This window comes from Chitinimonas violaceus (assembly GCF_052601015.1).
Window position 1 is genome coordinate 1 of record NZ_JBQXDJ010000019.1, and the last position, 57,671, is coordinate 57,671.

At 53.3% G+C, this 57,671-nt stretch carries 47 protein-coding genes (1 of these 47 running past the window's edge); 29 read left to right on the forward strand and 18 right to left on the reverse strand.

Annotated features, from left to right (window positions below):
- Positions 1-293 precede the first annotated feature (293 nt).
- From ACUHMQ_RS08760 to grpE, 6 genes are all read right to left on the reverse strand, one after another.
- Positions 294-818 (reverse strand): porin family protein, encoded by a 525-nt coding sequence (locus ACUHMQ_RS08760; protein ID WP_445295077.1) that lies wholly within the window; start codon positions 816-818, stop codon positions 294-296.
- 457 nt (positions 819-1,275) lie between these two features.
- The gene (locus ACUHMQ_RS08765; protein ID WP_445295078.1) at positions 1,276-1,812 is read right to left on the reverse strand and encodes a porin family protein; all 537 of its coding nucleotides are present in this window, start codon (positions 1,810-1,812) and stop codon (positions 1,276-1,278) included.
- Between the two features lie 466 nt (positions 1,813-2,278).
- The gene (locus tag ACUHMQ_RS08770) at positions 2,279-2,869 is read right to left on the reverse strand and encodes an outer membrane beta-barrel protein (RefSeq protein WP_445295079.1); all 591 of its coding nucleotides are present in this window, start codon (positions 2,867-2,869) and stop codon (positions 2,279-2,281) included.
- 464 nt (positions 2,870-3,333) lie between these two features.
- Complete coding sequence (gene dnaJ, locus ACUHMQ_RS08775; RefSeq protein ID WP_445295080.1) at positions 3,334-4,455, reverse strand: molecular chaperone DnaJ; 1,122 nt, start codon at positions 4,453-4,455, stop codon at positions 3,334-3,336.
- 80 nt (positions 4,456-4,535) lie between these two features.
- Positions 4,536-6,464, reverse strand: coding sequence for a molecular chaperone DnaK (gene dnaK / locus ACUHMQ_RS08780; RefSeq protein WP_445295081.1), 1,929 nt, complete (start codon positions 6,462-6,464; stop codon positions 4,536-4,538).
- A 192-nt stretch (positions 6,465-6,656) separates the two neighbouring features.
- Positions 6,657-7,223, reverse strand: coding sequence for a nucleotide exchange factor GrpE (gene grpE, locus ACUHMQ_RS08785; protein WP_445295082.1), 567 nt, complete (start codon positions 7,221-7,223; stop codon positions 6,657-6,659).
- Between the two features lie 361 nt (positions 7,224-7,584).
- Between grpE and aceA the strand changes: the two genes are divergently transcribed.
- The 5 genes from aceA to ACUHMQ_RS08810 all read left to right on the forward strand — a co-directional run bounded on the left by aceA (position 7,585) and on the right by ACUHMQ_RS08810 (position 17,076).
- Positions 7,585-8,883, forward strand: a complete 1,299-nt coding sequence (gene aceA, locus ACUHMQ_RS08790; RefSeq protein ID WP_445295083.1) for an isocitrate lyase — start codon at positions 7,585-7,587, stop codon at positions 8,881-8,883.
- 247 nt (positions 8,884-9,130) lie between these two features.
- Complete coding sequence (locus ACUHMQ_RS08795; protein ID WP_445295084.1) at positions 9,131-11,302, forward strand: malate synthase G; 2,172 nt, start codon at positions 9,131-9,133, stop codon at positions 11,300-11,302.
- A 301-nt stretch (positions 11,303-11,603) separates the two neighbouring features.
- Positions 11,604-12,665 carry a type II asparaginase gene (locus tag ACUHMQ_RS08800; protein ID WP_445295085.1) on the forward strand — a complete coding sequence of 354 codons (1,062 nt, stop codon included), beginning with the start codon at positions 11,604-11,606 and terminating at the stop codon, positions 12,663-12,665.
- A 687-nt stretch (positions 12,666-13,352) separates the two neighbouring features.
- Complete coding sequence (locus tag ACUHMQ_RS08805) at positions 13,353-14,414, forward strand: type II asparaginase (RefSeq protein WP_445295086.1); 1,062 nt, start codon at positions 13,353-13,355, stop codon at positions 14,412-14,414.
- Between the two features lie 544 nt (positions 14,415-14,958).
- Positions 14,959-17,076, forward strand: coding sequence for a response regulator (locus tag ACUHMQ_RS08810; protein ID WP_445295087.1), 2,118 nt, complete (start codon positions 14,959-14,961; stop codon positions 17,074-17,076).
- Between the two features lie 224 nt (positions 17,077-17,300).
- On the opposite strand, the gene ACUHMQ_RS08815 is transcribed toward ACUHMQ_RS08810, so the two are convergent.
- The 3 genes from ACUHMQ_RS08815 to ACUHMQ_RS08825 form a co-directional block, all read right to left on the reverse strand.
- On the reverse strand, positions 17,301-18,242 hold the full coding sequence (locus ACUHMQ_RS08815) for a DUF808 domain-containing protein (RefSeq protein ID WP_445295088.1): 942 nt from the start codon (positions 18,240-18,242) through the stop codon (positions 17,301-17,303).
- Positions 18,243-18,420: 178 nt separating this feature from the next.
- Positions 18,421-19,197, reverse strand: a complete 777-nt coding sequence (locus ACUHMQ_RS08820) for a restriction endonuclease (RefSeq protein WP_445295089.1) — start codon at positions 19,195-19,197, stop codon at positions 18,421-18,423.
- 357 nt (positions 19,198-19,554) lie between these two features.
- Entirely contained in the window at positions 19,555-20,229 is a 675-nt protein-coding gene (locus ACUHMQ_RS08825) for a restriction endonuclease (RefSeq protein ID WP_445295090.1), read from the reverse strand.
- A 316-nt stretch (positions 20,230-20,545) separates the two neighbouring features.
- Between ACUHMQ_RS08825 and ACUHMQ_RS08830 the strand changes: the two genes are divergently transcribed.
- On the forward strand, positions 20,546-21,727 hold the full coding sequence (locus tag ACUHMQ_RS08830) for a DUF805 domain-containing protein (protein WP_445295091.1): 1,182 nt from the start codon (positions 20,546-20,548) through the stop codon (positions 21,725-21,727).
- A 79-nt stretch (positions 21,728-21,806) separates the two neighbouring features.
- Here the strand turns inward: ACUHMQ_RS08830 and ACUHMQ_RS08835 are convergent, their stop codons facing one another.
- Positions 21,807-22,637, reverse strand: a complete 831-nt coding sequence (locus ACUHMQ_RS08835; protein WP_445295092.1) for a phosphate/phosphite/phosphonate ABC transporter substrate-binding protein — start codon at positions 22,635-22,637, stop codon at positions 21,807-21,809.
- 561 nt (positions 22,638-23,198) lie between these two features.
- Positions 23,199-25,367 (reverse strand): TonB-dependent receptor plug domain-containing protein, encoded by a 2,169-nt coding sequence (locus tag ACUHMQ_RS08840; RefSeq protein ID WP_445295093.1) that lies wholly within the window; start codon positions 25,365-25,367, stop codon positions 23,199-23,201.
- A gap of 472 nt (positions 25,368-25,839) precedes the next feature.
- Between ACUHMQ_RS08840 and ACUHMQ_RS08845 the strand changes: the two genes are divergently transcribed.
- The gene (locus ACUHMQ_RS08845; RefSeq protein ID WP_445295094.1) at positions 25,840-27,447 is read left to right on the forward strand and encodes an NAD(P)/FAD-dependent oxidoreductase; all 1,608 of its coding nucleotides are present in this window, start codon (positions 25,840-25,842) and stop codon (positions 27,445-27,447) included.
- 88 nt (positions 27,448-27,535) lie between these two features.
- Here the strand turns inward: ACUHMQ_RS08845 and ACUHMQ_RS08850 are convergent, their stop codons facing one another.
- The 4 genes from ACUHMQ_RS08850 to ACUHMQ_RS08865 form a co-directional block, all read right to left on the reverse strand.
- Positions 27,536-28,300: a DUF4124 domain-containing protein gene (locus ACUHMQ_RS08850; protein WP_445295095.1), complete on the reverse strand. Its 765-nt coding sequence runs from the start codon at positions 28,298-28,300 to the stop codon at positions 27,536-27,538.
- An 86-nt stretch (positions 28,301-28,386) separates the two neighbouring features.
- Positions 28,387-29,492 (reverse strand): IS3 family transposase gene (locus ACUHMQ_RS08855; RefSeq protein ID WP_445295096.1). Its coding sequence is split into 2 segments (ribosomal slippage): positions 28,387-29,234 and positions 29,234-29,492, totalling 1,107 coding nucleotides; the frame shifts between segments, so codons are not numbered across the junction.
- Between the two features lie 30 nt (positions 29,493-29,522).
- Positions 29,523-29,672 (reverse strand): hypothetical protein, encoded by a 150-nt coding sequence (locus ACUHMQ_RS08860; protein ID WP_445295097.1) that lies wholly within the window; start codon positions 29,670-29,672, stop codon positions 29,523-29,525.
- Positions 29,673-29,800: 128 nt separating this feature from the next.
- Entirely contained in the window at positions 29,801-30,937 is a 1,137-nt protein-coding gene (locus ACUHMQ_RS08865) for an acyl-CoA dehydrogenase family protein (RefSeq protein WP_445295098.1), read from the reverse strand.
- A 333-nt stretch (positions 30,938-31,270) separates the two neighbouring features.
- Here ACUHMQ_RS08865 and ACUHMQ_RS08870 point away from each other — a divergent pair, with 333 nt between their 5' ends.
- From ACUHMQ_RS08870 to ACUHMQ_RS08945, 16 genes are all read left to right on the forward strand, one after another.
- Complete coding sequence (locus tag ACUHMQ_RS08870) at positions 31,271-32,320, forward strand: FUSC family protein (RefSeq protein ID WP_445295099.1); 1,050 nt, start codon at positions 31,271-31,273, stop codon at positions 32,318-32,320.
- An 84-nt stretch (positions 32,321-32,404) separates the two neighbouring features.
- Positions 32,405-33,610, forward strand: coding sequence for an acetyl-CoA C-acetyltransferase (locus ACUHMQ_RS08875; protein WP_445295100.1), 1,206 nt, complete (start codon positions 32,405-32,407; stop codon positions 33,608-33,610).
- A gap of 12 nt (positions 33,611-33,622) precedes the next feature.
- Positions 33,623-35,743 (forward strand): 3-hydroxyacyl-CoA dehydrogenase NAD-binding domain-containing protein, encoded by a 2,121-nt coding sequence (locus tag ACUHMQ_RS08880; protein ID WP_445295101.1) that lies wholly within the window; start codon positions 33,623-33,625, stop codon positions 35,741-35,743.
- A gap of 217 nt (positions 35,744-35,960) precedes the next feature.
- Positions 35,961-36,557 carry a trimeric intracellular cation channel family protein gene (locus ACUHMQ_RS08885; protein ID WP_445295102.1) on the forward strand — a complete coding sequence of 199 codons (597 nt, stop codon included), beginning with the start codon at positions 35,961-35,963 and terminating at the stop codon, positions 36,555-36,557.
- A gap of 460 nt (positions 36,558-37,017) precedes the next feature.
- Positions 37,018-39,774 carry a TonB-dependent receptor gene (locus ACUHMQ_RS08890; protein WP_445295103.1) on the forward strand — a complete coding sequence of 919 codons (2,757 nt, stop codon included), beginning with the start codon at positions 37,018-37,020 and terminating at the stop codon, positions 39,772-39,774.
- Positions 39,775-39,855: 81 nt separating this feature from the next.
- The gene (locus tag ACUHMQ_RS08895) at positions 39,856-40,473 is read left to right on the forward strand and encodes an NUDIX hydrolase (RefSeq protein ID WP_445295104.1); all 618 of its coding nucleotides are present in this window, start codon (positions 39,856-39,858) and stop codon (positions 40,471-40,473) included.
- 96 nt (positions 40,474-40,569) lie between these two features.
- On the forward strand, positions 40,570-41,148 hold the full coding sequence (locus ACUHMQ_RS08900) for a GNAT family N-acetyltransferase (protein ID WP_445295105.1): 579 nt from the start codon (positions 40,570-40,572) through the stop codon (positions 41,146-41,148).
- Positions 41,145-41,585 (forward strand): ribonuclease HI, encoded by a 441-nt coding sequence (rnhA, locus tag ACUHMQ_RS08905; protein WP_445295106.1) that lies wholly within the window; start codon positions 41,145-41,147, stop codon positions 41,583-41,585. Before ACUHMQ_RS08900 ends, rnhA begins: the two co-directional genes overlap by 4 nt.
- The gene (locus ACUHMQ_RS08910; protein ID WP_445295107.1) at positions 41,585-42,082 is read left to right on the forward strand and encodes a GNAT family N-acetyltransferase; all 498 of its coding nucleotides are present in this window, start codon (positions 41,585-41,587) and stop codon (positions 42,080-42,082) included. Before rnhA ends, ACUHMQ_RS08910 begins: the two co-directional genes overlap by 1 nt.
- A gap of 57 nt (positions 42,083-42,139) precedes the next feature.
- Positions 42,140-43,390 (forward strand): TCR/Tet family MFS transporter, encoded by a 1,251-nt coding sequence (locus ACUHMQ_RS08915; protein WP_445295108.1) that lies wholly within the window; start codon positions 42,140-42,142, stop codon positions 43,388-43,390.
- An 87-nt stretch (positions 43,391-43,477) separates the two neighbouring features.
- Positions 43,478-43,840: a hypothetical protein gene (locus tag ACUHMQ_RS08920; protein WP_445295109.1), complete on the forward strand. Its 363-nt coding sequence runs from the start codon at positions 43,478-43,480 to the stop codon at positions 43,838-43,840.
- A 197-nt stretch (positions 43,841-44,037) separates the two neighbouring features.
- Positions 44,038-44,775 carry a DNA polymerase III subunit epsilon gene (gene dnaQ, locus ACUHMQ_RS08925; protein ID WP_445295110.1) on the forward strand — a complete coding sequence of 246 codons (738 nt, stop codon included), beginning with the start codon at positions 44,038-44,040 and terminating at the stop codon, positions 44,773-44,775.
- Positions 44,772-45,485, forward strand: a complete 714-nt coding sequence (gene ispD / locus ACUHMQ_RS08930; protein WP_445295111.1) for a 2-C-methyl-D-erythritol 4-phosphate cytidylyltransferase — start codon at positions 44,772-44,774, stop codon at positions 45,483-45,485. The genes dnaQ and ispD overlap by 4 nt, the downstream gene beginning before the upstream one ends.
- A 38-nt stretch (positions 45,486-45,523) precedes the next feature.
- Positions 45,524-46,009, forward strand: a complete 486-nt coding sequence (gene ispF / locus ACUHMQ_RS08935; protein WP_445295112.1) for a 2-C-methyl-D-erythritol 2,4-cyclodiphosphate synthase — start codon at positions 45,524-45,526, stop codon at positions 46,007-46,009.
- Positions 46,006-46,917 (forward strand): DMT family transporter, encoded by a 912-nt coding sequence (locus tag ACUHMQ_RS08940; RefSeq protein WP_445295113.1) that lies wholly within the window; start codon positions 46,006-46,008, stop codon positions 46,915-46,917. Before ispF ends, ACUHMQ_RS08940 begins: the two co-directional genes overlap by 4 nt.
- A gap of 187 nt (positions 46,918-47,104) precedes the next feature.
- Complete coding sequence (locus ACUHMQ_RS08945; protein ID WP_445295114.1) at positions 47,105-47,950, forward strand: sulfurtransferase; 846 nt, start codon at positions 47,105-47,107, stop codon at positions 47,948-47,950.
- Between the two features lie 83 nt (positions 47,951-48,033).
- Here ACUHMQ_RS08945 and ACUHMQ_RS08950 read toward each other — a convergent pair whose 3' ends face one another.
- Together ACUHMQ_RS08950 and ACUHMQ_RS08955 are read right to left on the reverse strand one after the other, a co-directional pair.
- Positions 48,034-48,735: a substrate-binding periplasmic protein gene (locus ACUHMQ_RS08950; RefSeq protein WP_445295115.1), complete on the reverse strand. Its 702-nt coding sequence runs from the start codon at positions 48,733-48,735 to the stop codon at positions 48,034-48,036.
- Between the two features lie 446 nt (positions 48,736-49,181).
- Positions 49,182-50,078: a DMT family transporter gene (locus tag ACUHMQ_RS08955; protein ID WP_445295116.1), complete on the reverse strand. Its 897-nt coding sequence runs from the start codon at positions 50,076-50,078 to the stop codon at positions 49,182-49,184.
- A gap of 205 nt (positions 50,079-50,283) precedes the next feature.
- Here ACUHMQ_RS08955 and ACUHMQ_RS08960 point away from each other — a divergent pair, with 205 nt between their 5' ends.
- Positions 50,284-51,123, forward strand: a complete 840-nt coding sequence (locus ACUHMQ_RS08960; protein ID WP_445295117.1) for a flagellin — start codon at positions 50,284-50,286, stop codon at positions 51,121-51,123.
- Positions 51,124-51,189: 66 nt separating this feature from the next.
- Here the strand turns inward: ACUHMQ_RS08960 and infA are convergent, their stop codons facing one another.
- Positions 51,190-51,465, reverse strand: a complete 276-nt coding sequence (gene infA / locus ACUHMQ_RS08965; protein WP_445295118.1) for a translation initiation factor IF-1 — start codon at positions 51,463-51,465, stop codon at positions 51,190-51,192.
- 455 nt (positions 51,466-51,920) lie between these two features.
- On the opposite strand from infA, the gene hutU reads away from it, so the two are divergent.
- The 5 genes from hutU to hutG all read left to right on the forward strand — a co-directional run.
- The gene (hutU, locus tag ACUHMQ_RS08970) at positions 51,921-53,600 is read left to right on the forward strand and encodes a urocanate hydratase (protein WP_445295119.1); all 1,680 of its coding nucleotides are present in this window, start codon (positions 51,921-51,923) and stop codon (positions 53,598-53,600) included.
- 15 nt (positions 53,601-53,615) lie between these two features.
- Positions 53,616-54,236 (forward strand): HutD/Ves family protein, encoded by a 621-nt coding sequence (locus ACUHMQ_RS08975; RefSeq protein WP_445295120.1) that lies wholly within the window; start codon positions 53,616-53,618, stop codon positions 54,234-54,236.
- Positions 54,233-55,459: an imidazolonepropionase gene (hutI, locus tag ACUHMQ_RS08980; protein WP_445295121.1), complete on the forward strand. Its 1,227-nt coding sequence runs from the start codon at positions 54,233-54,235 to the stop codon at positions 55,457-55,459. Before ACUHMQ_RS08975 ends, hutI begins: the two co-directional genes overlap by 4 nt.
- Positions 55,456-56,835 (forward strand): formimidoylglutamate deiminase, encoded by a 1,380-nt coding sequence (locus ACUHMQ_RS08985; RefSeq protein WP_445295122.1) that lies wholly within the window; start codon positions 55,456-55,458, stop codon positions 56,833-56,835. The genes hutI and ACUHMQ_RS08985 overlap by 4 nt, the downstream gene beginning before the upstream one ends.
- A 248-nt stretch (positions 56,836-57,083) precedes the next feature.
- Positions 57,084-57,671 carry the 5' portion of an N-formylglutamate deformylase gene (gene hutG / locus ACUHMQ_RS08990; protein ID WP_445295123.1) on the forward strand. Its footprint extends 207 nt past the window's final position, so 588 of the gene's 795 nt are visible here — the first part of the coding sequence; its start codon is at positions 57,084-57,086; its stop codon lies beyond the right edge, outside the window.

Here is a 57,671-nt window from a genome sequence, read left to right on the forward strand (position 1 = left end):
TGGGGCTATGCCGCCAAGGATTGGAAGACGGCCATGAACCAATTCGCTATTCTTTACGCGGATCGGTTTATTCGATCATCCGTGTGAATCTCAAACCCGCCTTGAACACGGAAATCCTGACACCCCCTTCGGTGTTTTCTTTAGAACTATTCAACGTTTGCTGCACATCAGCAATATGGCGTTACAAACACTCTCGGAATGTTCTTCTACCTTAAGTAAACGACGCTTCCTCAGCCATTTTCGCTTTGCCTTGCTCTAGTTCACGAGACTTTGGGCAAGCTCTTAGAATCTTTTTAAAAGAAATAGTCTGCGCTGGCAGATATAGTAGATATCTTGGTCTTCTCGAACTTAGCGTACTGATCAAATTCAGCACGCAATCCAAATTTCTTGGTCACTGCATAGCGTGCACCCACGCCAAATACCCCTTTGGTTTCCGTCTTTGAAAACTTTGGTGTAAAAATGGTTGGATCAATCTCATATTTAATGCTGGCCACACCTACCCGACCGTACATAGCAAACTCAGGACTAATAGGGAAGATACCCAACAAAGAAGCTTGAAATGCGCGAAAGTCAATATCCCGGTTTACTACGCCACTTGTATCCTTTATCGAACCCAAATAGCGCATACCCATTTCTATCGATGCATCCGGCCTGAACTGATACCCCGCAAACCACTGGGCATTATTCGCGTGCTTAGTGGGGATAGTATCGATTTTTACATAGGTACGTCCCATATCCAGTCCTGCATAAATACCCTCTGCAAAAACTGGTGCAGCAAAAATCCCGGCCATAGCCAGCATACAGACTTTTATCTTCATTTTCAGTCCCTTATTGGTTCTTCTATTTGAAATTGAGCAGCAAAATTGGGTAATCTAACCTGTAAGGATAGTTATCTTCCTTCGTTACCAAACAACCCGTTGAACCATAGAACACATTTAGCGCACTCACTAAATATTAAGAATATCAATCGCTATTTCAGTAGTAACCAATTTTCTCTTTTGACTCGTATAAGTCAACCATAGACACAGCAAATGGAGAGTGAATGGAAATAAAAAGACCTCATACGCCTACGCATATGAGGTCTTCTTGCTAAGCTAGCAAAACCTTAGTCCTGTTTATGATCCTATTGCACGGCCGCGATCAGCGCTTATATGTGCTGCTCGAAATTCTCATGTACAAATGTACAAATGTACAAATGTACAAATGTACAAATGTACATTCCTATTTCTGCACAGCTCTGCGCGAGGCTGCTAGCGACAGATCGTAAACGGATTCTTAGAAGTGGTAATCGCCCGCAACAGAGAAAGTAGAAACTTTGATGCCATCCACTTTGCCATATTGGTTGTACTCAGTGCGTAAACCAAACTGCTTGGTTACTGCATAACGGGCACCCAAACCCAACACTGACTTAGTCTTTGTTTCAGTATCTGTTTTTGAGAAATAGTAAGGGCCGCCATAGACACGAGTTGTAGTCTCGGCCTGCAACCTAGCCACGCCAACACGACCAAAAATGCTGATCTCGTTGTTCACAGGGTAAATACCCAGTGCCGAAGCTTGGATAGCGCGCATATCCACATCACTTGACATCACAGCATAGTTATCTTGCAGCGAACCCAAATAACGGATACCGACCTCTGCAGCAACATTAGGATTAAATTGATAGCCAGCAAACCATTGAGCGTTACTTGCTTTCCTGGAAACGTTTGCAGCCTTAACACTAGTACGACCCATGTCAAGACCCGCATATATACCTTCCGCAAAAGCTGGGGCAACAAGCACGGCAGCCGCAATCATTACAGCTATTTTCTTCATTATTCAGTCCTATACTTATCTTTACATGGCACATCGGCACTAGAAACCGATGTCAGCTATGAACTTCAAAGAACAGTGTGGCGATAACACCTTAATAGGCAGCCTCCACTAGTTCTCTACATATCCCCTCAAACAGAGGATCAATTAGCAGATCGCCCTGAAAGAGAATCGGCCAGTTTACAATTTAAGTCATGACATATCAATGCATGAAGCATGACTATGCTTCCAATAGTCCTTGAATTCTCCGCAAGATATAGCTGCTAATTCAAGCCATTATCGTTATCTAACGAAAATGGTTAGCTCCCAGTTTTGATCTGTAAGTAATAGCAATGAGAAAACCTCATATGCCGAAACATATGAGGTTTTCTAGCCCTGTAAAAAGCTAGAATCCTGCATGCCAACTTGCATGCACAACCTATCTTGCACTCTTATTACATAACAGAAAGCAAGATTTTAGGTTTGGATTTTAGAAGCTATAGTCACCACCAACGGTAAAGCTAGAGACTTTCACACCTTCAATTTTACCGAACTGACTGTATTCAGCCCGTACACCAAATTCTTTACTCACCGCATAGCGGGCACCTAAACCGAACATTGGCTTAGTCTTATTGAACGAATCTTGCCCAGCAATGCTCATTCCATTGCCGACGCCAGCGCCCGATACACTGATATTACCAGCAGTCTTTACATTTACCCTCGCCACTCCAACACGGCCATAAAGGCTAAACTCATCACTCACAGGCACAATTCCTACTACCGAAGCATGCAAGGCACGAGACTTAGCTGAGGCGTTTGCCGTGACTGTAGTACCTTGGTAAGTCTCAGAATCACTGTACTTTATCTTGCCCAAATCACGATAACCTGCTTCAACAGCAACATTCGGGTGGAATTGATAACCAGCAAACACACCAACGTTTGTTGCGTTACCTTTTATGTCAGCGTCTTCACTACTCTTCATTTTGGTACGACCAACTTCAGCACCGGCATAAAAGCCTTCAGCAAGAACAGGGGCAGCAAGTACACCGGCGATTACGAGTAAAGAGAATTGCTTTTTCATTACATATTCCATATGCATGGGTTTTAAAATCACTACACGGAAATCAATAAAGAATGTGTTACCTGCGTGTAGTGCAGGGAATCGGGTTTTCACAAGCGGCTAAATTTGGTCTGATAACTAAAAGTGCACAAACTGGAGAAAACACTCAATTTCGATGTTTGTCATTTTCACACAAACTAAGTTCAATATAATTATCGATCCATTGACTTATATGTTTAATAAATCCAAACAATCCATCAAACATAGCAATTGTTGATTATCAAAAATTTAAACAATAGCTTGCAAGCAAATGATTGGTTCTGGCTCACTGCTCACACGGCGTGAACACAGTAGTGAATTTGCTCACAAGCCCACAGTTACCAATCAATACTGTGGTCCACTGGGCTGGAAGTAGAAAAGCCGCCCAAATGGGCGGCTTTCTAAAGCATGGTCATTAACGCTCAACCCTGCAAACCAACCGCATCCTAGTTGGAGAAGAAATCCTTCACCTTATCCATCCAGGAATTGGCACGCGGATTGTGCTTTGCATCGTCTTCCATACTGATGTTTTCAAACTCACGCAGCAGTTCTTTTTGCCGGTCCGTCAGCTTGACCGGCGTCTCAACCACCACGTGACACATCAGGTCACCTGTAATCGCGCTACGTACGCCCTTGATGCCTTTGCCACGAAGCCGGAATACTGCGCCGGTTTGTGTTTCAGCAGGGATTTTCAATTTCACTGCGCCATCCAGTGTCGGGATCTCAATCTCACCACCAAGTGCTGCAATCGCGAAGCTGATAGGCATTTCGCAATGAAGATCGTTCCCTTCCCGCTCAAACACACCATGTTGCTTGAGATGGATCACCACATACAAATCGCCGGCAGGGCCACCATTAACGCCAGGTTCACCCTCGCCAGATAGACGAATACGATCGCCTTCATCCACACCGGCTGGAATCTTCACATTCAGCGTCTTGTTGGTCTTCACCCTGCCCTGACCATGACAAGCCCGGCAGGGTTCAGGAATCACCTTACCGCTACCATGACAGGTTGGACAGGTTTGCTGCAGGCTGAAGAAGCCTTGCTGCACGCGCACCTGACCATGACCACCACAGGTACCGCAGGTCTTGGCTTGGGTACCTGGCTTGGCGCCCGTTCCATGACAGGTATCGCATTCCTCATGAGTAGGAATCTTGATCTTGGTCTCGGTACCGCGCGCTGCTTCCTCAAGGCTGACCTCAAGGTTGTAGCGTAAATCGGAACCTCTGTAGACGTTGGAGCGACTACCGCCCCGTCCACCACCAAAGATGTCGCCAAAAATATCGCCAAACGCATCGGCAAATCCGCCACCACCAAAACCACCGCCCATACCGGCCTGCGGGTCCACCCCTGCATGACCGTACTGGTCATAGGCAGCCCGTTTCTGTGCATCAGAGAGAATCTCGTAGGCTTCTTTCGCCTCCTTGAATTTCTCCTCAGCATCCTTGCTGTCTGGGTTACGGTCCGGGTGATACTTCATCGCCAACTTGCGGTAGGACTTCTTGATTTCGTCCTCGTTGGCATCCCTGTTCACACCCAGGATCTCGTAAAAATCTTTCTTTGCCATGCTCATTCCTTACGGCAAAGGCGCAGTACCTGCCAGAATCCCTTCCAGCCTGCACTGCGCCTCATGGTCAAACGATATGATTACTTCTTCTCGTCTTTGACTTCAGTGTACTCGGCATCCATCACATTGCCGTCGTCCTGCTTGGCTTCACCACCGGGGGCAGCACTTGCAGCGCCAGCAGGACCTTGCTGGTCGGCATACATCTTTTCAGCCAGCTTATGCGATGCAGTCATCAACGCTTCGGACTTCGCGTCGATCGCAGCCTTGTCGTCACTGGTAACCACACCTTCAGCTTCGGTCAGAGCCGATTCAATAGCGGTCTTCTCTTCAGCAGTGATCTTGTCACCGTATTCGGTCAGCGACTTCTTCACCGAATGGATCAAACCTTCCAGCTGATTACGCGCACCCACCAGCTCCGTCAGCTTTTTATCTTCCTCAGCATTGGCTTCGGCATCCTTCACCATGCGTTGAATTTCTTCCTCGCTCAAGCCCGAATTGGCCTTGATGGTAATGTTGTTCGCTTTGCCTGTTGCCTTGTCCTTGGCCGACACATGCAGAATGCCGTTGGCGTCGATATTGAACTCAACCTCGATCTGTGGCGTACCCCGGGTAGCTGCGGGAATACCTTCCAGATTGAACTGACCAAGCGACTTATTGGCGGAAGCGCGCTCACGTTCGCCCTGCAGCACGTGAATAGTCACTGCATTCTGATTATCTTCCGCAGTCGAGAACACCTGGGATGCCTTGGTTGGAATCGTTGTGTTCTTCTGAATCAGCTTCGTCATCACACCACCAAGGGTTTCAATACCCAGGCTCAGCGGTGATACATCAAGCAGCAGCACGTCCTTGCGGTCACCAGCCAAGACCGAACCCTGAATGGCAGCACCCACAGCCACGGCTTCGTCCGGGTTCACATCACGGCGGGCTTCCTTGCCGAAGAACTCCTTCACCTTTTCCATCACCTTAGGCATACGGGTCTGACCACCCACCAGGATGACGTCATCGATGTCACTGATCTTAAGACCAGCATCCTTCAAGGCAATACGGCATGGCTCGATCGAACGCTCGACCAGATCTTCCACCAGGCTCTCGAACTTGGCTCGGGTAATCTTCATGGCCAAGTGTTTGGGCCCTGTCGCATCCATCGTCACATAGGGCAGGTTGATTTCAGTCTGTGTCGTACTGGAAAGCTCGATCTTGGCCTTTTCAGCGGCTTCCTTAAGGCGCTGCAAGGCCATCACATCGTTCTTAAGATCAATGCCTTGTTCTTTCTTGAACTCGGTCACGATGTAATCGATCAGGCGCTGGTCAAAGTCTTCACCGCCCAGGAAAGTGTCACCGTTGGTGGCCAACACTTCAAACTGCTTGTCACCATCGACATCTGCAATTTCGATGATGGAGATATCGAAAGTACCGCCGCCTAAGTCATATACCGCAATCTTGGCGTCGCCCTTCTCCATCTTGTCCATGCCGAAAGCCAAAGCAGCAGCAGTCGGTTCATTGATGATGCGCTTCACTTCCAGACCAGCGATACGGCCGGCATCCTTGGTGGCTTGACGTTGGCTGTCATTGAAGTAAGCCGGTACGGTAATCACCGCTTCGGTCACTTCCTCGCCAAGATAATCCTCAGCGGTCTTCTTCATCTTGCGCAGTACTTCTGCGCTGATTTGCGGCGGCGCCATTTTCTTGCCGCGCACTTCCACCCATGCATCGCCGTTGTCGGCCTTGGCAATGGTGTAAGGCATCAGGCTGATGTCTTTTTGCACTTCCTTCTCGTCAAACTTACGGCCGATCAGGCGCTTCACCGCGTACAGGGTGTTCTTCGGGTTGGTCACGGCCTGACGCTTGGCTGGCGCACCAACCAGAATCTCGTCGTCGTTGGTGTAACCGATGATGGAAGGCGTAGTACGCGCACCTTCCGAGTTCTCGATTACCTTGACGCTTCCACCTTCCAGAACGGCCACACAGCTATTGGTTGTGCCGAGGTCGATACCGATGATCTTTGCCATTTTGATGGTCCTTAAAGTTCGGAGCGCCGGCTTGGCCGGCTCAAAAATATAAGAAATTAGATTAGTCTGGTTATCCGCTTCTCTGCCGAGCAACACTGCCCACTATCGGGCAGAACAACACAGAGCAAGCGGCGTAAATAACCTTGATACTTAAATGGGGATGCGCTTAAAGGCTTTCAAGGCCCGTCGCATTCAGCCCTCTGACTTGGGTTTGGCCACAATCACCATGGCAGGGCGCAATACCCGGTCGGCCAACAGGTAGCCCTTTTGCATCACGCTGACCACGGCATTGGCTTCCTGCTCGGCTTCCACGGCACTCATGGCCTGGTGCTTGTGCGGGTCGAGCCTTTCACCGGCTTGTGGATCGATATCCTTGATCTGGAACTTGTCGAAAGCACCCACCAGATTGCGCAGCGTCATTTCTACGCCCATCTTGATGTTTTCGACGGAAGAGTTGTCCTTCAACGCCATTTCCAAGCAGTCTTTGACGACCAATAATTCACCGGCAAACTTGCCTACGGAATATTTGTGCGCTGCCGCAACGTCGTCTGCAGCCCGGCGGCGGATGTTCTCACCTTCAGCCTTGGCGTATAAGAGCGCCGTCTGCAGCTCTGCCACCTTTGCTTCCAAGGCAGCAACCTGGGCTTCCAGACTTTCTGCGGCCACGGCTTCTGTCAGCTCTCCGACCTCGTTCTGTACATCGGCAGCTTGCTCAAACGATTGATCTTGCGGGTTTTCTGCCTGGTTCTCGTGTTGCATGAAACTATCTCCTGATGCGATAGCCCACAAGATGGTGATGGTTATTCGCTTTTCAAGCCCCCAGATGTTTCATCGAAATCAAGCCTCGAATCAGCATGTTGTTGCAATTTCGTATAAATCATACGCTCGTTTGAATTTTTTGGTGCAATGCACATGAAACTACATATAATCAACTACACAACTTCTAAATTTCCTCACTGGCGCCAATCCTTAGCCAGATTAGGAATCGTCGCCCCAAGCACTATCCAGCGAGGGCGCAAGTCAGCGAATCCGCTGCCGCTCCCAAGCTAAACCCCATATCGTAATTCGCGTACCCCTGGCCACGCCCAAGGTACGCCTCACGTGTAACGAGGTAAGAGATATGTCGACCCGCGAACAACGCATCGCCGCTATTCAACATGACTGGGATACCAACCCGCGCTGGAAGGGCATAAAACGTGGCTATACCGCAGCCGACGTCGAGCGCTTACGCGGCTCCGTTCAGAACGAATACAGCCTTGCCCGTCGTGGCGCCGAGAAGCTGTGGGGCCTCGTCAACAACGAGCCCTATGTCAATTGTCTGGGTGCACTAACTGGTGGCCAGGCCATGCAGCAGGTCAAAGCCGGTATCAAGGCGATTTATCTATCCGGCTGGCAGGTCGCTGCAGACAACAACGAATACGCAGCCATGTATCCGGACCAGTCGCTATACCCCGTGGACTCGGTACCCAAGGTGGTGGAACGCATCAACAATGCCTTCACACGGGCCGATGAAATTCAGCATTCCAAGGGCGTCGAGCGCGGCGAGAAGGATTTCATCGATTACTTCGCACCGATTGTGGCCGATGCCGAGGCAGGCTTCGGTGGCGTGCTGAACGCTTACGAGCTGATGAAAGCCATGATCCGCGCTGGTGCAGGCGGCGTGCACTTCGAAGACCAGCTGGCTTCCGTTAAAAAATGCGGCCATATGGGTGGCAAGGTGTTGGTGCCAACCCAGGAAGCCGTACAAAAGCTGATTGCCGCCCGTATGGCAGCCGATGTGTATGGTGTACCTACCCTCGTGATCGCCCGTACCGACGCTGAAGCCGCAGACCTCTTGACCAGCGACTACGACGAGAACGACAAACCCTTCCTGACTGGCGAACGTACTGCCGAGGGCTTCTACAAAACCAAGAAGGGTATCGAGCAAGCCATCAGCCGCGCCGTAGCCTATGCCGACTATGCCGATCTGGTGTGGTGCGAAACTGGCACGCCGGACCTGGAATTTGCCCGCAAATTCGCAGAGGCGGTGCATTCAAAACACCCCGGCAAACTGCTCGCTTACAACTGCTCGCCTTCATTCAACTGGAAGAAAAACCTCGACGACGCCACCATCGCCAAATTCCAACGCGAACTGGGTGCAATGGGTTACAAGTATCAGTTCATCACTTTGGCTGGTATTCATTCCATGTGGTACAACATGTACGATCTGTCCAAAGACTACGTTGCACGCGGTATGTCGGCTTATGTCGAGAAGGTGCAGGAACCGGAATTCGCAGCCCGTGACCGCGGCTATAGCTTCGTATCGCATCAGCAAGAGGTGGGTACTGGTTACTTTGACGAAGTCACTACGGTTATCCAGGGCGGCAAATCCTCGGTGACCGCGCTGACGGGCTCCACAGAAGAGGAACAATTCCATTGATCCAGTAGCAGTGAGGAAAATGAGGCAGCCTTCGCGACCGGAAAAGCCGGCCAAGAATGGTCTGCAGTGATTTGAATTCGGTGTCCTCCGTGATTCAGCACTACTCACCCAACTCGCTATTACCTGTCAATGAAATGAAACAACGCCGCCCCAGCTCGAATGAGTTCGGGCGGCGTTTTATTTCTTCGTATACATATGAGTCTAGCCAGCACTACATCGGACTAGTCACGCTACGGAACTTTCCACCATGACCGCACGTATCCAACATGGCCGCCTCGCTATCGACAGCGCGCTATACCAATTCGTCAACCAGGAAGCGATTCCAGGCACAGATGTCGACGCCACTGCTTTTTGGGACAGCTTCGAACAGATCGTCGCAGACCTGACCCCAACCAATATCGCACTCTTGCAAAAACGCGATGCGTTGCAGGCCAAGATTGATGCGTGGCACCAAGCCAACCGTAGTTTCGATCCGGCCGCCTACAAAGCTTTCCTGACCGAGATCGGCTATCTGCTACCCGAGGGGCCCGACTTCTCCATTACCACCGAGAATGTGGATGCAGAAATCGCCACGCTTGCGGGGCCTCAGCTGGTTGTGCCGGTAAAAAATGCACGCTATGCCTTGAATGCCGCCAATGCGCGTTGGGGCTCGTTGTATGACGCACTCTACGGTACCGATGCAATCCCCGAGACTACCGGCGCAGAAAAAGGCAGCGGAGGGTACAACCCGGTACGAGGCGCCAAGGTCGTAGCATTCGGCCGCGGATTCCTTAACGACACCTTCCCGCTGGCAACCGGTTCACATACCGACGTCACCCATTACACCGTTGCCAATGGGCAACTGGCTGTTACCTTGAAAGGTGGGGAAACCACAGCACTCGCCACACCCAGCCTGTTCGTTGGTTACGCAGGGGCAGAGACCGCGCCAACCAGCATACTCCTTAAACATAATGGCCTGCATGTCGAGATCCAGATCGACGCCACGCATATAGTGGGGCGGACTGATCCAGCACATGTGAAAGACATCTGCCTCGAAGCTGCCGTCACCACCATTCAGGACTGCGAAGATTCGATCGCCGCGGTCGATGCCGAGGACAAGGTGGAGGTCTACCGCAATTGGCTCGGCCTCATGCTGGGCACGCTGCAGGATACTTTCGAGAAAGGTGGTAAGAAAGTTACCCGGCTAATGCATGCCGACCGCGTCTTTACCGCAGCAAAGGGTGGTGAATTGAAGCTGCATGGCCGCTCGTTGATGCTGCTGCGTAATGTCGGCCACCTGATGACCAATCCAGCCATCCAGTTCGAAGGAAAGGATGTGTTTGAAGGCATCATGGATGCGGCCATCACCGCGCTGGTTGCCAAGCATGACATCCTGGGCCGGGGTGAGCTGCGTAACAGTCGTACCGGGTCGATGTATATCGTCAAACCCAAAATGCATGGCCCCGAGGAGGTCGCCTTCGCCGTCGACTTGCTCGCTCGGGTAGAAACTGCCATCGGCCTGCCACGTAACACGCTCAAGATCGGCATCATGGATGAAGAGCGCCGTACCACCGTCAACCTGAAGGAATGCATCCGTCAGGCGAGTGAACGCACCATTTTCATCAATACCGGCTTTATGGACCGCACAGGTGACGAAATCCATACCTCGATGGAAGCGGGGCCCGTAGTGCGTAAAGAGGCGATGAAGCAGGAAAAATGGATTACCGCCTATGAAAACTGGAATGTGGATGTAGGCCTGCTATGCGGCCTTAAGGGTAAGGCGCAAATCGGCAAAGGCATGTGGCCCAAACCCGATTTGATGGCTGAAATGTTGGCCAGCAAAATCAGCCATCCCAATGCTGGCGCCAACTGCGCCTGGGTCCCCTCACCCACCGGCGCAGTACTACACGCCCTGCACTACCACAAAGTATATGTGGCCCAGCGCCAGGACGAATTGAAGTCACGCCAGCGTGCTGCGCTGGATAATATCCTGGCTATTCCCCTGGCACCCAAAACCGATTGGACACCCGGGGAAATCGCTGCCGAACTGGAAAACAACTGCCAAGGCATATTGGGCTATGTAGTGCGCTGGGTAGATCAGGGAGTAGGTTGTTCCAAAGTACCGGACATCCACAACGTGGGCCTGATGGAGGACCGCGCGACATTGCGAATTTCCAGTCAGCATGTGGCCAACTGGCTGCGCCATGGCATCATCACTCGTGAACAGGTACAGGATGTCATGCAGCGTATGGCCAAAGTGGTCGACCATCAAAACGTACACGACCCACTCTATACCCCGATGGCTGCCGATTTTTCCACGAATGTTGCTTTTCAAGCTGCTTGTGAGCTGATTTTCGATGGCACAAAGCAACCAAATGGCTACACCGAACCTATCCTGCATCGCAGTCGGCTAGCGGCAAAAGCAGCTTCAAAACGGTAGTTGAACAGCCAGAAAATACATACCGGACAAATACCCCATTAGTCAGCACCCACCTGACATTTAACTATTGCCAAGCCCTCGCAAACGCGAGGGCTTTTTATTTGCCGCGACGCATTTCCAGCCAACAATTTGCCAACGTAATAGTTACACAACAATTGATTATCAAGGTGGCATTCCCCAATACAGTCATCTCTAATGAAGCTTTAGCGTTACCACTGTCTGTAATGATTACTAATATGGACTGAGTGACGCCACGGAAGGTGGCGCGTCGACATACGCCAAGAAAAGAAAGAGTCACACCATGCTCATATCCATGTGGAAGAAACTTGCCCTCGTCGGCCTCACCGCTACTGCTTTGGTAGCAACGGCAGCCGAAAAACCCAATGTTGTGATTGTTGCTACCGGTGGAACTATCGCCGGTGCTGGTGCCAGCACTGCCAACAGTGCGGTCTACCAGTCGGCAAAGGTAAAGGTCGATCAGTTGATCGTTGCGGTACCTGAATTGACCAATGTGGCCAATGTACGCGGCGAACAGATCTTCGCGATTGGCTCGGAAAGTTTCACCAATGACCGCCTGCTGGAGCTGGGGAAGCGGATCTCGGCGTTGTCCAAACAAGCCGATGTGGACGGCATTGTCATCACCCATGGTACCGATACACTCGAGGAAACTGCGTACTTTCTGAACCTGACCGTTCATACCGATAAGCCCATCGTAGTCGTCGGCTCTATGCGGCCAAGCACTGCTATGTCGGCCGATGGCGTACTCAACCTCTACGATGCGGTTGTCGTTGCAGGCAGCCCCGATGCCAAAGGCAAGGGTGTTCTTGTAACCATGAATGACCAGATCGACAGTGGCCGCGACATCACCAAAGCCGTCAACATCAAGACCAGTGCCTTTTCCAGTCAGTGGGGACCATTGGGCATGGTCGTGGAAGGCAAGAACTATTGGTTCCGTGCACCTGTGAAACGCCACACCACGCAAAGCGAATTTGATATCGACAAGATCAACCAGCTCGCACCGGTAGAAATTGTCTACGCCTACGGCAATGTTCCGCCCACACTTTATGAGGCTGCAGCCGCAGGCGGCGCAAAAGCCATCATCCATGCTGGAGTGGGGAACGGTGGCATGGGTAAATGGCTGGTTCCCACACTGCAAAATATCCGCCAACAGGGTGTGCAGATCATCCGCGCTGCCCGCGTGCCCAACGGTATCGTGATACGCAATGCCGACCAGCCTGACGACAAGTACGACTGGGTGGTTGCACATGACCTGAACCCACAGAAAGCCCGCATTCTGGCTTCGATTGCGCTTACACAGACCAATAGCAGTCAGGAACTACAACGTATTTTCTGGGAATACTAAGCAGACGACACAACACGGAACTCCCTGTCATGGCGTCACTATAAGAGTCTGTTCTAAGAACCTGTTCAAGATCAGTCGCGAGCAGCTATCAGCAGGGCAGCGCAGAAACCGGAATGTTTGGGTATATGAGGACTTCGAGCAGCACATAAGCTCTGATCACAGCTACACAGCAAGCTCTTGTAACAGATTCCAAGGTCGTAAACAGTAACAGGTTATATTTTCCACCCCCCGTTTAACGGGGGTTTTTTATTGCATCACGTAGTGATGCAAACAATCGCTTTGATTGCATCCACACCATACACAAAAAAATAATCAGTGCGAATTTCCCCAATACAGGTTTACCCCAACATCCCATTAGGGTAATCGAGCTATCCGTATGGCGAGTGTGTGCTCAGAACTCAAGCTACACATCCATCCTGATCACCGCTGCGAAGATTGTGCGTAAGTTCCAAAACAACCCGCACCGATGCGCTTAGAACCTGTTTACGATCTGTCGCGAGCAGCCGTCAGCAGGGTGAAGCGCAGAAACTGGAATGTACTTGGGTACATGAGGCTTTCGAGCAGCATATGAGCCCTGATCACGGCTGCGCAGTAGGATCGTAAACAGGTTCTTACAGCAATAAGTGCAGGCCCAGTATTGCCGCCAAGACGGTACGCCTACTTAATAAATCAAGGAAGAGACACACTATGTTTACCCCGCTTTGGAAGAAGCTCGCCCTTATCAGCCTTACAGCTACTGCTTTAACAACAGTTGCCGCCGAAAAACCAAATGTCGTCATCCTGGCAACCGGTGGCACGATTGCAGGCGCAGGTGCAACAACCGCCAACAGTGCAAGCTACCAAGCTGCCAAAGTACCAGTCGACAAACTCATCCTGAGCGTGCCGGAATTGGCCAATGTAGCCAACGTTAAAGGCGAACAGGCTTTCCAGATCGCTTCAGAAAGCTTTACGAATGACCGGCTATTAGAGCTGGGAAAACGCGTGTCTGCCTTGTCCAAGCAAGCCGATGTAGATGGCATCGTTATCACCCACGGTACCGACACGCTGGAAGAAACCGCCTACTTCCTGAACCTGACTGTCCATACCGATAAACCTATCGTGGTGGTCGGCTCGATGCGACCAGGCACAGCTATGTCGGCCGACGGCACACTCAACCTGTATAACGCCGTCGTTGTCGCAGGCAGCCCAGATGCCAAAGGCAAGGGGGTACTGGTGACCATGAACGATCAAATCGACAGCGGCCGCGATGTCACCAAGTCCATCAATATCAAGACCAATGCTTTCTCCAGTCAATGGGGGTCCCTAGGTATGGTCGTGGAAGGCAAGAATTACTGGTTCCGTGCGCCAGTAAAGCGCCACACCATGCAAAGCGAGTTTGATATCGACAAGATCAACCAACTCGCGCTCGTTGAAATTGTCTACTCCTATGGCAACGTGCCCGCTTCCATGTACGAAGCCGCAGCGGCAAATGGCGCCAAAGCAGTCATTCATGCGGGAACAGGTAACGGGTCAGTAGCCGACCGGATCGTGCCCACACTGCAAAAACTTCGTAAAGAGGGGTTGCAGATTGTCCGCTCCGCTCGCGTACCTGCAGGCTTCGTACTGCGCAACGCAGAGCAACCGGATGACAAGTATGACTGGGTAGTGGCGCATGACTTGAATCCACAAAAAGCAAAGATCCTGGCTTCAGTTGCGTTAAGTCAGCCTAGCAACAGCAAAGAGCTGCAACGCATTTTCTGGGAATACTGAGCAGTCAGCCCTCTGGCAGAGTCGGAGTAAGAACCCGTTCAAAGAAGCATGACGACAGGAAGGCGTTTACATAAATAAATGCCTTCCCATCGATGTACAGTCCTTGCATGCAAGCCAGCCCAACGCAAGCCGTATTAATTACACCGCATCACAGAACTGCAAAAGCGTTGCTGCTTTGATGCATAATCCCGCCCCAGCTGGCCATCTGGCTCAGCTCACAAAATATAAAAATACATTCATTACTTAGTAAGAAGGCCGGGCCCTCTTAAGTTTTTGTTGCTGCAGATTTCCATGCCGTCCGCGGCAGAACCCATTAACAATACTGTATTGCGTATCTCATTCAGCGGCACACAATCCTCCCAAGAGAGAGGGAGTCGCTAGCGCAGCACTGAGCGCCAAGTATTCTGTACCCATATGTAGAAACGTCTATTTAATACTTCGTTCTGCAACACGGTACAGGCATTGATGGTATGGATTCTGAAATACGCGCACAGCACTGACTTCAGCAGGCATCTGGTCCATCGCAACACTCGAGGAAAGTGTCGTGAAACAGTTGTTCGCCATATTCGTTCCCAAGACGGCCCGTACCAAAATTCTTTGGATGTTTCTTGGGATCAATTTACTCACTACTGCCGCCTATACGCTGTATATCTGGGATCTCAAATCGACAGGGGTGCGCGAGGAAATCGATGCCCGGCTTGTCGATGGGGTGAGTGCGGCGCCCAAAATGATAGGTGCAACCTATCTGCAGCGTGCCACGAATCCCGATGCCGTCAAGCCGGATGACTATTTGGCATTGGTGAGACTCCTGAACGACTATTGCAGGCAAACCGGCTTACGTTACCTCTATGTGTTCACCGAGGCGCAACACAAGCTGGTTTATGTGGCAGACGCAGCGAATGAAGCCGAAATTTCAGCCAAGAACTTCGGCCATTTCTTTCAGCTCTATGAGGCAGCCCGCCATCCCGCCATTCTGGATACCTTGAATACTGGCAAGACCCATTTTGCAGAGTATCGCGATCGATTCGGCTATTTCCGGTCACTGTTCCAACGTCTTGAGGTCAGTCCTGGTGTACGTATGGTGGTAGGTGCGGATATCGAAATCAGCTATGTGCAGACTGAACTGCACAAGGCCTTACAGCAATCATTGGGAATCGGCGCCATCATTTTCGTCTTGGGCTTACTGGGTAGTATCTGGCTGGCGCGTATCCTCTCGCGACCAGTTTCGCGGTTAGCCGACGCAGTAGACCTAGTCGCACAGGGTAACTATCAAGCAACCGTACCTGTGAATGGCAGAGATGAATTTGCCCGTTTGGCACATGCCTTCAATGCCATGAATACCGCCGTAGCAGAACGGGAAAAAGTTAATGCCCATTTGCTGAACGAACTGGAGCGTAATGAAGAAGCACTCGAAGCACGGGTACGCAGCCGGACACAGGAATTGGCAGAATTGAACGCCATGTTGCTGGCACACGAGCGCGAGTTGAACACAGCCCGCAACCAAGCCGCACAGGCGTCACAAATGAAATCGCTGTTCTTGGCCAATGTGAGTCATGAAATCCGTACTCCAATGAATGGGATCCTGGGCATGACCCACCTTTCGCTTCAAACTGCGCCACCGCCCAAACTGCGGGACTATTTGCAGAAAATCCAGCGTTCCAGCAAGCATCTGCTGGCTATCATCAACGACATCCTGGATTTTTCAAAAGCTGAAATGGGTCAATTGAAACTGGATTCTGTGGTTTTTGACGTGTCTAGCGTACTCGATAATCTGGCGGACATGCTTGCAGAGCCATGCCGACAAAAAGACCTTTCCCTCCAAATTCATGTCGACCCCTACCTTCCCAGTCAGCTGGTGGGTGATGCATTACGACTGAGCCAGATTCTGGTCAACTTTGCCAATAATGCGGTCAAGTTCACAGACCATGGGCAGATCGTGCTGCGTGTGAATGTTCAGTCACAAACCAGTACCTCTGTACTTGCCTATTTTGAGATCGAAGACAGCGGCATCGGCATGACCACGGTGCAGCAGACTCAACTATTCCAGTCATTCCAGCAAGCCGATGCCAGCACTACGCGCCGATATGGTGGTACCGGCTTAGGTTTGGCGATTGCCAAGAAGCTGGCGGGTTTGATGGGTGGAGAGGTTGGTGTACGCAGCACCCCCGGGATGGGCAGCACCTTCTGGTTCACCGCCCGCTTTGGTCGGGTTCTGGCCAAACCTGGCACCAGTAATAAAGTCGATCCTTACACAACTCTCGACCTGCAAGGCATATATGGCGCCAGGGTGCTGCTCGTGGACGACAATGAGATGAATCAGGAAATCGGCAGCCATCTGCTTCGCCAAGTCGGCATCAAAGTAGATTTGGCCAACGATGGAGAAATGGCGCTGGAGATGGTCAAACAAGGTGACTATGACCTTGTTTTGATGGACCTGCAGATGCCGGTAATGGACGGTTTGACCGCCACGCGACTGATCCGTACCCAACCGCGCTTTGCCAAGTTGCCCATCATCGCGGTGACTGCCAATACCAAATCAGGAAACCAGCACCTTTATACAGAGGCAGGCATCAGCGACCACCTCGCCAAACCTATTGAACCAGAGGAATTATTTCAGCTGCTATTGCGCTGGATACCCACGCATACCGAATATGCGAACTAGACGCACCCTTTCTCATAACAAGCATTCCAAGGCTGTTTTTAACGCCGTATTGCTGGCGCGGAGCAGACTTTGAGCAAGCTCTTAGAACCTGTCTAAAGTCTCGCGAGCTAGAGCAAGACAAGGCGGAAACAGCTGAGGAAACGGAGTTTACGAATGGTAAATGAGCATTCCGAGGATGTTTTCAACGCCGTATCGCTGACGCACAGCAGACTTTAGACAGGTTCTTAGGATTTGGGCTTAAAGCGCTTTAGTAAAGGTGTCCCAATACTGACCACCAATAGCACCAGACCACCCGCAATAATGCCGATCAGTGCATCAAGCACAGTTGGCACGATTGCAGCCAACACGCCACCCAGTACCGGCAAGTCAGCGAGCCCCGCAGCAAGGTGCTCAATGCCATGATGCAGCATAGGGACACCGTGACTGAGAATGCCGCCCCCCACCATGAACATGGCTGCAGTCCCCACTACTGACAACGTCTTCATCAAATAAGGGGCGCCCGACACAAGGGCCCGTCCTAATGCCTGAGCTCCTGCACCATTGCGCTGGCTAAGGTAGAGGCCGGCATCATCAAGCTTCACAATACCGGCGACCAAACCATACACCCCGATGGTCATAATTAACGCAATCCCGATCAACACAGTAACCTGCTGCATAAAACTAGCCGCAGCCACGGTACCGAGCGAAATTACGATGATCTCGGCGGATAAGATGAAGTCTGTCCGCACCGCACCTTTGATTTTCTCCTGCTCGAACGCCACCAAATCAACTTCAGGATTCGCCAAAGCTTGAAGGTGATCGTTGTGATGAGCAGCATCCTCTTCCTTGCTATGCAGAAACTTATGCGCCAGCTTCTCGAAGCCCTCGAAGCACAGAAAAGCACCGCCCAACATCAACAGCGGCGTAATCGCCCAAGGAATCAACGCGCTGATCGCCAGTGCAGCGGGCACCAAGATCGCCTTGTTCTTCATGGACCCTTTTGCCACGGCCCACACGACCGGCAATTCACGATCAGCCTTCACACCCGCAACTTGCTGCGCGTTCAACGCCAAATCATCGCCTAGCACCCCGGCAGTTTTTTTGGCTGCAACCTTCGTCATGACGGCAACGTCATCAAGAATGGTTGCAATGTCATCAATCAGCGTTAACAAACTACTGCCAGCCACGACGGTTTCCTTAAAATCGAAAGAGATATTGTGATGAATCTAGAGCTGATCTTCTAGCATGAAGTCCCTCTAAACAAAACTGGACTATCCAGTCAGTTAAAATAATAGCGGCACCCATGTGGATGCCGCCTAAGTTACTTGTCTCGAATCGCTCAAGCTTACCCGTTGCAGCGGTTATTCACTCCACCACCTGCACACCGCAACAAACCGGATACCTCATACAACCCCAGAAAGGCTCACCCACGTTAGCGCCCTTATTGGCAATACGTTGCACCATATCACCACCGCAGCCAGGGCATGGGGGAGCATTCTCATTGGATGCATCAGCCAACACCAATTGGGAAGGAAGGGTAATACCGTGTAAAAGCTTACGCAGCGCCCTGCCATCAATCAAGGTGATTGCATGATCGTGGGCAAAGCGATCAGCGTTGCTGGAATAGACACCAGCGCTTATCACAAAACCACCCTGTATACCTTCTGCGACCATTGCCCAGTGCAATTCACGCACTGTCGAAACACCAACCTTATTGTCGCGCCAAGCAGTGGACTGCGCCAAATAACGACGCCCCTGTTTTTCAAGCAGCAACTCCGACCCCGTTTGAACAAGTGTTACCTTGTAACCACGCCGCTTGAAAGCCTCAATCAACAGTGCATTGAATTGTGATCGATTCATACCATCCAGCAAACGACGCTGGTGATGGCTAACAACTTTGCGTTGACGCCGCACAAATAGTGTTGCACCCGCCAATAAAAGACAAATTGCGGGCACAAGGTAGTAACTCACTTCAATGATATCAAGCAACAGCTCTAGTGTTTCAGCCTCTACGTAACGCTTGAAAACCGAACTGACCATATCGCTGTTAGCAATCGGGCCAAATACCAAACACCATATGCCACCCAGCAGCACAAAAAACCACCATGGCAACCTCAGCAGCCGCCCGAAGAGGCCACTCAATCGTTTACTTCGCCTGCGCTCCACCAGACGTTCTCCCGTTGTAAATAGCTATCCTGCCAAAGCACTATTTATGCCAAAAACTGGGGACTATATGCCGAGCATTTCCTTGCTGCCAAGCGGCGATACGCTTGTTTCCACGCTTCAGCTGAACATGTGCTGTGGATAATCGCCTTATGCTCCTCAGCTACCTCTCTGCACAAATCCGATAGTGATGATTTAAAAAAGAAAAACGCCAAATGATGATATGCATTTGGCGTTTACTCAGAATTCCCCGTTTGTCGTATACAGACAACCAAATCAAGCGATACATACCTACTCAGCCAAAACATTCTGACCCATTGATGTGATCGCCCAATATCACTTTGCAGGCATTAAGGTGGTCAAGTCCAAACCTTGAATCAGTCGCAGTAGCGCAGGGCCCTCAATCAACTCGATGGCATGTTCACGCGCAAATTGCTGTGCTTCAGGACTGAATTGGCCCGCGCTGAGCACGAATCCGCCTGAAGCTCTTGCTGCCGCCATAACTGCATGTAACTCACGAACCGGCTGCGCACCAACATGCTTTGCCTGCCATTGACTGCCTTGCACCAAAAAGACTTCGCATCGTTTGGTCAACACTACATCCACACCACCTTGTGGCGAACAGCCACTACGTGAACGGACGGTATAACCGAGTTTCTGGAAGGCAGCGGCAATCAATACCTCAAACTCTTCCCAACCAATACCTTGTAAAGCTTGTAAGGTTGGATTCACCTCGTCCTCATCGTGCTGCCGTGCACGCCAGAACGAGAATAGAGCCACCGCTATAAAAAATGATGGCAACAGACATTGCAACCAAGTAGCCAATCCACTAATAAATTGGGCAGTGATCAATGATGGGAGGTATCTGGCACCTTCAGGCACAGGAACGGATAAACCCGCCATGCTATGCAAAACCAGATAACTCAATACAGCGAGCAGGACACTCACTTTCCATGAGAGTCGCAGGCTGCCGCCCAATACACCCTTCGACTCCTGTACATACTGATCCATCTAACTTATCTCCAGCAAAATTGATGTTGCCGTCAATACCGGCGATTGTTATCTCTATCAAAGTATCGGCTGACTCAACTACACCGAATGCACTGCTCGCAGCTGCTCACGCTTACGACTCATGCATTTCGTCGTGAACAAGCGTTAAACAGCCACCTAGGTCAGGCACGAATATTATGCCAAATGCATTAATTCTCGCAGATTTACTACTACCAAAAACTTCTTACTACTTTGCCTCTTTACAGACTTGTACTTGCTCCCCGTTCAATTGAACGGGATGATCTGCGCCCGAACTCAAATCATTGCAACGCCCATCATGTCCGATACAAATCGACTGCTATTGAGCGGTCGTGTTCTCCCAGGATTCAACCCTGTCGCTGTCACCCAATCACTCGCCCGTTTGCTCAATATCAGCGAGGAGAAAGCACAGACCATGCTGTCTGGGAGTGAAACAGTAATCAAACGTTCACTCCCGCAAACCGATACAGCCCGCTATTTAAAAGTTCTGGCTGATATTGGTGCGGATGCACGGGTTGAAAGCCTAGAAGCAGTACTTTCAACCGATGCAGCAGAGACACCCTCGCCCTCTTCTACGCAGTCAGAACCGGGTCAACGCAAGTCCAGCATTGCTATTGAAGAAACCGTAACCTGCCCAGCCTGCCAGCTCACTCAACCCAAGCGCACCTTATGCAGGAGCTGTGGTGCAGATATGCCGCGCATGCTGGCTGCCGCATTGGAAGCGACAAGGCAAACTGCCCAACTAAAGGACAATGGTCCTCAACGCTTATTGCATTACGATCAAGACGACATAACGAACGAACCGCCCTCATTCCTTGGTGTCCGTTACAACGGTCGGTTAAACCGCAGCCGCTACATGGCCTATAGCGCCTTGATCTATGGTCCAGCCATGGGTGTACTGCTCATTTCCGCCATCGTTTGGGGAATCATGGGCAGTACGCTTGCTACGGTATTAGGCATCGCCGGTGCTCTGGCATTGGGTTGGATAGCGCTACGCACTATTGCCCTAAGACTGCATGACCTCGGCCTAAGCGGAAAATGGCTCTGGCTGATGCCGGCATGCTTTCTTATGCTAATTACCGGGTCACCTATCGCAGCAGCGATATTGGCTGCCATTATCGGCATCACTTCACTGCTGCTGTGCATCTTGCCAGGTCAACGCAAAGACAATCTCTACGGCTCTCCAAATGGTCCAAATAGCGGTTGGATCATCGCAGGTGCCGTGCTGTTTGTGGTGCTCAACATTTCTTCCGCAACCATTGCAAACCAGCCCACGCAACCTGACACTGACAACACGTTTTCCGAAACCAATCGGCTCGAAGGCCCCATCGAGATTGAAAAATCGAACGACCCCGCCGAACAAGAAACGCTAGTCCGAAACGCCGTCGACAATGCAGCCAAAGCACAAGGAATTAAGCTGGATGACGTCGCCCGTGAAGCCGCAGTGCAAGCCTATCTTCAACAGGTACAGCAACAGTAAACCCGTTGATAAGACCGCTTGGTAAAGACTCACAACCTTACTGTTCGCTCCTAGCCGGGGCTACAACAGTAAGGTTGTGTTAGATACCCTTAGGCATCCCAACCCATTCCAGCACTGCCGTGTAATCCGCAGGCTTGGCATTGACCAAGTTGGTCATGTTCACATCTTGCAGCGCCTTCTTACCATTACTGCTTTGACCTAAATTCAGAAGCGCAGCTTGCAGCTTAGTTGCATCGCTGGTGCTCAGGTTCGGGCTACCAAGGAAAGACCAATTTGGCAAAGTACGGCTCTTGATCACCCACGTCCCACCCTTCTGGCTCCAATCCTTTGCAGCCTTGGAGTTCGAGGTCAGCAGGCCAACATCGCTCAGCTTGCTTTCCACACCAAACACGATGGCATCCTGCAAGCTGGTCTGCTGTAACTGCAGCTCTTCCTGCTTCACACCTGCATCGCGAAACATGGCATGAGCCACACGCGTCAAGTCGCTATGTGCATCAGGAATAGCAATACGCAAACCACGCAGGTCACGTACTGATGCGAATTTCTGGCCTGGCTGTCCGATGAAAACGACTTGCTTGTTACCTTCATTCGCTGCCAACAACTTGTACTGCATGTCACGAATTGCCCAGCCAGCGATGTAGCTGGTACGGGTATAAATCAGTTCGCAATCACCCTGCTCGATGGTGTGCAGCAATGGTGCAAAACCTACAACCTTGATCTTCACTGGGCGGCCGATGGTTTGAGCAATTTCGTCAGCCAACGGACGATATTTTTCGCGCACCTTGTTTGTATTGGTCTGGCCGGTACTGCCTTCAGATACAGCCATGCAAAGGGGGGCTTCTTCAGCCAATACAGCACAGGAAAGCAGCGCTGCGACAAGCACTGCAAAACGGCGGCGAGTTTGTGGCATGAATTCCATTGGTATAACCCGTTTGAGAAAACCGCGATTATCCGTATTCCATCCGTATTTCATACTGTGGGAAACCGATAGAGAACTTTTAATAATCATGCACTTAGTCTGTTTCTCGCGCGTAGATTGTTCAAGAGTGCCAATTCGTGTCTTTTACCCTTCCTATAAGCCCCAGCATGCGCTCAGCCACACCAACTGACCACTCTCTACATGGTCTATTCCATCAATCTCGATGACGTATGTGACACTACAAAGCGCACCCATGACTGAATGCTGGTAATAAAACCAGATCACATAAAATTTGGGAGAAATAAAGGAAGAACAGCGCAGGGAACAGTGTTTACGAGAAATAGCGGCGTATTTCGAGAGCGTCTAACGCACCACCAATTACACATAGCAAGCATCAATGTAGATGCTTAGAACCTATCCAAAGACCCACGGGCTAGAACGAGACAAGGCGAAAACACCTGAGAAAGCGGAATTTACGCGTGGTAAATGGGCATTTCGAGGGTGCTTTCAATGCCGTATTGCTGACGTGCAGCAGGCCTCGTGAACAAGTTATTAGAACTTCAGTTCCAAAGAGGCATTCCAGTTGATATAGCTTGGGCTGAAGCTACGACTGAGCGTACTGCCCGTGGAATAAACCTGCCCGGTTTCGTTGATGTCATCAAACTGGCCCAAATTCGCCGCAGACAAGCGCAACTGCGCAGCAGAGTTGGTACGCCACAATGCATACAAGTCATATACTCGCCGAGCATTGACCTTTGTGTACTGGCCCTCGCTGATTTGTACTCGGTAACCAGGTACCCAGTGCAGGTTGCCGCCCATGGTCAGCGGCACATTCCCAAAACGATAATCCAGGCCAAGATTCATGGACTCCTTGGCTTGTGATTCCAAACGGTTATCCGGACCAGGTACCCCTTCCACATCTGACCAGTAACGACTGTAGTTGGCACGTACATCAAGCGGTATTTGGGTTTCCATCAGCTCAGCCAACCGGAACTTGGCTTCCAATTCCACACCTTGTGCCGTGGCATTGCCGATATTCTTTGGTCGCGATACCCAGCGTAGTTGGTTACCCACCAGCTCCTGGCGTATGTCACGCCGCACGAGGTCAGTAATCTGACGAGTGAAAAGATTAGCGCTGAGCAGACCGGTCTGGCTTAGATAGTGTTCATAAGCCAGTTCCAATCCCCAGGCCAGTTCAGGCTTCAGGTCCGGATTGCCTACCCGATCCGGTTGAATTTCGGTGTTATCCAAAGAACGATAGGACCGCGCAATCAGATCAGCAGTACGGGGCGCACGATAGCTGCACGTCAAACTCGCACGTACCTGGTCATTCTTACTATCGGGAATACGCCAGACCCCATGCAAGGTAGGGCTCCAAACACTGCTGCGATTGCTGACTTGGGTAATCTGGTCTTTCGATCGCGTCGCTATACCTTCCCAACGCAAACCCGCATAGGCTGACCATTGCGGACTGATTTCCCATTCATCCTGCGCAAACATGGCATAACGCTGTGTACCGGCTTCGACCAGGTCGCCATAGTCGGTGGTGTCCACCACCGGCGGCTGAGTCGGGTCCAACCAGACATCATTGACTTGCCGGTTTTCACGACGCTGACTGGTCTCCAGATCCCAACCTATCGCCAATGCATGTTCATCCCCCAGAGGGGTGGACCATTTGCCACCACTAGTGAAACCGTTATCGCGGGTCCTGCTGTTTTCCCACCGGGTTTGCAACGGCGAACCATCTGTTTTGAATTCCTGCCGGACACTGTCGTTCTTACGCTGGTTGACATTGAAACCTGCACGTACGTTGAACTTGCGCCCTTCTTCTAACCGACGTTGCCAGTTAACGTTGGTACGACACATGTCCATACTGTTGCCACCGTCGCTGACATAGCTGCTGTACTTGCTTGGGTCGGGCTGGCTACGATCAATAATGGAATAACTGTTGGACTGACTGCGCGTATGCATTAGAAACGGTTGTACCGTCAGATTGTTTTTTTCATTGAACTTCCAGGTAAATCGGGGGGTGAGATGCAGGTTGTAACCCTGACTGTTCCCACTTCCACGCGTCCAATCCTGACTGGTCGGACTACCTGATTGGTCAAAGCGCTGGACCAGATCATTATCATCGTCAGCACGATTACTACGGCTCAGATTGCCGGCTAGGGTGTAATTGAAGCCCTCCTGCTTATCACTATGGCTCAGCGACAAACCGGGTTGCACACGGCCATCTTCACTTCCCACCACAAAGCGCGCCTCACTCTGGCGCTTTTTGGCGTCCTCGTTCAACACGATATTGATTGTCCCGGCTATGGCTTGGGCACTGAACTCCGCCACGGGCGAACGCAATACTTCAATGCGCTCAATCTGATCGGGTGACAGCGAATCTATCGAGAACCCACGTGCCATTGGCTCGCCATTGACCAGAATCTGCGTCATACCATTACCCATGCCGCGCATCCGGATTTCACCACCACGGCCAGCTTTTCCACCTAGCGTTACACCGGGCAGACGTTTGAGGACATCTGCCACGCTGGTATCTCCATAGCGGTTGATTTCTTCCTTGCCGATGATGATACGGCTAGCCGAGCTCTGCTGGCGTTGCAAGGTATCGTTAAGTTGCCGGCCAGTGATGTTGATCTGCTCTGTCTGCTGGACTTCTCTGTTACTTTCCACAGGTTTATCGGCTGGCTTCGTATCTTCTGCCCAGACGGGCATAAAGGCAGCACCAAACAATAGGGAAGCAATACGAACAGAGGGGATCGACCTGGGCATGAAAAGGATATGGGCTGAAAAGACTGAATTGAGTATTGCATAGCACATTGCCGCAATAAGGCTGCCCACACCCTTATTTACATATCCGTCAAACCTGCAAAACATTCCTGACTTTTGACAGAAAATACGCTGGTTCGTACACATTTGAACCGCTTCCAGAACCCCTCCAAAGTCTACTGCGCGTCAGCAATACAATATTGGAACATCCTCGGAATGCTCATTTACCATGCGTAAACTCCGCTTCCTCGGCTGTTTTCGCCTTGACTTGCTCTAACTCGCGAGACTTGGATTGGGTTCTTGCCACCTGACAGCACCAACTCCCCCGAACTGCGACAAAAACTTACAATACGCGTTTTGGCCGGTTTACCCCTGCAGTGTGCCGGCTGCTTCCCGCTGATTGAATACTGGACCACCCATGCTGCGCCTCAATGAACTCCGCCTTCCACTTGACCACGCTCCCGAGGCTCTGCCAGAAGCGATTGTGCAAAGGCTGAAGATCAAACCCGAGGGGCTGAAGTCCTTTACCGTATTCAAGCGCAGTTACGACGCCCGACGTGGCCACCCGCTTTGCCTGATCTATAGCGTCGACTGTGAGCTGGCTGATCAAGCCGGTATACAAAAGCGCTTCGCCACTGACCATAAAATCGTCCCCACGCCCGATATGGACTACAAGTTGGTTGGTATGGCTCCGGCCAACCTGCCTCATCGGCCAGTGGTAGTCGGTTTCGGCCCTTGCGGCATCTTCGCAGCGCTTTTGCTGGCGCAAATGGGATTCAAACCCATCGTATTGGAGCGTGGTAAGGAAGTACGCCAACGCACCAAGGACACCTGGGGCCTGTGGCGTAAGAATGTGTTGAACCCGGAGTCCAACGTGCAGTTTGGTGAAGGTGGTGCGGGTACCTTTTCGGACGGCAAGCTATACAGCCAGATCAAAGACCCACGCTACCTTGGCCGTAAGGTGATTGCCGAATTCGTCAAAGCCGGGGCGCCAGAGGAAATCATCTACGTCAGCAAACCGCATATCGGCACCTTCCGCCTGGTAAGCATGGTAGAAAAGATGCGCGAAACCATCGAATCACTCGGCGGTGAAATCCGTTTCGAGCAAAAAGTCACCGATGTATTGATCGAAAACGGTACGGTACGCGGCATTACACTCGCGAGTGGCGAACAAATCCCTACGGACCACGTCGTGATGGCGCTAGGCCATAGCGCCCGAGATACCTTTGAAATGCTATATGAGCGCGGGGTATTCATGGAAGCCAAGCCATTTTCAGTCGGCTTTCGCATCGAACACCCGCAGTCAATTATCGACAAAGCGCGTTTTGGCAAACATGCCGACCACCCTTTACTGGGTGCGGCCGACTACAAAATTGTGCATCACGCCAAGAATGGCCGTTCGGTATACAGCTTCTGTATGTGTCCAGGTGGCACGGTAGTCGCCGCCACATCCGAACCCAATCGCGTTGTCACCAATGGCATGAGCCAATATTCGCGTAACGAACGCAATGCCAATGCCGGCATTGTGGTTGGCATTACACCTGACGACTACCCTGGTAGTCCGCTTGCCGGGATTGCCTTCCAGCGCCAGCTCGAATCGCATGCCTATGTGCTTGGTGGCAGCAACTACGAAGCGCCAGGGCAACTCGTCGGTGACTTCATCGCCAACTGCCCTTCAAGCCAATTCGGTACTGTCGAGCCCTCTTACAAGCCTGGCGTAAAACTAGGTGACCTCTCCACCGCCTTACCTGCTTATGCGATCGAAGCAATGCGTGAAGCACTGCCCGCATTCGGCAAACAGATCCAAGGCTTTGATATGCACGATGCTGTATTGACCGGCGTAGAAACCCGCACTTCATCGCCGCTACGCATCACACGGGGTGACGACTGCCAAAGTCTTAATGTTCGTGGTCTATTCCCAGCCGGTGAAGGTGCAGGTTACGCAGGTGGGATTCTGTCTGCCGGCGTGGATGGCATCAAGGTAGCGGAAGCTGTGGCGTTGAGTGTATTGAATAGAGCAGCTTGAGCCACAGTAAGATGCAGCGTATACGCTGCATCTTCATAACCCCCTCGGTGAGGTTCACTTCATCTGTGAGCCGAACTAGTCACTTCAATTACCGAGCACAGAACTTCCCAGGCGGGCAATCAACCGGTAACGTGTTATTTACCGGATTTTTATTAGGGCAAGTAGGGTCGCTTGGATTGCCTAGCGCACAATGTTGCAACCTTCTGAGTTCCTGAAGCCGCTCCCTTTCTTCCCTTTCCCTTTGAAGTTGCATCAACCGGAACCGCTCCTGTTCGGCCCTCATTTGGCTAAGCTCCTCCTCTATTCTTTGCTGCCTAACTCGCTGCTGTTCTTCTTCATACCGCTTTTTATTGAGCTGTTCTTCTTCATGCTGCTTTTTACGAAGCTGCTCTTCTTCTATTTTGGCTTTTTCACGCTGAACTCGAATTTCTTCTGCCTTTTTCTTATCATTTAGACTTCTAATTAAAAGCGCAGCCGTATCATTGCTGTTTTCTGTACAGGATTGTTCTATCTTCTTTTCCAATTGAGCAATACGATCAGTATTGCAATTTCCACCACCACCATAGCAAGGGGCTTCACTCCTCGCGACGTTATATTCTGCTGTAGCTTGCATACAAACATTTGTTTGGCTATTAGTTTCACCTGTTTTTCCATCACCTGAAATAACACTTTCAACCGTACGAATAGCGCTACCTTTTTGATCAGCTGAACAGGGTATGCTCGAATACTGCACGCTCCCTGTAGCTTTGGTGCATTTATAAACCTTCCCAGCCATCACTGATGGAACGATACCGACCAGCAACCCTACCCATAGGAAACAACGCAGGTTATTAACGGAATTCTTTAAGTACATTTCCTGAAACTCTCTATTCGATATGTATGTGTGATTGGATGTACAACAAGAAGCTGACCTGCCTGGTTTTTTCGGACCATTTCACTCTAGAGAATTACGGCTCCAGTGGTTGAAACCTGCTCGGTCTTCCGGCGGAATTCCGCCGGGGTTTGGTACTGTAAACTCGAATGCGGCCTGACTTCGTTGTAGTGTACTCGCCAATCTTCGATCACCACACGAGCCTCAAGCCGGTTCCGAAACCATTCCATCGCCAGACACTCGTCGCGGAACTTGCCGTTGAAGCTTTCGTTGGTACCATTGTGCCAAGGTTTACCAGGGTCGATGAAGGCGGTTTCAATACGCTCCTCAATAGCCCATTTCAGCAGTACGGTGCTGACAAACTCCGGGCCATTGTCTGATCGAATGTAGCGCGGTGCGCCGTGCAGACTGATCAACCGGCTTAGCACTTCGATCACGCGCCATGAGCGGATAGACCCTGCGACATCGATTGCCAAACATTCCCGCGTGTACTCATCCACGATGGTTAGGCATTTTAATTGCTGCCCGTTTGCACAGGCGTCAAATACGAAGTCATAGCACCAGACGGCATTGCGACTTGCTGCGGCATAAGGCCTGGGCCGTCCACCAGCCACTCGGCGGCGTCGTTTCCGGGGTACTTGCAGGCAGGCGCTCGCCCATAATGCCGCGCACCGGTCCTTGCCGATTGCGATCCCCTCACGCCCCAATAAGATACGGATACGGCGCGCACCAAAGCGAGGATACTGACTAGAGAGCTTATGCATCGCTTCGATCACCGACGCATTCTTGGCTGGCATCTTCAATGCATAGTACAGCGTAGATCGACTGATTTGCAGCAGCGCACACGCCCGTCGTTGAGCCAAGCCTCGGTGAATCGCAAAGCAGGCCTGTTCTCGGCGCACCTGTGCGCTCACCATTTTTTTGCGGCGATCTCCTTCATGACCTCAATCTCAAGATCCCGCTCTGCGACCAGCTTCTTCAGCCGCGTGTTCTCTGCTTCCAGCACTTTGAGTCGCTTCACGTCATCGCTGACCATGTCACCAAATCGCTTGCGCCATGCGTAAATCGACGCTTCGCTGACACCGTTGCGGTTGGCGACCTCCGGGATCGTAGCCCGATCGGCTTCCCGTAATATCCTGACGATCTGTTCGTTGTTGTATCGACTCTTCTTCATCACAGCTCCTCCGGTGAGGAGCCATTATCTCTAGATCAGCTTGGTCCGAATATCGCCGGACAGGTCAGTATCAAAGCAGCTGGCATACCGTACCGGAGTAATGTCCATGGGCCGGTCGACTTTCAAGTCAACACGCAGCACGGCGGCTGCATTGTTTACTGGAACGAACCAGATGGCCATCAATGGGAAATGTTGACGGTAAGCTACTATCGTCAAACGTCTTGAATGCCACCCTTCGAAGCTACACGTCCGGCTTGGCAGGCCGCGCAGCAGGCGGTTGTGAACCGCCTGCGCTTTAGCCACTTCAGTTACATCGCCTTGGCGATAATCTCTTTCATGATCTCGCTTGACCCGGCATAGATACGCGCCACGCGTGCCGATGCCCACAGCCGGCCAATCGGGTATTCGGCCATAAAGCCATAACCGCCAAACAACTGCAGGCAACGATCGGCCGCACGGCCCAGGAGCTCACTGGTCCACAGTTTAGCTTCGGCAGCGTCAACCGCATCAAGCGTGCCGGCGTTGTGTTCCATGACCAGCCGGTCAACATAGACGTGGCCAACATCGATTTCGGCTTTGATAGCGGCCAATTCAAATCGCGTATTCTGAAAGTCAAACAAGGTCTGGCCAAATGCCTTGCGCTCCTTTACATAGGCCAGCGTCATCGAAAATGCAGCATTCGCTGCCGCCACCGCGCCTACCGCACAGGTCAGTCTTTCGGGCACCAGCATGCGCATCAGCATTTTGAAACCAGCATGGGGCTCGCCCAGCAGATTTTGCTTGGGTACTTTGACATCGTGGAAATACAGCTCCGCCGTATCTTGCGAGTGTTGGCCAATCTTTTCCAGCTTGCGGCCCACTTCAAAACCGGCCCACCCTTTTTCCACCAAGAACAGCGATAAACCCCGCTTCTCAGTGGGATGAGTACGGGCAGCGACAATGACCAGATCGCTATTCACGCCATTCGAGATAAAAGTCTTTGCTCCCCGCAACGACCAGAAGTCACCGCAATCCTCGGCACGGGTCTGAATGCCCGCAAGGTCGCTACCGGTATTGGGCTCAGTCATCGCCACCGCCAGCACACAATCGCCCGACACCACTCGCGGCAGGTAACGCTGCTTTTGCTCCTCGGTACCGAACTCATCCAGGTAAGGCGCAACCAGCGTAGAGTGCAGGTTCAACGCCAATCCCCATTCATTGGAAAAACCCAACTCTTCGGAAACAATCTGATCGTATCTGAAGTCCCTACATCCAGCACCACCGTACTGTTCATCGACAAACGTCGCCAAGAAGCCCAACTCGCCAGCTCGTCGCCAGACTGACCGTGGCACCATACCCGCAGCTTCCCATTCACGCTGGTGCGGGGTGACTTCTTCGGCGATGAAGCGATGGAAGTTGGTGCGAAAAAGCTCATGTTCAGCATCGAAATGACGGCGAGGGATCATGTTGTCTCCTGGTTTTTTAGCGTCTGGATATGGCTGAGTATCGGAAATGCTTTTAAAGGCCTGCTCAAGACCCCATAGACTGGTACAAGACTTTGAGCAGGCTTTAAGAACCGGTTCACAATCTGTCACGAACAGCTGTCAGCAGAGTGAAGCACAGCACCGAACCAACCCAAACACTCGCTCAACAGAAATTATCGCCCTGTTGGAAATTTGAGGACTAAGCAGGCTGAAGTTGTATGAATTACGCTGATATCGTCTTCCTCTAGGGTAGTTTTCGAGCATCTACCGTACTCGCCCATAGCAGGAATAGTCTTCTTATTCAGTAAGATACTTATGCAAACCCCGTTTCACCTACTTCAGTTACACGATGGGGCCTTACCCTGGCGCCAAGCTGTCTGTGCAGCTATCGGCGTAGCCATTCCTACAGCTATCGCCGTCTGGTTACATCAACCCTACGGTCTGCTGTTCGGTGCGGTGGGTGGGCTGTACGCCAGCCTGCTAGATTTTGGCGGAACATTGCGCCATCGGCTGATCACCCAATTGGCTGGTCTTTTGCTGGTTGTCGCCAGCGCGGTGGCTGGTTATTGGCTCGGCCCACATCACCACATTCTGTTCCTGACGCTTGCCGTACTGAGCTTTGGTATTGGCTGGATTGATGGCAGCGGTATTGCCGTCGAAACCATTCTGCGTTTCTCCGCGCTGATCCTGCTGGTTTACGCTTTTACCCCGGCACTGCCGCCGCATGGTCTGCCTTATTTCGGCCTGGGCCTCACCATCGGCTTACTGGCAGTATGGTTGGACAGCCTGATCTTTCCGCGTGCTCTACCCAGTGTTCACGAAGGCTTACGCCATGCCGGCCGCTGGATCGCGGCAGGCCATAACGCAGGTTGGCTGCATGCCACCGGCTTTTGTGTAGCTGTTACCGGCGGTCTGCTACTGGCGCTATGGCTAGGTTATCAACGGCCTGCCTGGGTGGCTGCTGTCATCCTGTTTGTGACCCGCCCTGATGGGCCAGACAGCCTGCGACGGCTGTTTCTGACTGTATTCGGTACGCTGGTCGGTGCCGGGCTGGCATGGGTAATCAGCCACTATGCGCATGACCCAACCATACTGTTGGCTTGCGTCATCAGCCTAGCCTTCCTGCGGCCCATCGCCCTTGCCAAAAACCAATGGGCTCAGTCAGCCACCATGACGACACTGATCCTGGTGTTGTTCGACCTCACGCTGGGTGAGGCTGGGCACGCGGAGAGTTTGGTTCTGTTTCACGAACGTGTTGTGGATACGCTAGTGGGTTCCGCTGTCGCCTTTCTCTGCATGCTCGTCTTCAATCCCCAGGCGCGACGGCACTTTTGGGCACGTTTGCGTAATACGCCAACAACATAGTTGCCATAATTCGATCAGGCACCACTTCAGTCTAGCGCTTGCTTGCTCTATGTTTGCTTGTCTCATTCGCGAAAGAACTCCCCCATGTCTGAAGCATTCCTCTACGAAGCCATTCGTACCCCGCGCGGCAAAGGCAAAGCCGATGGCAGCTTGCATGAAGTAAAACCGGTTTCTTTGCTGACCGGCCTGATGCACGCCCTGACAACCCGTACCGGCCTTAACACCGCCGAGGTAGACGATGTGGTACTGGGCTGTGTTACCCCCGTGGGCGACCAGGGAGGCGACATCGCCAAAACCGCAGCGTTGGCAGCAGGCTGGGACTGGCAAGCTGCAGGTGTGCAGGTAAACCGCTTTTGTGGATCGGGCCTTGAAGCAGTCAACCTTGCTGCGCAGAAAGTACGCTCCGGCTGGGAAGAGATTGTGGTAGCCGGTGGTGTGGAATCAATGTCACGTGTGCCGATGGGTTCTGACGGCTGGGCCATGGCGACCGACCCGGAGACTGCCCGCGCACTCGGCTTCGCACCTCAAGGCATCGGCGCGGATCTGATCGCCACATTGGAAGGTTTCAACCGTGCCGATGTCGATGCCTACGCAGTTGAAAGCCAACGACGCGCTGCTGCCGCCAAAGCAGCCGGGTATTTCTCCCGCTCTGTGGTACCAGTGCGCGACCAGAATGGCATCACCATCCTGGTGGAAGATGAATTCATCAAGCCCGGCACCACGCTGGAAGGGCTGGCCAAACTCAAGCCCAGCTTTGAACAGATGGGCAGCATGGGTTACGACGCCGTAGCGCTGAAACGCTACCCATGGGTTGAACGCATCAATCACGTCCACCACGCTGGTAACGCTTCAGGCATTGTCGATGGCGCAGCGCTGGTCCTGATTGCCAGCGAAACCGCCGGCCGCCGCTATGGCTGGCAACCCCGTGCTCGTATCGTCGCGACTGCACTTACCGGTACCGACCCCACCATTATGCTCACGGGCCCAGCCCCTGCTGCGCGCAAAGCACTGACCAAAGCAGGTTTAACTTTGAACGACATCGATCTTTTCGAAGTGAACGAAGCTTTCGCGGCTGTGGTGATGCGCTTTGCCCGGGAAATGGGTATTGGCATGGACAAAATCAACGTCAACGGCGGTGCGATTGCCATGGGGCACCCACTGGGCGCTACCGGGGCAATGATACTGGGCACGCTGGTGGATGAACTGGAACGCCAGCAGAAACGTTATGGGCTGGCCACCTTATGTATTGGCGGTGGGATGGGCATTGCCACCATTGTCGAACGCGTCTAAAGGAAAAATACGATGACAATCCATTACCTGCTCGACGATAGCGGCATCGCCACCCTCACCCTGGACGACCCGACCAACCCAGTCAACACCATGCACGCTGGTTTCCGCGCCAGCCTCGCTGAAATCGCAAAACGCCTCAATACTGACCGTACCCAATTACGCGGCATCATCATCACATCCGCCAAATCATCGTTCTTTGCCGGTGGCGACTTGAATGAGCTGATCGCCATACCCAAAGACGGTGCAGAAAGCTTCTTTCATATGGTGGAAGCACTGAAACGCAGCATGCGCCAGATCGAAACCCTTGGGGTGCCGGTGGTGGCATGCCTTAATGGTGCAGCGCTGGGTGGCGGTTGGGAGGTGGCTCTCATGGCTCACCATCGCATCGCCCTGACTGGCGACAAACGCCATTTTGGTTTGCCCGAAGTCACCCTGGGGCTTCTACCCGGTGCGGGTGGTATAACACGCATGGTGCGCCTGTTGGGTTTACAGGCAGCCTTTCCCTATATTCTGGAGAGCAAGCAGTTCTCAGCGCCGGAAGGTTTGGCAGCAGGGCTAATCCACGCGCTTGCCGACACACAAGAAGAGATGTTGAACCAAGCCCGCAACTGGATAGTAGCCAACCCTAAAGCTTGGCAACCTTGGGACTGTGACGGATACAAATTGCCTGGCGGCGCACCGACCCATCCTAAGGTAGCGCAAATGCTGGCTGTAGCACCCGCCATGCTGTATCAGAAAGCCCGTGGCAACTACCCGGCCAGTGAACGTGCACTCGCTGCCATGGTGGAAGGCGCTCAAGTCGACTTCGTTACAGCCTGCCGCATTGAAAGCCGTTATTTCACCGAGCTGGTTTGCAGTCAAACCGCCAAGAACATGATAGGCACCCTGTTCTTCGCCATGAATGAGATCAAGGCAGGGGCCAGCCGGCCTGCGGGTTTCGCCCCAAACAAGGTGGAAAAAATTGGCGTATTGGGCGCAGGCATGATGGGTGCGGGCATAGCCTGGGCCGCTGCAAGTAAAAGCATAGCGGTGGTGCTAAAGGACGTGAGCCTCGCAGCTGCCGAAAAGGGCAAGGCCTACTCCGCCAAGCTCTTGCAAAAGCAGGTCGAGAAGGGCCGTAAGACTGAAGCTGAGGCAGCTGCAGTTCTGGCACGCATCCAACCTACCGAGAGCACCGCGGACCTGGCTGGTTGCGAAATCGTCATCGAAGCGGTATTCGAAAATCGCGAGCTGAAAGCCAAGGTAACGCGCGAAACCGAGACCGTACTGAGCCAGGATGCGCTGTTTGCTTCCAATACCTCCACCTTGCCCATTACCGGACTCGCCACTGCCAGTACACGTCCTGCCAACTTCATTGGCCTGCATTTCTTCAGCCCGGTCGACAAGATGCCCTTGGTTGAGATCATCAAAGGCGAGCAAACCAGTACCACCGCCTTGGCACGTGCATATGACTTTGTTCAACAGCTGGGCAAAACACCGATTGTGGTCAACGATGGCCGCGGCTTCTTCACCAGCCGCGTATTTGGCAGCTATGTGAATGAGGGCATGGCAATGCTGTTGGAGGGCATTCCAGCAGCCATGATTGAACAAGCCGGCTTGCAAGCAGGCATGCCGGTCGGGCCGCTCGCCGTAACCGACGAAGTCAGCCTGAGCTTATGCGAGCATGTCACCGAGCAGGCCAAAACCGATCTTGGTACGAACTATGTACCCCACCCTGCCGATACCTTGCTGAACCGGATGATCCACGAATTCAATCGCAAAGGCCGTACGGCTGGCGGTGGTTTCTATGACTACCCAGCCGAAGGCGGCAAACAACTTTGGCCCGGCTTGGCAGCCTTTGCCAAACCCAATCAACCACTACCCAACATCCAGGATCTGATCGATCGCTTGCTGTTTGCCCAGGCACTGGAAACCGCCCGGTGCTTTGACGAAGGTGTGCTGGAAAATGAGCGCGACGCGAATGTCGGCTCCTTGCTTGGCTTAGGCTTTCCCGCCTGGACTGGCGGCACTGCGCAGTACCTGCACCAGTACGGCATAGAGAACGCCATTACCCGCGCCAAAGGTTTTACCGAAAAGTATGGCTCGCGGTTCAGCGTACCGGCGTGGTTGGCTGAGCAAGTAGTAAGATCTTAAGCCAGATTGTAAGCGCTTTAATCGCTTGGGCAAGGAGGGACGATTATGCTCTAATCGCCCCCCTTTCAACCTTATAGGACAGGGACTTTGCTCCCAGCTGTGGCTGAAAGCTGCATGCCGTAAACAACGTAGTAACAATCCTTCTGGCTTTTCCCATCCCTGTCGCCCAACAATCCATTCCATGCACTGGCCAACACTCGTATTTGCATTATTCGACATGGACTGGCTGTTCCTTGTAGGTACTGCCGCCTTCAGCGTATCGGGTTATCTCGTCGGCGTGAAGAAGCGGTTCGATCTGCTAGGCGTTCTGATTGTCGCGATTCTGACCGCGATTGGCGGCGGAGTCGTACGCGACGTATTGCTTAATAGAGTGCCCATCGTTTTCCAGGACGCCTCCCCAGTCAGCACCATCATTGCCACCTTGGCGCTGGCATGGATCTTCAGCCTGCATAAAAGCTGGAATGCCCATATGCACCGCGTATTTGTCCTGGCCGACTCAATTGGCTTGATTGCTTTTAGCCTTGCAGGTGCACAAGTTGGTATCGACTATGGGCTTAATTTATTCGGCGTGCTTTGCGTAGGCTTTATTACAGCAGTAGGCGGCGGTGTATTGCGCGATATGCTGGTCAACGACGTACCATTTATTCTCGACCGGGATTTTTATGGCACGGTCGCCATCTTGATGGCTGCTTTGCTGTATACCACCCAGATATTCGGCCACACCGGCAATCAGGTACTTTGGGGCTTGTTTACTTTGGGCTTGGCTATTCGTCTTATTGCCCATACACGGGATTTCCGCCTACCTACTGTCTAAAGAAACTGTTTACGATCTTACTGCGCAGCCGTGATCAGGGCTTATGTGCTGCTCGCGACAAATTGTGAACAGGTTCTAATTGCAGAAATTCAGGGCATTTCCGCTTTGCCCCGTTTCAGCTCTCGAGGCGTTGATCAGGCTAAGAAATTAGAGCAAATGCGGAATTATCAGTCAGCCCATTTTCTGATCTTTTAATACCCGATCCAACAGAATACCTGTGTCATCCGCTTTAAATAAGGGCCTGGAATATATTTATCAATTAACAATATAGATATTTGCGAATTAGCAACATTTCCATAACAAATTTGTTACCAGCTTCAACACGCCTTCTCTCATCCGGTAGCATCAGCCACCGTTAGCCCGCCACCATCTGATCGGCGAGCAAACAGTAGCGGCCAGACCGGCTGCTGTTCACAGTCCCGACACCTGGAAGGACCTGAGACACCTCAGGGGAGATCGCATGAAACTCAATAAAATCAGCCAAGCCATCCTGTTGATGGGTGCGGTTGGCATGGCACACCACGCAGTTGCTGATGAGACCGTTCAAAAAGCCGACAAGATTGAAATCACCGGTTCCAGCATCAAGCGCATCGTCAAAGAAGGTGCGCTGCCTGTACAACAATTCAAGCGCGAAGATATCGACCGCAGCGGTGCCGTTACGGTTGCTGACTTCGTACAAAAACTACCTGCCATGCAAGGCTTTACCATCGGTGCGATTGCAGCAGGAAGTGATTCCGGTGGTCGCGTCAGCGCCTCGATTCACGACATCGGTGAAGAATATACCCTCGTACTCTTAAATGGCCGTCGCGTTGCGCCGGCACCTGGCCTGGGCAGCGCCGTCAACCTCAATGGCATCCCCATGAGCGCGGTAGAACGCGTTGAGGTACTGACCGATGGTGCCTCGGCACTATATGGTTCAGATGCAATTGCCGGCGTACTTAACTTCATTCTGAAGAAGAACCTTCAGGGTGGTCAGATTGAGACCCTATACCAAGCCCCACAAGAAAGCGGTGGCAACAGCTGGAACGTCAGCGCCACCTACGGCATCGGAGATATCAGCAGCGACGGTTACAACGTGCTGATGTCTTACCGCCATGACGAGCAAAAAGCGATGAAGGCAACCGATCGCGATTTCTCGAAGACCGCCTTTATCCACTTCAACAATGGCGGTAGGGACTACATTTACGATCGTACAAGTGCGTCTTCTATCCCCGCCAATGCAACCGTAACCTTCACGGATGCCTCCAACCTTGATCCGATCACTTTCAACCCATACAAATTGGCTAACGGGAATTGCCCAAGGCTAACCTTTGAAAGCATCACCAACCCAAACGCCTGTAACTTTGATTTTGCAGCTACCGTCGAGACGGTGCCTGAAAACAAGCGAGATAGCTTCTTCACCTCAGGCCGATTGAAGGTTGGTGACAATGTCACCCTCTTCTCTGACATTGCCCTGTCACGCTTCGATCTGACCGCACGAATTGCACCAAATGTTGTGCCGTTCAGCATTCCATTCACCGCCCAAAATACGCCAAACCTTTATACCACTTACATCGAAAACAACCTGACCCCCGCGCAGCGGGCTGCAGTAAAGAGTATTTCAGGAAACTATCGATCCTACGACTGGGGTACACGTGATAGCCGGACCATTACCGACTCTACCCATTTGGTTTTCGGAGCCGAGGCAGACTTAGGCGCTTGGAATACCAGTGGCGCGGTCACCTGGTCACGCAATTCGCTTGATGAGCAATACACCGGTGGCTACATGTTGGCGAAAGAATTCACCGACATGTTGAACACGAACGCCTTTGACCCATTTGCGCCAATTGGCAGCCAGAGCGCCAACACGCAGCAACTGATCCGGAACTCCTTATTCAACGGTTCAATTCGTAAAGCCTCCTCTACCTTGAAGGGGATCGACGCACGGGGCTCGCGTGAAATATTCGAGCTGGCTGGCGGTATGGCCAGCGTAGGACTGGGTGCAGATTACCGGGAATACGACTTCACACAAACACCGTCAGCAGCTGCCGTTAATAACTTGCTTTATGCCGTCGACGCCAAAGCCCGCTACGACATGAAGCGTTCCAATATCGGCGTGTTCGGCGAGTTGAACATGCCGGTAAACAATAAACTGGAGGTAACCACCGCCGCTCGTTACGACACCATTTCGGCAATCGACGATGGTGTTTCCAACCAAACGGTTGGTAAACGTATGAGCGCGAGCACCTTTAAGCTTTCTGCACGCTACCAGCCTACCAAAGCCCTGCTTATTCGTGGTTCATTGGGAACCGGCTTCAAGGCACCGAGTATGCTGGAAATTGCTGAACCTATTACTCATCATGGCGTTACAGCATCCAGCTATGATTGCCCAGCCATACTGAGAGCAGAGAACAGAAACTATTGCAAACCTGGCAGTGCTCAATATGATGAATACCGTCGCGGCAATACAGAACTGAAACCAGAAAAATCCGAACAGTTCACGATCGGATTCCGCGTCGAACCCAGCCAAGCCATCTCGTTCGGTGCGGACCTGTGGGACGTTCAAATCAAAGATGCCGTATCGTCTGTTACAGAACAGCTTGCGTTCGCTAACGTTGAGAAATACCGTAACCTATTCAGCACTTACACCGAGCAAGAGACCGGCAATACCTATTGGGCCTTTAATGAAGTAACTACCAACATTGGTAAATCACGTCGCCGTGGTATCGATTGGGATGCAACAGGTCGTGCCAAGCTGCCGTTCGGCACACTCACCACCAACTTTACGGGTACCTACCTGCTGAAGTCGGAATACACAAAACCCGGCACAGGCAGCGACTGGACTACCAGCTTAGGTTACTTTGGTATCGACAATGCGGTGTCGTTCCGTGTGATTAGCAAGTTGAATGCAACGTTACAGACCGGGGCATTGAGCAATTCGTTGACCGTCAATTACCGTTCTGGTTATACCGATGCACCATCAACAGTTCGGGATGTCGCTGCCAATAAGGTTGTAAGAAATTTCCGTCTTGAAGTACCGTCGTACACGACAGTAGATTGGCAAGGCAGATACGCCGTCAACAAAGTGGCGGAAGTACGTGGCGGTATCAAGAATCTGTTTAATCGCAAACCACCACTTTCGCTCCGTAATAGCTCCGGTCATCAGGTCGGTTACGATCCGCGATATACGGATGACCTGTTGCGTACCTTCTATATAAGCGGTACCTACAAGTTTTAAGCTGCTTCGATACGTACCATGTCCGGGAAAGCGCCTTGCCTTGCAAGGCGCTTTTTTGCCAGCTGCTGGTAAAATGAAAGGATGTTGCCCCTTCCCCTAGACCTCAATAGCGCCCATAGCTGGCTGGCTCAGCGGCTTGATGCCGTCAAGCTCGCGCCGACCGGTGATGTTGTGCCGTCGGAAGAAGCAACGCCGGCAGCTGTGCTGGTCCCTATCGTACTGCATGCCAACGGACCAACCGTGCTGTTCACCAAACGGACGGAGAAACTGACCAAGCATGCCGGCCAGATCAGTTTTCCTGGCGGTCGGATGGAGCTTGATGAGACCCCCGAGCAAGCAGCCTTGCGTGAAACAGAAGAAGAGGTAGGGATTGCTGCCAATCTGGTCACCCCTGTGGGCAGACTGGCGCAGTATGTAACGATATCGCGCTACCGGGTGACGCCGGTGGTTGGCCTCTTGAAGCCTGGATTCGAGTTGGTGCTGCAAGAGGATGAAGTGGCTGAAGCATTTGAAGTTCCCCTTGCCTTTCTCCTGGACAGGCGCAATTTCACCGACAAGGTATTCAACTTACCGGAACGGCGAGCCGTAACCTACGCTTTGAACTGGCAAGGCAAGATTATCTGGGGGGCCACGGCTGGCATGCTGATGACCCTGTATCACACACTGCTGCCCGAATCCAACCTCCAAAAGGCTGACTGACCCGTTACTTATGTATATGAAACTCTCGGTCTGCGAGAGAGGTTTCACCGCGCCCTAGGGCGCATTTTTACGACTGTTTGATTGAAGAGAAACGACATGAGCGCAGCCAATACTGTTCTTACCACCCAGCGCTTGACGCTCGAACCCATTACCGCTGCCCACGCCGCCCAACTGTTGGCAGGCTTAAGCGATGAAATGCTGTACCAGTTCATTCCACAGAATCCCCCAGCTTCGCTCGAAGCGCTGCAAACCCGTTACAAACGCCTTGAAAGTCGTAGCTCGCCCGATGGCGACGAGTGGTGGTTGAACTGGGCTTTACGCCTAACTGACGGTGAGTATGTTGGTGTGATCGACGCAACCGTCGACGAAGACAATATCGCCACCATGGGCTGGTTTATCTTCACCCAGCACCAGCGCAAAGGCTACGCCAAGGAAGCCATCACCAAGCTGCGCGAGCACTTGGAAGGCCCTTTCATGGCAGAGGCGTTCAAGATTTTCATCGATACCCGCAATGCGGCATCGGTAGCGCTGATGGAGTCACTCGGCTTCAAACGCGAAGCGCTTATCCCTAATGCCGATAACTTCAAAGGCAGCAAAAGCGATGAATATCGCTATACCTATGTACCGCCCAGCGTTGCCAAAGCTGCTGCCAAATCCAAAGGCGGCAAGCGATGAGCGATGACGTCGTCGTCGCTTACACCGACGGCGCCTGCAAGGGTAATCCTGGTCCCGGTGGTTGGGGTGCCCTGCTGGTCTACAAAGGACAGGAAAAAGAACTGTTTGGCGGCGAGCCTGATACGACCAATAACCGCATGGAACTCATGGCGGTGATCATGGCGTTGGAAACACTCAAACGCCCATGCAAGGTCAAAGTCTGGCTTGATTCGCAGTATGTGAAGAATGGCATCGAAAGCTGGATTCACGGCTGGAAGCGCAATGGCTGGCGCACTGCAGACAAAAAACCCGTAAAGAACGCGGAGTTGTGGCAACGACTTGATGCTGCACGTAGCCAGCATCAGGTCGATTGGGCATGGGTCAAGGGTCATGCCGGCCACGAAGGTAACGAGCGTGCTGATGCCCTAGCAAACCGTGGTGTCGAGTCGATCCGTTGATGGAGCAGTTCGAACTGGTACCGTACTCGCCAGCGCACCGGCCGATATTGCGTAATATGGCAGAGCTGTACTCGCATGACTTTTCTGAATTAACCGGCATGGCGCTGAAAGAAGAAGGTACCTTTCTGACTGAAGCGCAGTTCGAGCAGTACTTCATTGATGTCTTTAGCGCATTCCTGATCAAGGCTGACGGTAAATGGGCCGGTTTTGCGCTGGTAAGCGATAAGAGCCAACTCAGCGAGGAAACTGGCATCCATGATGTACTGCAGTTTTTTGTCCTACGCGCACAGCGACGCCATGGACTGGGGAAGTCGGTAGCAAAAGCGGTGTTTGACTGTTTCCCCGGCGCATGGGAAGTACGGCAAATGGATCAAAACCCGGCAGCCCGGGCTTTCTGGTTGCAGGCAATCTCTGAATATACCCAAGGCAATTACAGCGAAACCCGCTGGAAGGATGAACAAGGTGGCGGTTGGGTACAGCGCTTTCACACACCGTGAGAGTGCAGATGATGCAAAGGCAATGAACCACCTTTGTTCTACACGCGGGGTAACCGGATGTTGCAACAGCTGTTCACAAAAAATCGACAGGCCAGCCAGGCCTTCATTCTGATTACCGTGTTTCTCGATACGCTCGGGCTGGGTCTCATCATCCCGGTGTTACCAGCGCTGGTAGGCCAGTTCACCCAAAACCCTGATGAACAGGCGCGCTGGTTTGGCTTGCTGTCCGCCATGTACGGCATCATGCAGTTCTTCTGCATGCCTATGCTGGGCGCACTGAGCGACCGGTTCGGCCGCCGCCCGGTGCTGTTGTTGTCTATCTTCGGGTTGGCCTGCAGCCTGCTGGTTCATGCGACTGCCACCTCTTTACTCGCACTATTGCTTATCCGTATTGTCAGCGGCGGAACAGCCGCCAGTTTGTCGGTTGCCAATGCCTATATGGCCGATATCACCGCCCCCGAACAGCGGGGTAAAGCATTTGGCCTGCTCGGTGCTGCGCTGGGCGTGGGGTTTATCTTCGGCCCAGTACTGGGTGGTTTACTGGCCGCCCACGATTTACGCTTACCATTCTTTGTTGCAGCTGGCATGGCCATACTCAACTTTTGCTATGGCTGGTTTGTACTGCCTGAATCCCTGCCCAAAGCGCAACGTTCGCCTGTTACATTCAAGCGCATCAACCCGTTCGCAGCTTTACTGCACCTGGGCAAATTGCAAGGTGTGGGAGGGTTGATCTTCGTCTATGCCTTGGCCATGTTCGCCCAGTTCACCCTGCAAACTACCTGGGTGCTCTATACCCAGTTCCGCTTTGGCTGGACCCCGACAGACAACGGTATTGCCCTTTTCGTGTTCGGGCTCATCGGTGCAGTTGTACAAGGGGGATTACAAAGCAGACTGTTGAAACGCTTTGGCGAAGAAAAACTGGTGATATTGGGGTTCAGCTCGGCAACCCTCGCTTATCTAGCATATGGTTCGATTACCGAGGGGTGGATGATGTACGTGATCATCCTCGCCAACCTGTTGTCTTTTGCCGCGGGCCCTGCTTTGCAGGCTATCGTCTCCAAAGCGGTTGGGCCGACTGAACAAGGGGTGACGCAAGGCTCGCTTAATGCCATCAGCAGCTTGGCTATTGTCTTCGCACCATTGTTGGGTACTGCGATACTGGCAAAGGTGGGGCATCTTCCGCACACGGATTGGCGCATGGGGACGACCTTTTATGTTTGTGCCGTATTGCAAGGCTTGGCATTGCTTCTGGCTTGGCGCCACTTCCGGCAGCCGACATCCAAGTCTATCCATACAGCAACACCCTGATCACAGCTGTGCAGTAAGACCATGAACAAGTTCTAAGAATCGGTTCAAAGTCTGCCGGCCGCTTTCACAGATAGAGATATATTCTTTATGCAAACGCTCTGCATCCAGATCCAGCCCGACCGCGTAACGGACTTTGATGAAGCCATCGTATTGGCGACATGCCAAGGGCTACGCGTCTTCAAACCACTGATCGCCGCTTTCCAGATGGAACAAGGTGAAGACGATGGCCCGTGGATCAACCTTTCCTTCGAAACCGATCAACCTGCCCGTGTATGGCCATTGTTGCAAGCCGCCTTTTATGATGCCGGCCCTTTGGGCGACGTCATGCGGGCAAGCTCGATGGCCGTGTGCAGCGGCAAAAATGGCTGGGACGATTACTTGCTGCTTTATCACTATGACAATACCCTTGAGCTCGACAGCTTTGATGAAACAGACGGTACACCCGGCTAACCGCGATACTCGTCATTAACTAAACAGCTTGGTTTAAGAATCTATTCACTATCTGTCACGAGCAGTTGTCAGCAGGGCGCAGAGCGACGCAAGAACCGGAATGTGCCTGGGTGCATGAGGACTTGGAGTAGCAATGAAGCCTGATAACGACCGCGCAGTAGAGATAGCGAACAGGTTCTCTGAAATTTGGAAACTTCATGCGTCAAATCATCCTCGATACCGAAACCACCGGCCTGCGGGTAGAAGACGGCAACCGCATACTGGAAGTTGCGGCGGTTGAAATGGTCAGCCGCAAATTGTCCGCGCCCGACCGCCATATGCACCGCTTCATCAACCCTGAAAGGGACAGCGAAGAAGGCGCGTTGAAGGTACACGGCTTGACCACCGAGTTCCTGGCCGATAAACCGAAATTCGCCGACATCGTGGACGAGTTCCTCAACTTCGTATGCGGCGCGGAACTCATCATCCACAACGCGCCCTTTGACGTCGGCTTCCTGAATATGGAATTGGAACGCCTGGGGCGAGGCAAGATCACCGACTATGTCAGCGGTATCATCGATACGCTCAAAGACGCCAAGGAAATGTTCCCAGGAAAGCGGAACAGCCTCGATGCCTTATGCGACCGCTTTGATGTGGACCGCAGTGCCCGTACATTGCACGGTGCGTTGATCGACTGCGAATTGCTGGCGGAAGTGTACCTAAGCATGACGCGGGGCCAGGATAGCTTGCTGATCGACCTTGCACAGGTAGATACGCATGATCCGCATCACTCATCCGCACTTGGCCAACATGGTTCGCGAGGCCCACTCAAAGTTCAAGCGCCTAGCGCTGAAGAACTGGCCGAACACGAGGCTTACCTCGATACACTCGATAAGACAGTCAAAGGCAGTTGTATGTGGCGTACGCTGGAATCAAAGCCGGAAGTAAGCGCATGACGCGTTTCGTTGCCCTGCTGCCTGCAGCTGGCTCGGGCAGCCGGATGACAGCCGACCGACCAAAGCAATACCTGCCCTTACTGGGTAAACCTTTGTTGTTTCATACCTTGCTGGCGCTGGCTGACACACCCGAGATCGACCAGGTAGTCTTAGTGCTGTCGCCCGAAGACACAGGGTTTGACGCAGCATTGACGGGTATCGATCTGGACAGTGAACTCAGCGGCAAACTGACCGTATTGCGTTGTGGCGGAGACAGCCGTGCAGAAACTGTACGCAATGGTTTGACTGCAATTGCGTCTAATCTGGCTACTGACGACTGGGTGCTTGTACATGATGCCGCTCGCCCCTGTCTGCGATCGACAATCGTCAGCAAATTGATTGTCTCGTTGCGTGATGACCCTGTTGGCGGCCTATTAGCAGTACCCATCGCCGATACACTCAAACGTGCGGACTCAGCTGAACGCATTGCCGCCACCGTACCGCGTGATGCGCTGTGGCGCGCGCAAACCCCGCAGATGTTTCGCCATGGCATGCTGCTGGCAGCTCTGCAAACAGGCGCAGACGGCAGCATTACCGACGAAGCCAGCGCTATAGAGGCCCAAGGTTTGGCCCCCCGCCTTGTTATGGGTGACGAGCGAAATATCAAGGTCACCTACCCGACAGACCTTGCATTAGCAGCACTCTACCTACAAGCAGCACAGCCTGATTAACTGGCTGTGTCGCTCATTCAAATCAAAAAGGTACAACGATGAATTTCCGTATTGGTCAAGGCTGGGACGTACATCGTCTGGTGGAAGGCCGCTCGCTGATTCTGGGTGGTGTCCACATCCCGCACGATAAAGGTTTACTCGGCCACTCCGATGCCGACGCATTGTTGCACGCCATTACCGATGCTCTACTTGGCGCGGCTGGGCTCGGCGACATTGGTCGGCATTTCCCGGATACGGCGGCCGAATTCAAGGGGGCAGATAGCCGGGTCCTGTTGCGTGAAGCCTATCGCCGCGTACAGGCCGCAGGATGGGCGCTCGGTAATCTCGATGCTTCCATTCTGGTCCAGGCGCCAAAGATGGCCCCGCATATTCCAGGCATGGTCGCCAACCTGGCGCTTGACCTTGGCATCGACCCTACCCAGATCAACATCAAAGCCAAAACCTACGAGAAACTTGGCCCCGTTGGCGAAGGACAAAGTATTGAAGCGCAGGCGGTGTGCCTGCTGGTAAAAACGACTTCATGACTCGTCTGTCCGCTTATCTCTGCCTTGCCTCCAGTATGGCGCTGGTAGGCAGTTATGTTGCCTTGTCCAAGCCCTTGGCCACTGTCTTGCCTGTATTTCTGCTTGCCTGGCTTCGCTTCGGTATTGGCGGGCTTGCCATGCTGCATTGGCTGAAAAAGCCGGCCGATGAACCGCCGATGTCGTCACAAACCAAGAAGCTACTGTTTCTGGAATCCTTCATCGGGAATTTTCTCTTCACCCTTTGCATGCTGTTTGGCGTCAGCCTCACTACTGCGGTATCGGCCGGTGTGATCATGGCGGCGATTCCTGCTGTCATTGCAATTCTGAGCTGGTTGCTGCTGGGTGAGAAAGTGTCACGCCGGGTCTGGGCCGCAGTAGGTTGCGCCATGCTGGGCATCGGCCTGCTTGCCATAGCAGACACCAACCCTACAGAATCCAGTACTACCGCAAGCCAAGCTTGGCTGGGCAACCTGCTGGTCTTTGGTGCAGTTGTCTGCGAATCTGTCTACGCCGTCATCGGTAAAAAGTTGACCGGGGTACTCGGTCCCAAGCGCATTACCGCCCTCATCAACTTATGGGGGTTCGTGCTTATGACGCCGATGGGGCTTTTTGTTGCCTATACGTTTGACTTTGCCCGTGTACAGCTGGACAGCTGGTTGCTGCTTCTCTTTTACGCGCTGGCGGCAAGCATTTGGACAGTATGGCTTTGGATGACCGGCCTCAAACGTGTGCCAGCCAGCCAAAGCGGTATCTTTACGGTAATGCTGCCTATTTCTGCAGCCATGGTTGGCGTGCTGGTTCTGGGCGAGCAACTAAGCAGCATGCAGATATTGGCCTTTGTTATCGCATTGGTTGGCATTCTGCTGGCAACATTGCCCGGGAGAAGGGTGGACGCTGTTATCGCATGAGAACCTATTCAAAGTCTGCTGCGCGTCAGCGATACGGCGTTGAAAACACCCTCGGAATGCTCATTTACAGTGCGTAAACTCCACTTCCTCGGGTATTTTCGCCTTGTCTCGCTTTAGCTCGTAAGACTTTGAACAGATTTGTAGGAAAGCCGGTTCCCGCCTCAAATACCTTTTAAAAGGAAACCCGATGTCCCCACTGATTCAGGCCAGTGAACTCGCAAAACAGCTGGGTCGAGCTGACTTGGTTCTTATCGATTGCCGCCATGAACTGGCCCAACCGGAAGCCGGCAAGCAAGCCTACGAGCAAGGCCACCTGCCCGGGGCAGTATTTGCGCATTTGGACCAGGACCTGTCAGGGCCCAAGACTGGGCGCAATGGTCGCCATCCCCTGCCCGACCCATTGCAACTTGCTGTAAAACTCGCAGCCCTCGGTATACGTACTGGTTGCCACGTCGTCGCTTACGATGCACAAGGAGGCATGTTTGCGGCACGCCTGTGGTGGTTGTTGCGTTGGCTGGGTTTTGAATCTGTACAAGTGCTGGATGGCGGCGTGAATGCATGGCTGGCGGCAGGGGGGCAACTGGATGCAAATCCGCCCAACATCACTGTCGGCACATTCGAGGCAAAGCCGCAGAACGCCAAGATAGTGAATGCCGATACGGTATTGGATAACCTGGACCGGCAGGAATTCGTCGTGATCGATGCCCGGGCGCCAGGCCGATTCGCTGGCGAAGGCGAAACACTGGACCCTATTGCAGGGCATATTCCTGGGGCGATGAACCGTTTCTTCCAACTGAATCTGCAAGCCGATGGCCGCTTCAAGCCAGCCGAGACACTGCGTAGCGAGTGGCAAGTATTTCTTGATGGCCGTGACGTGCACGACACTGTGCAGCAATGCGGTTCTGGCGTGACAGCCTGCCACAACCTGCTGGCACTGGCAGTCGCCGGTATGCCAGGCAGCCGGCTATACCCCGGTTCGTGGAGCGAGTGGTGCTCAGAGCCCGGCAGGCCAGTGGCGCGTGGCGCAGCCTAGCCACAAAAGATCAGCCCAGTAGTCTTAACGAGCTATATCACGTTCAGACTACCGGGCTGAATTAGCCATACCAGGAGAAGGACTTATAGGTACTTCTTCTTGATCTCCGCCAACTTCCCATCCTTATTCATCGTTGCCAATGCATCGTTCAGCTGTTTGATCGTGCCGTCAGCTACGCCCTTGCCGCAAGCGAGATACATCTCTGCTTCCTTGAAGGTCAGGATCACCTTGATGCCGGTGATTTTCTTTTCCTTGACCAGGGTGCCGCCCACTGCCTCACTGGTTGCCCAGTAATCAATGCGGCCCGCAACAAGTTTTTCCGGGTTTTGGGCATCATTGGTCGTCTCTTCAACCTTATAGCCCCCTTCCTTTAGGAAGTTGGCGATGGCATCGCCACGGTAGCCGCCAATCTTGGCGCTCTTTGCGTCCTCGATCTTGGCAACAGGCTTGGCGTCATTCTTGGCGTACAACACCCACTTATTTGCCACCAATGGGCCTACCCATTTGAACAAGGCTTCGCGTGGCGGTGTACGTGTCGTGGAGTACACACAGGTATTGGGCTCTTTCTGGGCCATGTCGTAAGCACGCTCCCAGGGAAGCATTGAGATCTTGATAGTAACGCCCGCACGTTTGGCCATCTCCTCCACCGCCTCGGTCGCGACCCCCGAAACCTTACCAGAGACGGTCATGTTGAATGGCGGCGACTCTTCCGTAGTAAACGTCAAAGGGTCTGCTGCAAAGGCTGGTACAACAGCAAGGGCACAAGCTAGGGCAAGCACTTTCATCCAGAAACTCCTCATATCTATTTATTTAGAGCAGGTAGAAAAACCCGGACACTGGCAGTACACACTTGGTCGCCTAGCACCGGTTGTGAATCAACTCACGTCAACACCTGTCCCAAACCTTGTCACGTCAACGTGATCTGGATTTACAAGCAGCCCAGCGTCCTCGTACACCAATCCGTATGCCGGTTTTTTGCTTTACGCTGCTGCGGGTCATGAACAGGTCCCTAGTAAAATAGTTCATCAACACCGCTTGTATAGGCGTTACTACGCAATAGACAACGAACTGGGCTATGTCGACCCCATCAGCTCACTAAACTGTGCACAAAATGTAACAACCGCTCCACCAGCGCACACCCAATTAAGCGGCGTTTACATAACGTAAATAGGCTTTCGGAAAGCGTTCCCAACGCAGTATCACAGACGCGCTACGGGCTTTGTGTGGGCTCTCAGCGCAACAGGATAAGCGCTGTTCCCAGCACCGTGAGCGCGGCGCCAAACCAGGCCCCGGGCGCAGGCGAGCGACCCAAACGCCACCATAACAACGGCAATACCAGCACTGGCGAGACCGAGGACAAAACCGCCACCATACCGACATTGCCATACTTGAGTGCCAACAGCACCAGCGTCATCCCGACACCCATGGCAAGCAAGCCATTGGTGGCTGTCTGACGAAATACCTGGAAGGTGAGCGGGTGATGTGCCATCGCTACGCGTACCCCGCCGAAAAGCAGTAGGAAATGCATCGCACCAGCGGCCGTAATGCGTACTGCTGAAGCCGCAACCGGGTCAACATCGGGCGTCATCACCGGTTTGGCAAGCAGCGTTCCCAGGGCTTGGCACAGCGCGGCAATCAGACCCAGTGCGATGCCCACACGTACATCGCCCTGGTCCATTTCCCACTCATGATTTTCCTCGGCGCGACGCCCCAGCAAAACCGCCGCCATGACGCCCGCTACCGTTAGCAACGCACCAAACATGGCCTGACTGTTCATGGTTTCACCCAGCCATACAAAACTCAGCAAGGGCGTGAACAATGCATGGCTGGCAAACAGTACGCCGGTCCGGCGTGGGCCAAGCCGGTTCATCGCAGCAAACAATGCGGTATCGCCAATGAAGATGCCTATCAGCCCGCTCAGCGCCATCGCGCTCATCAAACCAGGGCTTAACGTCCGCCAGCCACCATCCACCAGGCAGAACAGCCATAAGGCTGTTGCGACAATCAACAGCCTCCAGCGATTGAATGCGAAAGGTCCCAGATGGCGGGCCGGGGCGACAGCGAGAATCGACCCGATCGCCCAACAAGCCGCCGCAACGAGCGCGAGCAGGTCGTAAGGTAAGAACATAGCAACTTATTGATAGAAAATGGAAAAGCGCGCAAGTTTAGCAGCCAACGCCTCTGGCAGCTTGATACAACACCAATGTCGCCATTTCTGTGGCGACCCGGTTGTCGGACATGCGCAGTGCCGCCTATCGGGAAGGTAGTCAGCATCGGAATGCGCGGCGTAAGGTGGTAGCTCTAGTGCAGTACGCCATGGGGGGAATATCGCCATGATCGACAGCATCAATAACAAGCTGCCCAGCTTGGGCATTACGCAGAGTTTGGGCAAGTCTCAGGAAGCCCAAAACCGGCAAATCGAACAACTTGCCAGTGGTAAACGCGTCAACCGCGCTTCGGATGACCCTGCTGCGAGCGTTATCATTTCGCAGTTTGCCTCGCAGATTGCAGGCAGCAACCAAGCCGCACGCAACCTCAACGATGGCATTTCACTCGCGCAGACAGCAGATGGCGCACTAAGCACCGTCGAAGATAACACCCAACGTATTCGCGAACTGACCGTACAAGCCGGCAATTCAACGCTCAGCGTTTCTGATCGTGCCGCAATCCAAAGTGAAGTCGACTCACTAAGCCAAGCCAACAACGACACTTTGAACAGCGCCAACTTCAACGGCCAGTCTCTGTTTCAAGGTAACAGCCTGACATTCCAAAGCGGCCCGAATGCGGGCGGCGACAATCAGATCAGCGTCTCGGTAGGTATACGCGCTGCACCCACAAGCAGTGGCGGCCTCAATACCGCCAATGGCAACATCGATTTATCCACTGCCGCCAGCGCAACTGCCGCCCTGGACAGCATCGACCAGGACATCAACCGAATCACTGACAGCCGCGCCAGTCTGGGGGCATTGAATAAACGGTTTGAAGCGGGTATCGCCAGTCTGCAAAGCAATGCAGAAAACCTTTCCGCCGCACGCAGCCGAAGCGAAGACACCGACTATGCCGCAGCGACCTCTCGCCTAGCGCAGGAGCAAATCAGAAATAGTGCAGCCAATGCCGTCCAAGTGCAGGCCAATGCCAGTGCAAGCAAAGTAGTGTCGCTGCTGCGCTCATAAGTCCATCAGCTCAACAAAAACAAAAAGGCACCATAAGGTGCCTTTTTGTTTTACGACCAACCGGGATCAGCGACGACGGAACTGTCCAGGGCGTGGACCACTGCCTGCACCAGGTGCCCGTTCGTCTTTATGACGGAAGCTCACCCGTGCCTTGGTCAGATCGTAAGGTGACAGCTCCACTGTGACCTTATCGCCTTCCAGGATGCGGATACGGTGCATACGCATCTTGCCGGACACGTAGGCCATCACTTCTACCCCATTATCCAGCTTCACACGGAAGCGGGTATCGGGCAGGACTTCCACTACGACACCGTCCAGTTCAATCAGTTCTTCTTTTGCCATGCTGCCAGTTTCTCCTTTGTCGCACCCGGCGGGGCGGCGACTCGGTAATGAGTTAAGGTTGATTTCGGGCAGGGGCAGGTGCCCATCTGCGCCTGGCTTGGCAAACTGCCAAAGCCGTTGTGCTGGTCGCCGCATGCTTGGCGTCGACACCGGAAAACAGGTGCGAAACGGCGGCTAAACAGGCGGAACGGCAAGCGCCGCAAGGAAGCCAACCGAACACGATTGGGCAAAACCATCCGGTTTGCACCCTCGCACTATACAGGTTTAAGTGTTTTAGCTTAAGCACGGACGCTAAATGACTGATTGCTCGGCAGGTTTCAGCATTCAGTCAGACTGGTCATTCCTTAGCGTGACGTACACGTTCCTCCTTTAAAATACATCAAACTTGACTATACAACTTCGCTGCGCGCATAGTTGTCGACAGTCTCAACATCTCCCACCTTCGAGGAAGCCCCATGCCCGCCGATCGCCAGGACCTACGCCTAGATACCAGCCGCAGCATCAAAGCCCCGCGTGGCGATAAGCTGCACTGCAAGAGCTGGCTCACAGAAGCGGCCTATCGCATGATCCAGAACAATCTGGATGCAGAGGTTGCCGAGCATCCTCACGCATTGGTGGTTTACGGAGGTATAGGCCGTGCAGCACGCGATTGGGCAAGTTTTGATCGCATTCTCGCCAGCCTGCGCGAACTGAACGACGATGAAACCTTGCTGATTCAGAGTGGCAAGCCGGTTGGTGTGTTCCGCACCCATTCAGATGCACCGCGTGTTTTGTTGGCCAATTCCAACTTGGTGCCGCATTGGGCAACGTGGGAGAAGTTTCACGAACTCGACCGTAAAGGTCTGATGATGTACGGCCAGATGACGGCAGGCTCCTGGATCTACATCGGCACCCAAGGCATTGTTCAGGGTACCTACGAGACCTTTTACTCAGTCGCCAATCAACACTTCAATGGCAAACCTGCCGGGCGATGGATACTGACCGGCGGCCTTGGCGGCATGGGTGGCGCACAACCCTTGGCCGCCACCATGGCGGGTTTCAGCATGATTGCGGTGGAGTGCGACGAGACCCGCATCGACTTCCGCCTCAAGACCCGTTATCTGGACAAGAAAGCACAGACGCTCGATGAGGCGCTCGCCCTGCTTGATGCTGCCAAAGCAGCAGGCAAGCCGGTGTCGGTTGGTCTTCTGGGCAATGCGGCCGATGTATTCAGCGAACTCGTGGTCCGAGGCATCACCCCCGATGTGGTGACCGACCAGACCAGTGCCCACGACCCCATCAACGGTTATCTGCCGCAGGGCTGGACGCTTGTACAGTGGCGCGACAAACAAAAAACCATGCCGGACAGCATCACCCTGCCCGCCAAGCAGTCGATGGCAATCCAAGTACAGGCGATGCTGACACTGCAATCACGCGGGGCCGCCACGCTGGACTACGGTAATAACATCCGCCAGATGGCCAAGGACATGGGTGTCGCCAATGCTTTTGACTTCCCTGGTTTTGTTCCGGCGTATATCCGTCCGCTATTCTGTGAAGGCAAGGGCCCATTCCGCTGGGTTGCTTTGTCTGGCGACCCCGAGGACATCTACAAGACCGATGCCAAGGTCAAAGAGCTGATCCCGAACGATGCGCATCTGCACAACTGGCTTGATATGGCGCGGGAACGGATCGCCTTCCAGGGCCTGCCGGCGCGTATCTGCTGGGTGGGGGTCGAAGACCGGTATCGGCTTGGAATGGCATTCAACGAGATGGTCAAAAAGGGCGAGCTGAAAGCGCCTATCGTCATCGGCCGCGACCATCTGGATACCGGTTCGGTCGCCAGCCCAAATCGCGAAACCGAATCGATGAAGGACGGTAGCGATGCCGTCAGCGACTGGCCCTTGTTGAATGCCCTGCTCAACACCGCTGGCGGCGCGACATGGGTTTCCCTGCACCACGGCGGCGGGGTAGGCATGGGTTTTTCGCAACACAGTGGGGTTGTAATCGTGGCAGACGGCACAGATGCTGCACGAGCACGGCTGGAGCGAGTACTGTTCAATGACCCGGCCACTGGGGTGATGCGGCACGCAGATGCTGGATACGAATTAGCGAAACAAACTGCACACAAAGTGGGTCTTAAGCTCCCCTCCCTATAAAAAACATAGATAGCCATGCCACGTAACATCCGCCTGATCCGTGCCGATAGTCTTAAGCCTATGCCGTGGAAAAATGGCGGCGGAATAACGCGGGAGCTGGCAGTCTACCCATCCGGTGCCAGCATGACCGATTTCGCCTGGCGCATCAGCTTGGCCGATGTCGAACATGATGGTGCATTTTCGATCTTCCCCGGCGTCAACCGCAGCATTGTGCTGCTGGACGGCAAAGGCATGCGCCTGAACTGGGCCGATGGTGCCCGGCACGATCTGCAGCGCTACCAGCCATTCGCGTTTGCCGGCCACGAGGCGTTGGATTGCCAGCTGTTCGATGGCCCGACCGTCGACTTCAACCTGATGCTCCGCCGTGGCAAGGTCAATGGCCGGTTGGTAAGCCAACATCTGGCCAAAGGCGAAAGCCGGACAGAAATGCTGGCCGAAACCGATGATTTCCTGCTGGTTTTTTGCGCGGCAGGCCGTGTGGAACTACGTGGCGAAGCCTGTGGCACCTCCATACTCGAACGGTTCGATGCGATCGAGATCGGCCCTGGCACTGCCCAAAGCGGTCAACTCGTCGGTATCGACCCGGACAGCGTACTACTGCTGGCGCGACTGCAACTGCTGGAACCGAAACAGTGAATCAAGATGCCATCTGGCAAAACCTCCACCTCTGCCCGTCGGGTGACATAGACCAAACCCTACCCAATGCAGCGATCGTTGTACGGCAAGGAAAGGTCGCTTGGCTGGGGCCATACGATGCCATCCCCACAGAACATACGGGCTTGCCGCGCCACGACATGGGTGGCCGCTGGGTAACGCCAGGCCTGGTCGACTGCCATACCCATCTGGTCTACGCCAGCCAGCGTGCCGATGAATTTGCCCTGCGCCTTGCGGGTGCGAGCTACGAGGAAATCGCCCGTGCCGGTGGCGGTATCCTGTCCAGCGTGCGGGCAACCCGCGCCGCCAGCGAAGACGAGTTATTCCGCCAGTCAGCCGGTCGGTTGGAAGACCTGTTGGCGGAAGGCGTCAGCGCGGTCGAGATCAAGTCCGGTTATGGGTTGGATACCACGAGCGAGGCAAAAATGCTGCGCGTGGCACGACGGCTGGGAGAGCATTACGGTATTACCGTTCGAACCACGTTTCTGGGCGCACATGCCCTGCCCCCCGAATATGCCAATCAGGCGGACGACTATATCAGCCACATCTGCCAGAGCATGCTGCCCACACTGGCTGCTGAAGGGCTAGTCGATGCAGTCGACGTGTTCTGCGAAAAGATAGGCTTCAACCTCGCCCAGACAGAACGCGTCTTCGAAACGGCTCAAAACCTTGGGTTGCCAATCAAGTTGCATGCCGAGCAATTGTCCAACCTGGGTGGTACAGCATTGGCTGCACGGTTCCAGGCACTGTCGGCAGACCACCTCGAATTCCTCGACGAAGCCGGCGTTGCCGCCATGGCGGCAAGCGGCACGGTAGCGGTGCTGCTACCTGGTGCGTATTACTTCATCCGGGAAACCCAGCTACCGCCGATAGCATTGCTACGCCGCTATGGAGTACCCATTGCCATCGCCACAGACAGCAATCCAGGCACGTCGCCCACCACCTCGCTGCTGCTGATGCTGAACATGGCCTGCACCCTGTTCCGCCTTACTGTGCGGGAAGCCCTGCTTGGCGTAACCCAGCACGCTGCCAAGGCCCTGGGTCTGCAAGACAGCCATGGCCAGCTCGCAGTAGGGCGGTCTGCCGACTTCGTTGTCTGGTCAGTGGAAAGCCTCAGCGAACTGGCCTATTGGCTAGGCCGTAACCCTGCCTACCAGGTTGTTCGCCAAGGCTGCATCTACACGAGCAGGAAAGACACTGTATGAAGCAACTTTTCGCCGAACGCGCCCTTCTGCCCGAAGGTTGGCACCATCATGTGCTGTTGGGCTGGGATGATGCCGGCATCCTCGTGCAGGTCCATCCTGATGCCACACAACCTGCCGGCGTTGCCAAAGCCGATGGCCCCCTGTTGCCTGGGGTGCCGAATCTACATTCCCATGCGTTCCAACGCGCCATGGCGGGGCTTACCGAATACCTGGCACAACCGACAGACAGCTTTTGGAGCTGGCGCGAGCTGATGTACCGCTTCGCCCAACGCCTTTCGCCCGAACACCTGTATGCAGTGGCGTGCCAGCTGTATATCGAGATGCTGAAGGCCGGCTACACCTCGGTCTGCGAATTTCATTACATCCACCATGCACCGGACGGCCAAGCCTATGCCAACCCGGCAGAATTATCGGAATGCCTGATCGCAGCAGCCGCAGAGGTTGGCATCGGTCTGACTTTGCTACCGGTGCTTTACCAGCAAGCGGGTTTCGGCCCCAGGCCCCCGCTGCCGGAACAAGCCCGTTTCATTGCCAGTACCGACTGGATGTTGGTATTACAAACACGGCTGCGGGGCAGCCATCCCGAACACGCCCGCCTACGCTATGGCGTAGCCCCCCACTCCCTGCGGGCAGTAACACCTGTGGAGCTCGATCGCGTCCGTACCGGTTTGCACGCCATCGACTCACACGCACCCATCCATATTCATATTGCCGAGCAGATACAGGAAGTTACCGATTGCGAAGCCCTGCATGGTCAACGCCCAGTGGCATGGCTGCTGGACAATCAACCTGTCGATGCCCGCTGGTGCCTGGTTCACGCAACGCATATGACCCCGGCGGAAGTACAGAGCTTGGCTACCAGCGGCGCGGTTGCCGGAATTTGCGCCACTACCGAAGCCAACCTGGGGGATGGCATTTTCGCCGGTGTGGACTATCTGGCGCGGAACGGTGCATGGGGTATCGGGTCAGACAGCCACATCAGCGTCAGCGTGGTAGATGAATTACGTGGCCTTGAATACAGCCAGCGCCTGCGCGACCAACGCCGCAATGCCCTCGCCACAGCCACGCACCCCAACGTTGCCGAACGACTCTGGCAGGAAGCCATCGCAGGCGGGTCACGCGCCAGCGGCCGATCCATTGCCGGATTAGCCTTGGGGCAGCAAGCCGATTGGTTGGTGCTTGACCCTGAACACCCCAACTTGGCTGGTCGCAAAGATGACCAGCTATTGGCCGGACTGGTGTTCTGCCAACACGGCAATACCCCGATCAAGCAAGTGGTGGTGGCTGGCGAAACCCTGGTTAAGGATGGTCATCACGCTCGAGATGCAAAGTCGGCACGTGATTATCGTCTGGCTCTAAAGGCGCTGTTGGAATAATTGGCCCAGTAAAGCGGTTCTGGTTAGGCATGCAAGCGCAAACAGTACGTGGGTACGGCAAGCTTGCATAACAACGCCGGAAGGGTTTTGTTAGCCCTGCGAATGGCGGCCAACAAAACCCAGCAACGCGTTTCTGGCTAGGCGAGCAAGCGTAGACAGTACGTGGGTACGGCAAGCTTGCTCAACAACGCCAGAAGGGTTTTGTTGACCGCCCTACCGCCAGACACAAAATAGGAATTCATAAGTATATGCAAACCCATACCCTGCACGAAGGCACGATACCACTGCTGATTTCGATGCCACACGTGGGTACAGCATTACCACCCGAGTTGATGCAACGTATGCAGCCCGTAGCCCAACAGTTGGATGACACCGACTGGCACCTGGAACAGCTTTACAGCTTTGCTCGGGACATGGGTGCATCCATTCTGGTGCCGAAGTATTCCCGCTATGTCATCGACCTCAATCGACCACGGGACAATGCCAATCTTTACCCGGGCCAGGATACGACTGGCTTGTGCCCTGTCGACACATTCGCCAAGCAGCCCCTGTATAAAGCCGGCGATGAACCAGACGATACGGAAATCGCCGCCCGGGTACCCGTCTATTGGCAGCCCTACCATACCGCGCTGGGCCACGAATTAGCGCGTATCAAAGCCCAGCATGGCCATGCACTGCTTTGGGAAGCGCATTCGATATGTTCGGAAGTGCCGCGCTTCTTTGAAGGACGCCTGCCTGATATCAACCTTGGTACCGCCAATGGTGCATCTTGCAGTGCCGGACTCGGTGAAGCGCTACTGGCTGCAGCGCAAAGTCAAAGTGGTTATAGCGCCGTA

Bases quoted from the DNA above. Each gene is read 5' to 3' on its own strand.
- ACUHMQ_RS08760 (WP_445295077.1), bottom strand. From the start codon at position 818: ATGAAGATAAAAGTCTGTATGCTGGCTATGGCCGGGATTTTTGCTGCA.
- ACUHMQ_RS08765 (WP_445295078.1), bottom strand. From the start codon at position 1,812: ATGAAGAAAATAGCTGTAATGATTGCGGCTGCCGTGCTTGTTGCCCCA.
- ACUHMQ_RS08770 (WP_445295079.1), bottom strand. From the start codon at position 2,869: ATGAAAAAGCAATTCTCTTTACTCGTAATCGCCGGTGTACTTGCTGCC.
- dnaJ (WP_445295080.1), bottom strand. From the start codon at position 4,455: ATGGCAAAGAAAGATTTTTACGAGATCCTGGGTGTGAACAGGGATGCC.
- dnaK (WP_445295081.1), bottom strand. From the start codon at position 6,464: ATGGCAAAGATCATCGGTATCGACCTCGGCACAACCAATAGCTGTGTG.
- grpE (WP_445295082.1), bottom strand. From the start codon at position 7,223: ATGCAACACGAGAACCAGGCAGAAAACCCGCAAGATCAATCGTTTGAG.
- aceA (WP_445295083.1), top strand. From the start codon at position 7,585: ATGTCGACCCGCGAACAACGCATCGCCGCTATTCAACATGACTGGGAT.
- ACUHMQ_RS08795 (WP_445295084.1), top strand. From the start codon at position 9,131: ATGACCGCACGTATCCAACATGGCCGCCTCGCTATCGACAGCGCGCTA.
- ACUHMQ_RS08800 (WP_445295085.1), top strand. From the start codon at position 11,604: ATGCTCATATCCATGTGGAAGAAACTTGCCCTCGTCGGCCTCACCGCT.
- ACUHMQ_RS08805 (WP_445295086.1), top strand. From the start codon at position 13,353: ATGTTTACCCCGCTTTGGAAGAAGCTCGCCCTTATCAGCCTTACAGCT.
- ACUHMQ_RS08825 (WP_445295090.1), bottom strand. From the start codon at position 20,229: ATGGATCAGTATGTACAGGAGTCGAAGGGTGTATTGGGCGGCAGCCTG.
- ACUHMQ_RS08830 (WP_445295091.1), top strand. From the start codon at position 20,546: ATGTCCGATACAAATCGACTGCTATTGAGCGGTCGTGTTCTCCCAGGA.
- ACUHMQ_RS08835 (WP_445295092.1), bottom strand. From the start codon at position 22,637: ATGCCACAAACTCGCCGCCGTTTTGCAGTGCTTGTCGCAGCGCTGCTT.
- ACUHMQ_RS08840 (WP_445295093.1), bottom strand. From the start codon at position 25,367: ATGCCCGTCTGGGCAGAAGATACGAAGCCAGCCGATAAACCTGTGGAA.
- ACUHMQ_RS08845 (WP_445295094.1), top strand. From the start codon at position 25,840: ATGCTGCGCCTCAATGAACTCCGCCTTCCACTTGACCACGCTCCCGAG.
- ACUHMQ_RS08850 (WP_445295095.1), bottom strand. From the start codon at position 28,300: ATGTACTTAAAGAATTCCGTTAATAACCTGCGTTGTTTCCTATGGGTA.
- ACUHMQ_RS08860 (WP_445295097.1), bottom strand. From the start codon at position 29,672: ATGGCCATCTGGTTCGTTCCAGTAAACAATGCAGCCGCCGTGCTGCGT.
- ACUHMQ_RS08865 (WP_445295098.1), bottom strand. From the start codon at position 30,937: ATGATCCCTCGCCGTCATTTCGATGCTGAACATGAGCTTTTTCGCACC.
- ACUHMQ_RS08870 (WP_445295099.1), top strand. From the start codon at position 31,271: ATGCAAACCCCGTTTCACCTACTTCAGTTACACGATGGGGCCTTACCC.
- ACUHMQ_RS08875 (WP_445295100.1), top strand. From the start codon at position 32,405: ATGTCTGAAGCATTCCTCTACGAAGCCATTCGTACCCCGCGCGGCAAA.
- ACUHMQ_RS08880 (WP_445295101.1), top strand. From the start codon at position 33,623: ATGACAATCCATTACCTGCTCGACGATAGCGGCATCGCCACCCTCACC.
- ACUHMQ_RS08885 (WP_445295102.1), top strand. From the start codon at position 35,961: ATGGACTGGCTGTTCCTTGTAGGTACTGCCGCCTTCAGCGTATCGGGT.
- ACUHMQ_RS08890 (WP_445295103.1), top strand. From the start codon at position 37,018: ATGAAACTCAATAAAATCAGCCAAGCCATCCTGTTGATGGGTGCGGTT.
- ACUHMQ_RS08895 (WP_445295104.1), top strand. From the start codon at position 39,856: ATGTTGCCCCTTCCCCTAGACCTCAATAGCGCCCATAGCTGGCTGGCT.
- ACUHMQ_RS08900 (WP_445295105.1), top strand. From the start codon at position 40,570: ATGAGCGCAGCCAATACTGTTCTTACCACCCAGCGCTTGACGCTCGAA.
- rnhA (WP_445295106.1), top strand. From the start codon at position 41,145: ATGAGCGATGACGTCGTCGTCGCTTACACCGACGGCGCCTGCAAGGGT.
- ACUHMQ_RS08910 (WP_445295107.1), top strand. From the start codon at position 41,585: ATGGAGCAGTTCGAACTGGTACCGTACTCGCCAGCGCACCGGCCGATA.
- ACUHMQ_RS08915 (WP_445295108.1), top strand. From the start codon at position 42,140: ATGTTGCAACAGCTGTTCACAAAAAATCGACAGGCCAGCCAGGCCTTC.
- ACUHMQ_RS08920 (WP_445295109.1), top strand. From the start codon at position 43,478: ATGCAAACGCTCTGCATCCAGATCCAGCCCGACCGCGTAACGGACTTT.
- dnaQ (WP_445295110.1), top strand. From the start codon at position 44,038: ATGCGTCAAATCATCCTCGATACCGAAACCACCGGCCTGCGGGTAGAA.
- ispD (WP_445295111.1), top strand. From the start codon at position 44,772: ATGACGCGTTTCGTTGCCCTGCTGCCTGCAGCTGGCTCGGGCAGCCGG.
- ispF (WP_445295112.1), top strand. From the start codon at position 45,524: ATGAATTTCCGTATTGGTCAAGGCTGGGACGTACATCGTCTGGTGGAA.
- ACUHMQ_RS08940 (WP_445295113.1), top strand. From the start codon at position 46,006: ATGACTCGTCTGTCCGCTTATCTCTGCCTTGCCTCCAGTATGGCGCTG.
- ACUHMQ_RS08945 (WP_445295114.1), top strand. From the start codon at position 47,105: ATGTCCCCACTGATTCAGGCCAGTGAACTCGCAAAACAGCTGGGTCGA.
- ACUHMQ_RS08950 (WP_445295115.1), bottom strand. From the start codon at position 48,735: ATGAAAGTGCTTGCCCTAGCTTGTGCCCTTGCTGTTGTACCAGCCTTT.
- ACUHMQ_RS08955 (WP_445295116.1), bottom strand. From the start codon at position 50,078: ATGTTCTTACCTTACGACCTGCTCGCGCTCGTTGCGGCGGCTTGTTGG.
- ACUHMQ_RS08960 (WP_445295117.1), top strand. From the start codon at position 50,284: ATGATCGACAGCATCAATAACAAGCTGCCCAGCTTGGGCATTACGCAG.
- infA (WP_445295118.1), bottom strand. From the start codon at position 51,465: ATGGCAAAAGAAGAACTGATTGAACTGGACGGTGTCGTAGTGGAAGTC.
- hutU (WP_445295119.1), top strand. From the start codon at position 51,921: ATGCCCGCCGATCGCCAGGACCTACGCCTAGATACCAGCCGCAGCATC.
- ACUHMQ_RS08975 (WP_445295120.1), top strand. From the start codon at position 53,616: ATGCCACGTAACATCCGCCTGATCCGTGCCGATAGTCTTAAGCCTATG.
- ACUHMQ_RS08985 (WP_445295122.1), top strand. From the start codon at position 55,456: ATGAAGCAACTTTTCGCCGAACGCGCCCTTCTGCCCGAAGGTTGGCAC.